The organism is Pseudomonas sp. S06B 330 (assembly GCF_002845275.2).
Lineage (GTDB): Bacteria > Pseudomonadota > Gammaproteobacteria > Pseudomonadales > Pseudomonadaceae > Aquipseudomonas.
This window is the reverse complement of the sequence record NZ_CP088149.1, coordinates 2802951-2860621: the sequence shown is the minus strand read 5'-3', so window position 1 is coordinate 2860621 and position 57671 is coordinate 2802951. Positions and strand designations below refer to the sequence as shown.

Annotated in this window: 51 protein-coding genes (2 of these 51 cut by a window edge); 9 read left to right on the top strand and 42 right to left on the bottom strand. The window is 59.9% G+C overall.

Annotation, left to right across the window (positions count from 1 at the left end; all coding sequences use genetic code 11):
- A protein-coding gene (locus CX511_RS12785; RefSeq protein ID WP_101291908.1) for a coniferyl aldehyde dehydrogenase crosses the window boundary here: on the bottom strand, positions 1 to 355 show its beginning. The gene continues 1058 nt to the left of window position 1, outside the view; only the first 355 of its 1413 coding nucleotides appear in the window; its start codon is at positions 353 to 355; its stop codon lies off the left edge, out of view.
- A 156-nt stretch (positions 356 to 511) separates the two neighbouring features.
- Here CX511_RS12785 and CX511_RS25440 point away from each other — a divergent pair, with 156 nt between their 5' ends.
- The gene (locus CX511_RS25440; RefSeq protein WP_101291907.1) at positions 512 to 3187 is read left to right on the top strand and encodes a winged helix-turn-helix domain-containing protein; all 2676 of its coding nucleotides are present in this window, start codon (positions 512 to 514) and stop codon (positions 3185 to 3187) included.
- Between the two features lie 8 nt (positions 3188 to 3195).
- On the opposite strand, the gene CX511_RS12770 is transcribed toward CX511_RS25440, so the two are convergent.
- The gene (locus tag CX511_RS12770) at positions 3196 to 3834 is read right to left on the bottom strand and encodes a TetR/AcrR family transcriptional regulator (RefSeq protein ID WP_045184975.1); all 639 of its coding nucleotides are present in this window, start codon (positions 3832 to 3834) and stop codon (positions 3196 to 3198) included.
- 11 nt (positions 3835 to 3845) lie between these two features.
- Complete coding sequence (locus CX511_RS12765) at positions 3846 to 4631, bottom strand: enoyl-CoA hydratase/isomerase family protein (protein WP_045184972.1); 786 nt, start codon at positions 4629 to 4631, stop codon at positions 3846 to 3848.
- Positions 4632 to 4771: 140 nt separating this feature from the next.
- On the opposite strand from CX511_RS12765, the gene CX511_RS12760 reads away from it, so the two are divergent.
- The 4 genes from CX511_RS12760 (at position 4772) to CX511_RS12745 (ending at position 8856) form a co-directional block, all read left to right on the top strand.
- Positions 4772 to 5914 carry an acyl-CoA dehydrogenase family protein gene (locus CX511_RS12760; RefSeq protein WP_101291906.1) on the top strand — a complete coding sequence of 381 codons (1143 nt, stop codon included), beginning with the start codon at positions 4772 to 4774 and terminating at the stop codon, positions 5912 to 5914.
- An 8-nt stretch (positions 5915 to 5922) separates the two neighbouring features.
- Positions 5923 to 7077 (top strand): acyl-CoA dehydrogenase family protein, encoded by a 1155-nt coding sequence (locus CX511_RS12755; protein ID WP_231353288.1) that lies wholly within the window; start codon positions 5923 to 5925, stop codon positions 7075 to 7077.
- On the top strand, positions 7064 to 7990 hold the full coding sequence (locus CX511_RS12750; protein WP_101291905.1) for an NAD(P)H-dependent flavin oxidoreductase: 927 nt from the start codon (positions 7064 to 7066) through the stop codon (positions 7988 to 7990). The genes CX511_RS12755 and CX511_RS12750 overlap by 14 nt, the downstream gene beginning before the upstream one ends.
- A gap of 74 nt (positions 7991 to 8064) precedes the next feature.
- Positions 8065 to 8856, top strand: coding sequence for an alpha/beta fold hydrolase (locus tag CX511_RS12745; RefSeq protein WP_045184961.1), 792 nt, complete (start codon positions 8065 to 8067; stop codon positions 8854 to 8856).
- A gap of 95 nt (positions 8857 to 8951) precedes the next feature.
- Here CX511_RS12745 and CX511_RS12740 read toward each other — a convergent pair whose 3' ends face one another.
- The 4 genes from CX511_RS12740 to CX511_RS12725 form a co-directional block, all read right to left on the bottom strand.
- Entirely contained in the window at positions 8952 to 9377 is a 426-nt protein-coding gene (locus tag CX511_RS12740) for a DUF2628 domain-containing protein (RefSeq protein ID WP_101291904.1), read from the bottom strand.
- Between the two features lie 232 nt (positions 9378 to 9609).
- Positions 9610 to 10674 (bottom strand): lipocalin-like domain-containing protein, encoded by a 1065-nt coding sequence (locus CX511_RS12735; RefSeq protein ID WP_101291903.1) that lies wholly within the window; start codon positions 10672 to 10674, stop codon positions 9610 to 9612.
- Positions 10664 to 13126, bottom strand: coding sequence for an ABC transporter permease (locus CX511_RS12730; RefSeq protein ID WP_101291902.1), 2463 nt, complete (start codon positions 13124 to 13126; stop codon positions 10664 to 10666). The genes CX511_RS12735 and CX511_RS12730 overlap by 11 nt, the downstream gene beginning before the upstream one ends.
- Positions 13126 to 13791 (bottom strand): ABC transporter ATP-binding protein, encoded by a 666-nt coding sequence (locus CX511_RS12725; protein ID WP_045184950.1) that lies wholly within the window; start codon positions 13789 to 13791, stop codon positions 13126 to 13128. The genes CX511_RS12730 and CX511_RS12725 overlap by 1 nt, the downstream gene beginning before the upstream one ends.
- Positions 13792 to 14110: 319 nt before the next feature.
- Here CX511_RS12725 and CX511_RS12720 point away from each other — a divergent pair, with 319 nt between their 5' ends.
- On the top strand, positions 14111 to 14725 hold the full coding sequence (locus CX511_RS12720) for a Yip1 family protein (protein ID WP_045184946.1): 615 nt from the start codon (positions 14111 to 14113) through the stop codon (positions 14723 to 14725).
- Positions 14726 to 15264: 539 nt separating this feature from the next.
- Here CX511_RS12720 and CX511_RS12715 read toward each other — a convergent pair.
- From CX511_RS12715 to CX511_RS12630, 18 genes are all read right to left on the bottom strand, one after another.
- Complete coding sequence (locus tag CX511_RS12715; RefSeq protein ID WP_045184943.1) at positions 15265 to 16305, bottom strand: 3-ketosteroid-9-alpha-monooxygenase, oxygenase component; 1041 nt, start codon at positions 16303 to 16305, stop codon at positions 15265 to 15267.
- Positions 16306 to 16443: 138 nt separating this feature from the next.
- Positions 16444 to 17844 (bottom strand): DUF1329 domain-containing protein, encoded by a 1401-nt coding sequence (locus tag CX511_RS12710; protein ID WP_101291939.1) that lies wholly within the window; start codon positions 17842 to 17844, stop codon positions 16444 to 16446.
- Positions 17845 to 17932: 88 nt separating this feature from the next.
- Positions 17933 to 19141: a helix-turn-helix transcriptional regulator gene (locus tag CX511_RS12705; RefSeq protein WP_045184939.1), complete on the bottom strand. Its 1209-nt coding sequence runs from the start codon at positions 19139 to 19141 to the stop codon at positions 17933 to 17935.
- Between the two features lie 96 nt (positions 19142 to 19237).
- Entirely contained in the window at positions 19238 to 21634 is a 2397-nt protein-coding gene (locus tag CX511_RS12700; protein ID WP_101291940.1) for an efflux RND transporter permease subunit, read from the bottom strand.
- Between the two features lie 7 nt (positions 21635 to 21641).
- Complete coding sequence (locus tag CX511_RS12695) at positions 21642 to 22616, bottom strand: WD40/YVTN/BNR-like repeat-containing protein (protein ID WP_045184934.1); 975 nt, start codon at positions 22614 to 22616, stop codon at positions 21642 to 21644.
- A gap of 115 nt (positions 22617 to 22731) precedes the next feature.
- On the bottom strand, positions 22732 to 23940 hold the full coding sequence (locus CX511_RS12690; protein WP_101291941.1) for an acetyl-CoA C-acyltransferase: 1209 nt from the start codon (positions 23938 to 23940) through the stop codon (positions 22732 to 22734).
- A gap of 8 nt (positions 23941 to 23948) precedes the next feature.
- Positions 23949 to 24419, bottom strand: a complete 471-nt coding sequence (locus tag CX511_RS12685) for a MaoC family dehydratase (RefSeq protein WP_045184928.1) — start codon at positions 24417 to 24419, stop codon at positions 23949 to 23951.
- 10 nt (positions 24420 to 24429) lie between these two features.
- The gene (locus CX511_RS12680) at positions 24430 to 25215 is read right to left on the bottom strand and encodes an SDR family oxidoreductase (RefSeq protein ID WP_101291942.1); all 786 of its coding nucleotides are present in this window, start codon (positions 25213 to 25215) and stop codon (positions 24430 to 24432) included.
- A gap of 217 nt (positions 25216 to 25432) precedes the next feature.
- On the bottom strand, positions 25433 to 26311 hold the full coding sequence (locus CX511_RS12675; RefSeq protein ID WP_045184922.1) for an SDR family oxidoreductase: 879 nt from the start codon (positions 26309 to 26311) through the stop codon (positions 25433 to 25435).
- 16 nt (positions 26312 to 26327) lie between these two features.
- Entirely contained in the window at positions 26328 to 27479 is a 1152-nt protein-coding gene (locus CX511_RS12670) for an acetyl-CoA C-acetyltransferase (protein WP_045184920.1), read from the bottom strand.
- 3 nt (positions 27480 to 27482) lie between these two features.
- The gene (locus CX511_RS12665) at positions 27483 to 28541 is read right to left on the bottom strand and encodes an acyl-CoA dehydrogenase family protein (protein ID WP_045184917.1); all 1059 of its coding nucleotides are present in this window, start codon (positions 28539 to 28541) and stop codon (positions 27483 to 27485) included.
- A 9-nt stretch (positions 28542 to 28550) separates the two neighbouring features.
- Positions 28551 to 29714 (bottom strand): acyl-CoA dehydrogenase family protein, encoded by a 1164-nt coding sequence (locus tag CX511_RS12660; protein ID WP_101291943.1) that lies wholly within the window; start codon positions 29712 to 29714, stop codon positions 28551 to 28553.
- A gap of 9 nt (positions 29715 to 29723) precedes the next feature.
- Entirely contained in the window at positions 29724 to 30476 is a 753-nt protein-coding gene (locus CX511_RS12655; protein WP_045184912.1) for an enoyl-CoA hydratase family protein, read from the bottom strand.
- Positions 30473 to 31597: an NAD(P)H-dependent flavin oxidoreductase gene (locus CX511_RS12650; protein WP_101291944.1), complete on the bottom strand. Its 1125-nt coding sequence runs from the start codon at positions 31595 to 31597 to the stop codon at positions 30473 to 30475. Before CX511_RS12650 ends, CX511_RS12655 begins: the two co-directional genes overlap by 4 nt.
- Positions 31594 to 32514: an enoyl-CoA hydratase gene (locus tag CX511_RS12645; protein ID WP_045184906.1), complete on the bottom strand. Its 921-nt coding sequence runs from the start codon at positions 32512 to 32514 to the stop codon at positions 31594 to 31596. The genes CX511_RS12650 and CX511_RS12645 overlap by 4 nt, the downstream gene beginning before the upstream one ends.
- Before the next feature lie 16 nt (positions 32515 to 32530).
- Positions 32531 to 33331, bottom strand: coding sequence for a CoA-transferase subunit beta (locus CX511_RS12640; RefSeq protein WP_101291945.1), 801 nt, complete (start codon positions 33329 to 33331; stop codon positions 32531 to 32533).
- A gap of 12 nt (positions 33332 to 33343) precedes the next feature.
- Positions 33344 to 34219: a CoA transferase subunit A gene (locus CX511_RS12635; RefSeq protein WP_045184901.1), complete on the bottom strand. Its 876-nt coding sequence runs from the start codon at positions 34217 to 34219 to the stop codon at positions 33344 to 33346.
- An 11-nt stretch (positions 34220 to 34230) separates the two neighbouring features.
- Complete coding sequence (locus CX511_RS12630) at positions 34231 to 35121, bottom strand: VOC family protein (RefSeq protein WP_045184898.1); 891 nt, start codon at positions 35119 to 35121, stop codon at positions 34231 to 34233.
- Positions 35122 to 35314: 193 nt separating this feature from the next.
- Between CX511_RS12630 and CX511_RS12625 the strand changes: the two genes are divergently transcribed.
- Together CX511_RS12625 and CX511_RS12620 are read left to right on the top strand one after the other, a co-directional pair.
- Positions 35315 to 36484 carry an acyl-CoA dehydrogenase family protein gene (locus tag CX511_RS12625; RefSeq protein WP_101291946.1) on the top strand — a complete coding sequence of 390 codons (1170 nt, stop codon included), beginning with the start codon at positions 35315 to 35317 and terminating at the stop codon, positions 36482 to 36484.
- Positions 36481 to 37668 carry an acyl-CoA dehydrogenase family protein gene (locus CX511_RS12620; protein WP_101291947.1) on the top strand — a complete coding sequence of 396 codons (1188 nt, stop codon included), beginning with the start codon at positions 36481 to 36483 and terminating at the stop codon, positions 37666 to 37668. Before CX511_RS12625 ends, CX511_RS12620 begins: the two co-directional genes overlap by 4 nt.
- 324 nt (positions 37669 to 37992) lie before the next feature.
- On the opposite strand, the gene CX511_RS12615 is transcribed toward CX511_RS12620, so the two are convergent.
- From CX511_RS12615 to CX511_RS12545, 15 genes are all read right to left on the bottom strand, one after another.
- Positions 37993 to 38523: a hypothetical protein gene (locus CX511_RS12615; protein ID WP_310794528.1), complete on the bottom strand. Its 531-nt coding sequence runs from the start codon at positions 38521 to 38523 to the stop codon at positions 37993 to 37995.
- Between the two features lie 251 nt (positions 38524 to 38774).
- Positions 38775 to 39524, bottom strand: a complete 750-nt coding sequence (locus tag CX511_RS12610; protein WP_220639145.1) for a hypothetical protein — start codon at positions 39522 to 39524, stop codon at positions 38775 to 38777.
- 252 nt (positions 39525 to 39776) lie between these two features.
- Positions 39777 to 40526: a hypothetical protein gene (locus CX511_RS12605; RefSeq protein WP_220639144.1), complete on the bottom strand. Its 750-nt coding sequence runs from the start codon at positions 40524 to 40526 to the stop codon at positions 39777 to 39779.
- A gap of 165 nt (positions 40527 to 40691) precedes the next feature.
- Positions 40692 to 41435 carry a hypothetical protein gene (locus CX511_RS12600; protein WP_101291778.1) on the bottom strand — a complete coding sequence of 248 codons (744 nt, stop codon included), beginning with the start codon at positions 41433 to 41435 and terminating at the stop codon, positions 40692 to 40694.
- A gap of 404 nt (positions 41436 to 41839) precedes the next feature.
- Positions 41840 to 42592 (bottom strand): hypothetical protein, encoded by a 753-nt coding sequence (locus tag CX511_RS12595; protein WP_220639143.1) that lies wholly within the window; start codon positions 42590 to 42592, stop codon positions 41840 to 41842.
- 20 nt (positions 42593 to 42612) lie between these two features.
- Complete coding sequence (locus CX511_RS12590) at positions 42613 to 42807, bottom strand: hypothetical protein (protein ID WP_143527595.1); 195 nt, start codon at positions 42805 to 42807, stop codon at positions 42613 to 42615.
- 189 nt (positions 42808 to 42996) lie between these two features.
- On the bottom strand, positions 42997 to 43749 hold the full coding sequence (locus tag CX511_RS12585; protein WP_220639142.1) for a hypothetical protein: 753 nt from the start codon (positions 43747 to 43749) through the stop codon (positions 42997 to 42999).
- Between the two features lie 404 nt (positions 43750 to 44153).
- The gene (locus CX511_RS12580; RefSeq protein WP_220639141.1) at positions 44154 to 44906 is read right to left on the bottom strand and encodes a hypothetical protein; all 753 of its coding nucleotides are present in this window, start codon (positions 44904 to 44906) and stop codon (positions 44154 to 44156) included.
- Positions 44907 to 45310: 404 nt separating this feature from the next.
- A complete protein-coding gene (locus tag CX511_RS12575) occupies positions 45311 to 46066 on the bottom strand; it encodes a hypothetical protein (protein ID WP_220639140.1) in 756 nt (251 codons plus the stop codon).
- Between the two features lie 20 nt (positions 46067 to 46086).
- Positions 46087 to 49557, bottom strand: a complete 3471-nt coding sequence (locus tag CX511_RS12570) for a T6SS effector BTH_I2691 family protein (protein WP_220639139.1) — start codon at positions 49555 to 49557, stop codon at positions 46087 to 46089.
- Entirely contained in the window at positions 49557 to 50435 is an 879-nt protein-coding gene (locus CX511_RS12565) for a DUF4123 domain-containing protein (protein ID WP_101291776.1), read from the bottom strand. Before CX511_RS12565 ends, CX511_RS12570 begins: the two co-directional genes overlap by 1 nt.
- Positions 50432 to 52447, bottom strand: a complete 2016-nt coding sequence (locus CX511_RS12560; protein WP_220639138.1) for a type VI secretion system Vgr family protein — start codon at positions 52445 to 52447, stop codon at positions 50432 to 50434. The genes CX511_RS12565 and CX511_RS12560 overlap by 4 nt, the downstream gene beginning before the upstream one ends.
- Positions 52448 to 52720: 273 nt before the next feature.
- Positions 52721 to 53350 (bottom strand): nuclear transport factor 2 family protein, encoded by a 630-nt coding sequence (locus CX511_RS12555; RefSeq protein ID WP_101291890.1) that lies wholly within the window; start codon positions 53348 to 53350, stop codon positions 52721 to 52723.
- Between the two features lie 5 nt (positions 53351 to 53355).
- On the bottom strand, positions 53356 to 54129 hold the full coding sequence (locus tag CX511_RS12550) for an SDR family NAD(P)-dependent oxidoreductase (protein ID WP_101291889.1): 774 nt from the start codon (positions 54127 to 54129) through the stop codon (positions 53356 to 53358).
- Between the two features lie 10 nt (positions 54130 to 54139).
- Positions 54140 to 54883 (bottom strand): SDR family NAD(P)-dependent oxidoreductase, encoded by a 744-nt coding sequence (locus CX511_RS12545; protein WP_101291888.1) that lies wholly within the window; start codon positions 54881 to 54883, stop codon positions 54140 to 54142.
- Between the two features lie 257 nt (positions 54884 to 55140).
- On the opposite strand from CX511_RS12545, the gene CX511_RS12540 reads away from it, so the two are divergent.
- Entirely contained in the window at positions 55141 to 55974 is an 834-nt protein-coding gene (locus tag CX511_RS12540) for an alpha/beta fold hydrolase (protein ID WP_045190018.1), read from the top strand.
- Positions 55975 to 56239: 265 nt separating this feature from the next.
- Here CX511_RS12540 and CX511_RS12535 read toward each other — a convergent pair whose 3' ends face one another.
- Both CX511_RS12535 and CX511_RS12530 read right to left on the bottom strand, forming a co-directional pair.
- Positions 56240 to 57457: an NADH:flavin oxidoreductase gene (locus CX511_RS12535; RefSeq protein WP_045190020.1), complete on the bottom strand. Its 1218-nt coding sequence runs from the start codon at positions 57455 to 57457 to the stop codon at positions 56240 to 56242.
- Positions 57458 to 57473: 16 nt separating this feature from the next.
- Positions 57474 to 57671, bottom strand: the end of a protein-coding gene (locus CX511_RS12530) for a DUF1302 domain-containing protein (RefSeq protein WP_045190141.1). Its footprint extends 1434 nt past the window's final position; only the last 198 of its 1632 coding nucleotides appear in the window; its start codon lies off the right edge, out of view; its stop codon occupies positions 57474 to 57476.

The following is a 57671-nucleotide window of genomic DNA, read 5'->3' as shown; positions in this document are numbered from 1 at the left end:
AGGCCGTGAGGATGCCCACCACCCCCAGCGGCTGGTAGCGCACCCAGGCCTCGCCTCGGTCAGTCTGGCGCGGCTCGTCGCGCATCCACTCGGCGACCTTGCTCTTGGTGTACTTCATCGACGCCAGCGGGCTGAGTACATCGAACAAACGCGAGAAGTCATCACTGCGATGACCGAAGTCGGCCGCCAGGGCGGCGACGATATCGTCCTGATAATCAACCAATAGGCCGATGGCCCGGTCGATCAGTTCGCAGCGCTGTTCAGCCGTCCAGGGCTCGTTGGCCAGGCACGCGGTGCGTTGCTTTTCAAGCACGACACTGACATCGGCACCACGCAGGTTTTCATTGGCACTCATGCGATTGGGTCTTCCTTAAAAAGGGATCGGTTCGGGAGCTGTCAATCACGCATCGGACCGTTACACTCACGGCTCGAACCGCGATTCGGGTAGTGCTCTGAGTCTCTGATAGTAGGAAGGCCGATACCGCCCCGACGACAACCAAAGGTAGGATGCATGGAAGGTTTTCAACGTAGTTCCAACGAACCAGTGCAGGGAGTAGTGCTGCCAATTCGTGCGGGCAAATTCCTTGTGCCTTCGCTCCTGCCGGGTCAACTGCAGCGCCCTGCGTTGCTGCCCGACCCTTCGCAACCGGGCCTGCGCCTGCTGTTGATTAGTGCCTGCGCCGGTGCCGGCAAGACCACCCTGCTTGCCCAGTACCAGGCGCGCTGCCTGGCAGCAGGCAAACCAACCTTGTGGTGCACGCTCGACACAGCCGACAACAACCTGCCGCGTCTGCTGGCGACCTTGCACAGCGGCCTGAGTGAACTGGGACTGATTGCCGGCAATCCGCTGCCGACTGATCCGCGCCAGGCGCAACATGCCTTGATCGAACAGATTGCCGACTGCCAGGGCGCCTTCGCGTTGCTGCTCGATGAGTTCGAAGCAATCAATAACCCCGAGGTGTTCGACTTCATCCAGCAGTTGCTCAAACGGCTGCCGGCCGATGTCACCTTGGGCGTGGCCACGCGCATAACTCCGGCGCTCAATCTCGGACGTTTGCGCGCGCAGGGGCAGTTGCTGGAAATCGACAGCCAGGCGCTGCAACTGAACCTGGAGCAGACCGGCCAGTACCTGCGCGAGCTGCGGCAACTGTCGTTGAGTCAGGATGAGATAGCCCGGCTTTACCAGCGAACCGGCGGTTGGTTCACGGGCTTGTATCTGGCTTCGCTGGCCTTGCAGCGCCACGACGATACACCTGCGTTCATCCGTTCCTTCGGCGGCGCGACGCCGGCGTTGGCCGAGTACCTGGCCGAAGATGTCCTGGCCAGGCTGGACGAACCCTGTCGCCAGTTTCTGTTGCAGACTTGCATACTCCAACAGTTCTCCCCGGCGTTGTGCGATGCGGTTGCTGCGCGTAACGACAGCCGAGCGATGATCCAGGCCCTGGAGCAGGCCAACCTGTTCATCGGTGCCATCGACGAACAGCGCCAGGTGTTTGAGTACCACGGCCTGTTTGCCGAGTTTCTGCGTCAGGCCCTGGCGCTACAGCACCCGGATCGGTATGGGCAGGCGCACCATGCCGCGGCGCGCTGGTATTTTGCCGCCGACCGCTGGGTGGAGGCACTGGAGCATTTGTTCACCGCCGACGATATCGACGAGGCCGCCCGCCAACTGGCGCGACACGTCGACAAGTTGGTGGAGAGCGGCCACGCCAGCTTGATGATGCGCTGGTTGTCGCGAATTCCCGAGGCTATTCGCGAGCAACATCCGGGCCTGGGTATTGCGTACGCCTGGGCGCTGATTCATGCGCGCCGCTACAAAGAAGCGCTGCAGATCATGCAAAACCCGACCCTGGCCGATCAGCACCACCATATCCATTGCCTGTTGCTGTTGATCAATGACCGCGTCGACGAGGCCTTGCACAGCAGCCGCGAACTGCTGCAACGGCTACCGCCGCAGTCCAAGTCGCCCTTTCGAATCGCCGCCTATGTCCAGGCCTGCAGCCTGCTCTACAGCGGCCACTACGACCAAGCTCGGCAATTGCTCGGCAGCGATGAACTGCGTGAAGCACAAAGCGAGTCGTCGTACTTGCGCGACGTCACCGATAGCCTGGAGGCGATGCTGGACATCACCCAAGGGCAGTTGGACAGCGGATTGAGCCGTTTGCTGGCCGCCAACCGGCGTAGTCGGGAATCGTGGGCCGGCACCTCACCGGTGGGTTTCCCTGTACTGCAAACCACACTGTGCCTGGTGATGTACGAAACCGACGCGCTGGAGCAGGCGCAGCACAAACTCGCCGAGCTGCTGCCCTATGCTCGTGACCACGCGGCCCCGGACTCACTGATCACTACCCATGTGCTGTTGGCGCGCATCGCCTACCTGCACGACGACCGTCCGGGATGGATGCGCTACCTGGCCGACCTTGACCAGCTGGGCCGCATCGCCGGTTCCACGCGCATTCTGTGTTCCACTTGGCTTGAGCGCGCGCGGGTCGCCACCCTGGAAAAACGCCTGGATACCGCTGATCATGCCATGCGTTCGGCCGAGCAGCTCAGTGAGTGGGATCAACCCGGGATACTGCTCACTGCCAACGATGTCGATACCCCTTTCATCGGCCGTCAGCGCCTTAACATCGCTCAGGGCATCGGTAATCCGGACGATGTACAGCAGGCCCTGACACAGGCGCTGCAACGCAACCAGCTGCGTCGTGCGCTAAAACTGCGCTTGTTGCTGGTATTGGCGTTAGAAGCCCGCAAGCAGCCCGCTGAGGCCTTGGAGCAGTTGACCATGGCGTTACGCGCTGCCAGTCCGGTAGGCTTTATCCGCACTTTTCTCGACGAAGGCATGCCCCTGGCGGCAGTATTGGAGCGCTGGTCGGTAACCTTCCACGGTCAGGAACATGCCTTGGGTATTGAAGCGCGCTTTGTTGCCCATCTGCTGCAACGCAGCCAAGGTGAGCCCGCCTCCCAAGCCAAGCGCGAGGAAGGCCCCCCCAGTAGCCTGTCTGTGCGCGAATTGCAGGTGTTGCGCTTGCTGGCATTGGGGTACCGCAACCGCGAAATCGCCGAAAAAATGTTCCTGTCAGAACTGACGGTCAAATCCCACTTGCGCAAGATCAACAGCAAACTCGGTGCGGGCGGTCGTACCGAAGCGGTGTCAATCGCCCGGACCCGCGGTTGGCTCGACTGAGCCGGAGCTCAGACGGCCATGGCGGTATCAAGGAAATCGAGCAGTTGCTTATGCAACAGCGCCAGCTCGATGCCCTCTGGGTCGAGCAGATACTGCAGCATCGACCCACGCAATGTACCGAGGATCAGCACTGCGCCGGCCAGCGGCTCGATCCCGGCACGAATTTCACCCGCAGCGATTCCCTCGCTGATGCAGGCGGCCAGGTGCTGCTGTACCGAGCGGTTGTACTGCGCCAAGATCTGCGCGGTTTCCGAGTCCTGGGTCACCGCTTCACTCATCAATGACAACAGCGCCCGGCTATTAACCCAGTCGCTGTCACTGCGTCCCAGGTAGACACTGACAAAACCTTTGAGCGCACCCAGGCCGGGACGCCATTTCGGCGCCTCGACCTGCACCAGGCTCATGAAGTTATCATTGACGAAGCCCGCCAGCGCCCGCAGCAGGCCGGCCTTGCTGCCAAAATGATGCGTTGCCAGGCCTCGGCTGTAGCCCGCCTCCTCGCCCACTTCAGACAAGGTCATGCCGACCCAGCCCTTGCGCGCCACAATCTGCCGCGCCGCCTGCAACAGGCGTTGCTCGGCTTCACCACGGCGTTCGGCCTGGGTACGGCGGGAGCCGTGGGCGACGGTTTTATCAGCGGGTTCCATCAGGTAATTCCTTACTTACCGGTAAAAATGGGTTGGCGCCGCTCGGCCATGGCACGGGTGCCTTCGGCAAAGTCGGCGCTGACAATCTGCCATTCCTGCTCGCTGGCTTCACGGTCGATGATCCGGTCGACGGCATCGGCCAGGCCCATGCGCAGGGTCTCACGGCTGGACATCACCGCAGCGGGCGCGCTGGCGGCAATTTCTTCTGCCAGCGTGCGCGCGGCCTGACGCTCCTGGCCAGGCTCGGCCAATACATCGGCAAGGCCAATACGCACCGCCTCACGGCCATCGATGCGACGGCCCGTAGCAATCAGCAGCGACGCCATCTGCACACCGACCAGGCGCGGCATGGTAACCGAAATGCCGAAGCCTTGATGAATGCCCAGGCGGTTGAAGTTGGCCGAGAAGCGCGCTTTCTCGCTGGTTACACGGAAATCGGCCACTAGTGCCAGACCCAAGCCGCCCCCCACCGCCGCGCCTTCGACCACACAGATCAACGGCTTGCGGGTACGAAACAGGCGCACCGCCGACTTGTACACCCGCCGCGGATACTGCGGATCACACTGATCGGCGCCGGAAAAATCGGCACCGGCGCAGAACACTTTGCCCTCTGCGACCAGCACCGTCACCCGGCACGCGGGCAGCTGATCCAGGTAATCCAGGGTGTTGGCCAGGTCCTGAATCAGCTCGGCATCAAAAAAATTCAACGGCGGACGACTGAAACTCAAGGTCGCGACATGACCATCGAGTTGCAGCGCAAGGCCGCGGCCAGGGACAAAGGCGGTATCAGTAGACATGCAGGCTCCGGATTGAACACAAGGTAAGGGATCGACAGCTACTTGCTTCGCTGCAACGGTTGCTGCTAGGTTATTTACTTGTTGGGCGTTCAGCAAGTTTAGATTGAACCCCGCTCCTTCAATCACACGAGCACACAGCCATGCAGGCACTCGATATCCGGCCCTGTCATCTGGATGCCAAGGCAGACGCCTTGCGCACCGAGGTCCGCGAATTTCTCGCTGACGCGTTGAAAGACTATCCCGCCGAGCAACGCGCCAAGAACTGGAACGGTGCCGACCCCGACTTCAGTCGCAAGCTGGGCGCGCGCGGCTGGCTGGGAATGACCTGGCCCAAGCGGTATGGCGGCCACGAACGCAGCGCCCTTGAACGCTACGTCGTCCTGGAAGAATTGCTGGCAGCCGGCGCGCCCGTGAATGCGCACTGGATTGCCGAACGTCAGTCCGGCCCGTTGCTGATGAAGTTCTCCCCCGAGGTGCTGGCCCCACGCCTGTTGCCGGCCATTGCCCGCGGCGAGTTGCTGTTCTGTATTGGCATGAGTGAACCCGACGTAGGCTCGGACCTGGCCTCGGTGCGCACTCGTGCGCAGAAAACCGACGGCGGCTGGCTGGTCAATGGCAGCAAGGTCTGGACCACCGGTGCTCAGCGTTGCCACTACATGGTCACCTTGCTGCGCACCGGCCCCAAAGAGGCCGATAACCGCCACACCGGCCTCTCGCAACTGTTGATCGACATGCAGGCGCCGGGCGTCACGGTACGGCCAATCTACAACATGCTCGGCGAGCATGACTTCAATGAAGTATTCCTGGAGAACGTCTTCGTTCCCGACGATTTCCTGATTGGCAAACCGGGTGATGGTTGGAAACAGGTGGGCGCCGAACTGGCCCTGGAACGCAGCGGCCCGGAGCGTTACCTCAGCTGCACCCAGCTGTACCTGGAAATGCTCGACGCCGCCGATGCCAACGACAGTCGCCAGCGCATCAGCCTCGGCCGCGTCGCGGCACGCTATGCGGCATTGCGGCAGATGTCCCTGGGCGTGGCCGGCATGCTCGCCCGCGGTGAAAACCCAGCGACCCCCGCAGCCTTGGTCAAAGACCAGGGCGCGCTGCTCGAACAGGCGTTGCCCGACCTTGCCCATGACCTGTTTGGTGGCAGCCGCGAGCCCGGCAGCGCCCTTGACCAGGTGATGCGTTACCTGACCCAGACCGCCCCGTCGTTTTCCCTGCGTGGCGGCACCCGCGAAATTCTTCGTGGAATCATTGCCCGAGGATTAGGCCTGCGATGAACCAGCCCATGATTGTTGAAAATCTCGATACCAGCGCCCCGTCGCCCCTGCAATCGCTGATCGCCGACAGCGTTGAGCGCCTGTTCACTGATCAGGTCAACGCCCAGTTGCTGGCGCGCTTCGACGCCGGTGAGCCCGCCAGCGCGCTGTGGCAGCAGGTTGTTGAGCTTGGCCTGCCCTTGGCCCTGGTGGCTGAGGAGGCCGGTGGCAGCGGTGCCAGCTGGCTGGACGTCAGCCCGGTGTTGCGTGCCTTGGGGTACTGGAGTGTGCCGTTGCCGTTGAGCGAGACCCTACTTGCCGCGCTGCTGTTGTCCCGTGCCGGCCTGGCAGTGCCCGAAGGGCCGATCAGCCTGATCCAGATCGGTCGCCTCGGCGATCTGCACCTGGACAAAGACGGCCTGCTCCATGGCCGCTGCATCAATGTACCCTGGGCTCGCAGTTGCCAGTGGGCCGTGGTCGCTGATCCCCAGGGTTGGCTAGCGCTGGTCGACCTGCGCCAGGCCCAGGTCAGCCTCGAGGCCGGGAGCAATGTTGCCGGTGAAGCGCGCGACACCCTGCAGTTTACCGCCGCCCCCGTGCACGCCAGTGCGCCGTTGCAGCTGGCCGGTATCCGTGAACCTGTGTGGTTGCTCGGCGCTTTGCTGCGGGCGTGCATGCTGGTCGGTGCGCTGGAGGCGAGCCTCGACCAGGCCGTGGCCTATGCCAATGAGCGTGTCCAATTTGGCAAGGCCATTGGCACGTTTCAGGCGATCCAACAGCAATTGGCGCACATGGCCGGAGCCATTGGCGCGGCGCGTACCGCCGCGCAAGTCGCCTTGCACAGCGCCAGCCAGCTGCTGCAGGCCGGGCCCGGCGAGCGCAGCAGCCTGGCCTTCGATGTTGCCGTGGCCAAGGTGTGCGCCAGTGAGGCGGCGTCGCTGGCTGCGTCTGTCAGTCACCAGGTACATGGCGCCATTGGCTTTACCCACGAGCACAGCTTGCACTACAGCAGCCGTCGCCTGTGGTCATGGCGCGATGAGTTCGGCAGTGATGCACAGTGGGCTGATGTGCTGGGCCAGGCGGCAATCGCGGCCGGCAGCCAAGGCTTCTGGGCAGGCCTGACTGCCCGTGATCTTGGCCTGCACGCCTCCCACACCGAGGAAACTGCCCATGGCCTTGCCTGAGCGGTTGAGCACGCGACTGCGCCTGCCCATGCTGGGGGCGCCGCTGTTCCTGGCGTCGACCCCGGCGCTGGTTGCCGCCCAATGCCGGGCCGGGATTATCGGCGCGATGCCGGCGCTCAACGCGCGCAGCCCGCAACAACTGGATGACTGGTTGACGCAACTCACCGAGCAAATGGCGACGGTGCCCGCGCCGTTCGCCATCAACCAGATTGTGCGGCGCAGCAATACCCGCCAGGACCAGGACCTGGCGTTGCTGGTCAAACACAAGGTGCCGATTGTCATCACCAGCGTGGGGGCGCCGGGTGAGGTCGTCGACGCTGTGCATGGCTACGGCGGCTTGGTGTTTCATGACGTGGTCAGTGTCCGCCATGCGTACAAGGCCACCGAGGCTGGCGTCGATGGCCTGGTCGCCGTTTGCGCCGGGGCCGGCGGCCACGGTGGTAGCCTCAACCCCTTGGCGTTCGTCAACGAAATACGGCGTTTCTTCAACGGCACCTTACTGCTCGCCGGTGGCATCAGTTCGGGCAAGGACCTTTTGGCCGCACGCATCATGGGCGCGGACCTGGGCTATGTCGGCACACGGTTTCTCGCCACTCAGGAGTGTGAAGTGGATCCTGGCTATAAACAGATGCTGCTCGCAGCCGATGCCGACCAGATCGTCAACACCGCTCTGTTCAGCGGCCTGCGCGCCAACTACCTGCGATGCAGCATTGAGCGCAGTGGTCTGGACCCGGACAATCTTCCCCCGGTACCTGACCAAGGTGGAACCGGCGGCCACAATGGCCATAAATTGTGGAAAGACATCTGGGCGGCGGGTCATGGCGTTGGCAGTATCGACGATGTGCCGAGCGTAGCCGAGTTGATCCAGCGCTTCGAGCGCGAATACCAGCAAGCAGCTGCCGTGATCCCTTAAAGGGGATGGCCGTTGCAGGCCGGTGCCGTTCTTCAGGTAGGATTGACTGCGTTCAAGTCAATGGAAATGACCCCATGCCACCCCTCTCTATCGAACAACACTGGATCGACACCTCGCACGGGCAACTGTTCGCCCAATCCTGGCGCCCGTACGTTGAACACGGCGCGCCGATTGTGCTGTTGCACGATTCGCTGGGTTGCGTGGCCTTGTGGCGTGAGTTCCCTGAACAATTGGCAACGGCGTGTGGGCGCCAGGTCATTGCTTATGATCGCCTGGGTTTCGGGCGCTCTGCACCCTTCCCCGGCACCCTGCCCGCCAATTTTGTTGAAAACGAAGCGCAGGCAGGGTTTCAGGCCCTGCGCGAGCAACTGGACTTCAACGCGTTCGTGGTATTCGGCCACAGCGTGGGGGGTGGAATGGCGGTGGGCTGCGCCGCCGCCTACCCACAGGCCTGCCAGCACGTGATCAGCGAATCGGCGCAGGCTTTCGTCGAAGACCGCACGTTAGCCGGCATTCGCGATGCCGAACGTCAGTTTGCCGAACCTGGGCAGATGGCCCGGTTGCAGAAGTATCACGGTGAAAAAGCCCATTGGGTGTTACGTGCCTGGGTCGACAACTGGCTGTCCGACGCCTTCAGTCAATGGCGCCTGGATGCGCAATTGTCGCGGGTGCGCTGTCCGACCCTGGCGGTACATGGTGATCGCGACGAGTTCGGCTCTGCGCTTCACCCTCAACGTATCGCTGCCCTGACCGCCGGCCCGGCAAGCCTGCGGATACTGCCTGATTGCGGCCATGTCCCGCACCGGGAATACCCGGATGCGGTATTGGCCGCTGTCAGCGCCTTTCTTGACCCGGCAAAAGCCTGAAACAGTAGCATCACTTGTTGTAGCCGCTGCCAAGGCACGGGGTTGCGGCTACAAGGGACGGCTCAAGACGTTTCGCCTATGCAGTTGGGCGATGCTTACCAGCGCATGCCTTTAAACGGATTCCACCCCTGCTCACCCTTTTGTTCCTTCAGGTAATAAGCGTAGTTAGTCGTCATCGCATATAAAAGGTTGAAGGCAAAGCCCACACCAAAGTCGAGTTGCTGGGCAAAGCTGATATGGACATAGGAATACAAAATTTCCAGGGCAACGTTGACTGCAACAATAATCGCTATCAGTGTCAGGTTTTTCTTCCACAGCCCCAGCACAAACAGATAAATCGGCCCAAAGAAGAAGGCAATAATGTTTGTGTTGATGGTTACTCTCTGCTTGAACGGAAGCGCCTTAAGTGCCACTTTGTAACCCGGCTCACTGGGGGCACCGTGAGCGTCAAAGAACGCAAAACGCTTCTGCCATTTTTCGCTGTACTTGCTAGGTTCCTGCACCTGTTCTGTCGTGCTCATTCACTTAGTCCTTTGATCCATGAAAGATGTGTTGCTTCCTGATGTCCTTGATGTTGCGCGGCGCTGCTAGCTGCCAGGCATGTCATGTGGCCAGCAAGGCAGGCTATGGAAAGCACTTTTTCAGTAAAGTTCCCGCGTGGAAATAATTTCCTGCGCAAGGTAATTATGCACAAAAAAGTGACTACTTATTACAGTACACTCAGGCTTTGGGTGTCAAAGCAGCGGCACATCGTTAATAACCGGTCATTTCCAGGTAGCCGATGCCCCCTGTACTGCCCTTCAAGCGCACCGGCCCTTCCCAGTAAGCAAAGCGCGTGTTCATCCAGGCGTTGGGCTCCAGGGCTTCAACCTGCACGTCCACGCCGTGCAGCGGCACCTGTACCCGCCACCGCGTCGGCACTTCTGGCCCGTGTGGCTGACGCGTCCAGGCCAGCGCCTCAAGCTGGATCTGCTCGCTCTGCAATGCCTGGGCGTGGCCTGCAGCACTGATCCAGGTACCTGCCCGATAAGGTAAACCCTGGGCCTCGCGCACCTGAAACAGCATCAACTTGGCGCCACTGTCCAGGTGCAGGGAAAACCAGTCCCAGCCTGACTGGCTGGCCGCCAACGGCTGGCTGCTCCATTCGCGGTCCAGCCAGGCCTGGCCGGTTACCGCAATGCATTGACCGTCGCGTTCGACCTCACCGCTAACCCGGTAAAACGGCTGGCTGTAGTAGTAAGACGCTTGCCCTTTGCCAGATTTTTCGCTGTAACCCTGAATGCCATGCAGCACCACTGGCCGATCACTGACCAAGTTCAAGTCATAGCGAAAGCGCGGATCGCTGGCGCTCATGCGCAGGTGATCGATGCCATCGTTGCCCAGCAGCGACCAGTCGTTGATCCAGGCCCGGAACGGTTGCGTTTCAACGCCCGCCTGGCCGATACCGCCGCGCGCCAGCGTCTCACTGGATTGATGCCCGCCTGGGCCTGTCAGCGCGGCGTGCCCCAGCCACAGGTTCGGGCTGCTCCAGTCAGCCGTTTCCGGACCGGGGCGCAGGGCCGAGCGGAACAAGGTCCACTGCACGCCCCAGTCACGCCCTTGGCTGTCCTTGAGGTTGGCGGTGACGTACCACCACTCAATGCGAAAACCCTCATGGGCACCGTGGTCAAGGGGAAACACCAGCACTCGATTGCGCGTCACCTGTTTAAAAGCCGCAGCATCCTGCCCCAGTCCGGCAAAGTTTTTCGCAGACGGCACAGGTTGATCACACCCGCACAGCAGCAGGACCAGCATCAATACACAGGCTTCAGGCTTCATCGGCAAATCGCCTCAACAGTTCGCTTGGCTGACGCCGCGCCAATTGCCACAGCGGCCAAGCACTGGCCAACAGGCTGGTGAGCACACCCAGCAATGCCAAGTGCAGCAGTTGCAGGGGAAACAGGTGCAGCGGCAACCGCCAGCCAAACGCCTGCACGTTGACCACGGCCACCAGGCACCAGGCAAGGGCTATGCCCAAGGGGATCGCCAACACCACGGTGAGGCTGCTCAGCATCAAGGTCTGGCCAAGCGATAAGCAGATCAGCTGTGTGCGTCCTACGCCCAGGGCCCATAGTGGCGCCAGTTGTCCCAGGCGACTCTGCGCCAATGTCAGCAGGCTGATAAACAACGCGATACCGGCAACACCCAACGTCAGGCTATTGAGGGCTGTGGTGGCGGCAAAGGTCCGGCTGAAGACTTCGGTCGACCAGTGTTTCAAACTCGATTGCTCGACAACACGGCTGTCATCCAGGGCAAAGCGTTGCTGCAGCTCGGTTTTAAGCCCGGTAAGCCCTTCGGGCGGCAGACTGATGCTCAGCCCCGTGAGACTCGCCTGCGGCCAGTACCGGCGCAGCCAGTCGGCGTTAACCAGCAGATGGCCCTTGGGGTTGCCGTAGTCGGCATACACACCCACCACGGTCATCGCGGGTATCGACTCACCAGGCAGTTGCAGACGATCGCCGAGCTGCAGGCCCAAGCGCCGGGCCAGTTGCTCACTGAGCATGACGGCGCGACCGCTGGCCAGTTGTTCCCAGGCACGTGTGCGGTGTTCCAGTAACGGCCAGTGTGAACGGTAACCGGGATCATCGATGATGCCCTGAAGCTGTACTGGCCAGTCGTTCAGACGTACCTCAACACGCCAGTTGGGCAGCACCGCCGTGACGGTCGGCTGCTGGGCAAGCCAATCGCGCACGTGCAAACCTTGCCGAGTGTCTCGAGGGCTAACGTACAGGTCGGCGGACAGGCGCTGGTCAAGCCAGCCAGTAAAGGTTTTGCGAAAGCCCTCAGTCATGCTGCCCACGCCGACACTGGCTGCCAAGGCAAGCAACAATGCCATCAGTGCCAGGTTCAGCGCCGGTAACTGTTGGCGACTGTCGGCGATGAACCATTGCGCCAGGGGTCGATGGCAGTAGCGTGTCAAGATCACCAGCGCGCCATCGAGCAAGGCAGGCAACAGCAGCGCTGCGGCCAACAGCAATGCAGCAAGCAACACCAAAGCGCTGGGCAGGCTGTTGCCCAACTGCCAACAACTGACCGCCACCAGCAGCAAAACCCCTGCAACTGCGGCCTGACGCTTCAACCAGGGCCCTTGGGCCATTCGCCACGCCTGCGGTTGTGCCAGGGCCAGCAGCGGCAGACGGGCCGCACGCAGCACACTGCCAGCGCCTGCCAGCAGAGCGCCCAATACGCTCATCAGGCCCCCCGCCAGCCACCACCAGGCCGGCAGACTCAAGTGCCCGGCGACCTGCGCACCGTATAGGCCGCGCAGGCTGGCAGCGACATCGGGCAGCAACAACGCGGCCACTGCATAACCACTGGCCACCCCAGCCAGACCACCCAGTAACGCAAACACTCCCAGTTCCAGCGCAAGGCTGGCCAGCACTGTGTTCAAGCTGATGCCACAGGCGCGCAGCGTGCGAATCAGACCACGGCGCCGTTCAAGCGCCAGACCGATGGCAGCATGGGCGATAAACAGCCCGACGACAAACGCCAACAACCCAAGTGCCGTCAGGTTGAGATGGAAGCTGTCGGTCAGGCGCTGCAAGCCGCCATCATCACTGGGCGGCTGCACTTTAAGGCGGGTAGCAAACTCGGTGGGCAACGGCCCTGGAGAGGCCGTCAACAGCAACTGTGACAGCTGCCGCGGCGCCTGCAACAGTGTCTGGGCATGGCCGATATCGACGACGATGACCCCCGGTGCCAACTGTGGTTTGAGCACGAAAGGCGGGAGTAGCTGGCCGTCACTGCTGAGCGCTTGATCGCCACTATGCTTCCCCAGTCGCTGCAGCGTGTCCGGCCCAATCCAGGCTTGCCCGGGCATAGCAATGAACGCCTGCAGGTCGAAGGTTTGCACTTGGGTACCGGCAACCTCCATCGTCGCTGGCAGGCTCAATGGTTCGATGCCGATCAGTCTTACCGCCAACGGCTGCTCAGCAGCAAAACGCAAGCGTCCTTCCAGTATCGGGGTGACGGGCCAGCCACGCTGGCGCAACGCCAGGTACAGCGACTGGTCGAAACGCTCGGCGTCAGCGGCCACCAGTTGCCCGTGCACTGCCCCTGCCAACACCGCGCTGGCACGAGCGTAGTCACTGCGCGCCTGGCTGTTCAGTGCCTGGACGCCGGTCCACAGCGCAGTCGCCAGCCACAAACCGGTGAAGATACTGAAAAACTGCACGCGATGGCGCCGCCAATGACTGAGCAACGCCTGCAAAGCGATCAGCAACGGGCGCATTAGGCCTTCTCGCCCCGCACGCGCCCGGCATGCAGGAAACACCGATGCTGCAGTTGGGCCGCCAAACGTGGACTGTGGGTCACCAGCAACACACTACTGCCGGCCTCCTTGACCAACTGCAGCATCAGCGCCAGCACCTGGTCGCCACTGGCCTCGTCGAGGCTGCCGGTGGGTTCATCGGCCAACACCAACGGCGGTCGCCCGGCCAGTGCCCGGCCAATGGCGACTCGCTGTTGCTGACCGCCAGAGAGTTGCTCGGGGTAACGTTGCAAGACGGTCGTCAGCCCCAAGTGCTCGGTCAAATACGCCAGCCATTGTCGGTCATAGCGGCCGGCCAGTCTGGCTTGAAACCCCAGGTTAGCGGCAACATCCAGGCTGCTGATCAGGTTGTACTGCTGAAACACCAGGCCGATACCTTCCCGGCGCCAGCTCGCCAAAGCCGACTCCGAGCGACCATCGAGGGGCACGTCGTCGATCAGAATGTGCCCACTGTCAGCGCGATCGAGCCCGGCGATCAGGTGCAGCAACGTACTTTTACCGCTGCCCGACTCCCCCATCAACGCCAGGCTGCTGCCTTGTGCCAGGCGCAAGTCGACGCCCTGCAACACCGGCAACGTACCTTGGGCAGTGGTAAACGACTTGCGCAGCTGTTCGATAACCAGCATTAAGGGCTATCCCTTGGGCACCTGTTCAGCACTAGGAATAGCAGCGTTCGCAGACTTTGGCCTGGCGGGCTGACCGCGGCCCTTGGCGGGGCAGCTCTCTAGCGCAGCTGATGATCGGTGCCTGGGGCGCCAACCGCACGATCTGGCATCGGGTCGATTTCGCCCAGGCAGCGGGGTATCGTCATCTGCAGGGGGTCCCGCCAGGCTGATCACCCGCTATACCGTCGAGACACCGTTGGGAAGAAAGATGAAACCCTGACGCCAATCTGGCCTCCATTGATCATTAAGGGTGTGTTACGCCCCTGATCCGGAGGCTGATATGGCAAGTCACCTGATGAAACTCTTTACCCAGCCGAACCATGCCTGGCTCGATATTCGTCACGACGAGGAACAACATCCCCGCCACTACTTCATTCATTTGCTGCTGATGGGGCTGATACCACCGGTTTGCCTGTTCATAGGGATGACGGCCGTGGGGTGGAGCTTGGTCGACAACGAAACGGTACGCCTGAGCAGTGCCAGCGCCCTGGAATTGAGCGTGTTGCTGTACCTGGCGATCATTATCGGCGTGTGGATAATGGGCGGTTTCATTCGCTGGATGTCGCGTACCTTCGACGCGCGTCCAAACCTGAACCAGTGTGTCGGCTTTGCCGCCTATAGCGCCACGCCCTATTTCCTTGCCGGTATCGCCGGGCTGTATCCGGGGCGCTGGCTGGCGATCATTGTGCTGCTGGCCGCCTCGGCCTATGCGACCTTCCTGCTGTTCGCCGGCCTGCCCACCTTTCTGCGCTTGCGCAAGGAACAGGGCATGCTCTATTCGGCAAGCGTCTGGGGCGTCGGTTTGCTGGTGCTGGTGACCATTCTGGTGTCGATGATCCTGATCTGGTCGAACATGCTGGCGCCGGAATACCTGCGCCCTGCCGGCCTCGGCTAGCGGTTGTCCCCCGTAGCCGCTGCCGTCAGGCTGCGATCGGCCGTGAAACGGTCGCAAAACCTGACCACCGCGATTTATCAGGTGTACCGAGGTGGCCGCCTTGCGACTGCGCTGCAGTCGATCGCAGCCTCGTTCCTCGGCAGCGGCTACAGAGGTTGTCCCCCGTAGCCGCTGCCGTCAGGCTGCGATCGGCCGTGAAACGGCCGCAAAACCTGACCACCGCGATTTATCAGGTGTACCGAGGTGGCCGCCTTGCGACTGCGCTGCAGTCGATCGCAGCCTCGTTCCTCGGCAGCGGCTACAGAAATTGGTGCGTGCCTAGCGCAAGGTCTGCAACCCTTGAAAACTCGGCATCACCACACAGGCCGGACAAGGCCTGTCTTTAGGCGGCGTGACTGTGAGCGCGGTATACAGCACGATCACCAGGCAACACAGCGGAACACTATAGGCTCGAAGGCTTTTTATTTTCATTATCGGCACCCCTGCAACCCGTGAAACGTGAAACGCCAACCCAACGTTGCCCCTGGGCTGGCAGCCACTCAACGCTCGTCGACCGTCACAATCTCGCGGCGCTCGGCCATGCTCGCCGGCACCAGGTCCTCATCGGTGAAGAACTGCTGATACCACTCGCGCAGTTGGTACACCGGGCCGTCGTTCTCGGCCAATACCGGTTTATCGATGCGGATCTTGTGCTTCCAGATGTCCACGTCCTGGTAGAACGAGGCACGGTTACCCATGACATAGGCCTGGGCCACTTCACGGTTCTGCTCTTCGCTCCAGCCCGGCACCCGCTTGACCATGCAGCCAAAGCGCAGTTGGAAGCTGTCAGGCGTCACCGGCACATGGCTGTTGAGCAGAATGGCGTGAACCCGCGCCTCACCGAACATCGAGCTCAAGTGCGTGAAGTGAGTTGCCGGCCCGTAATAGGCCGACGGTGCGATCAAGTCACCGCCCAGGCGCTCAGAATCACCATGGAAAATCTGCCGACCGATGTGGCCTTCAAAGACGTTGGCAAAATACTTGGTCGGTGTGCCATGCACCGGGCCGAAATGCTGGGCATCGACCAGGTTGTCGACCAGTTCGCGGGGATTGGTTTCGATGAGCATGGTGTCGATGTTCCATTCATGGATCCACTCGTCACTGTCCATCTCTTCCAGATGCGGGATCACCACGCCTTCTTTCGGCGGGCGGCCCTCAGGGTTGTTCCAGACGAACAGCAGGTTGTTCTCTTCGCAGGTCAACCAGCTACGCGTCTTGGCCTTGGGCGGAATGCGCTTACAGTAAGGAATCTCCACACACTTGCCGCCCGTGTCGTACTTCCAGTGGTGGAAAGGACAGACCACGGTGTCGTTCTCGATGGTGCCTTGGGACAGGTCGGCGCCCATGTGCGGGCAGTACGCATCCAGGAGGCTGATGTTGCCTTGGCTGTCGGCAAAGGCGACCAGGCGTGTGCCGAAGATATTCAGGGTGTGCAGCTTGCCATCACGGTAGTCAGCAGCATCCCCCAGGCAGTGCCAACCGCGGGCGTAGCGGTGCGTGCGCTGGGTATTTTCGATGCTTAGTTCAGCGAGTTTCGTCATGTTCTTGTTCTTCCTCTGGTGGAAACTCCGGGTCGAGCGGCGCCGGACCAGGCCGCCGGCACAATCCCCTACCCGACATCATTGAGCAGCCCTGGCGGGCCGCTCATCCTTCAAATGGACTAGATCAACCAAGCAGTCCTATTGCCCAGCCCGACGCGCCGCCTCGGGGCCGAAGTCACGCGGGGTGAAACCGCCCTTGTTGAGCACATAACCATTGCGCTGTTCGTTGATCAGGTTGAACGCCAGGTAACTACCGGCGTTAAGGTCGTGGTACAGGCCAACACCGGCCTGCGGCACCTGGCTTTCATAGGCATAGAAGTAGTTGACCATCGAGGTGCGCCACAGCTCGCCACGGTTGTCGTAGTTGTCGGCCAGCATCGGGAACCAGGTGTCTTCATCGATGTACAACTTGCGTTTGCCGTACAGGTGGCGGTAGCCAGGCTTGAGCGTGCCCTCCAGTTCCCACACTCGATGGCGCTCATAGCGCATGGCCTGGGGATTGATATGGCCTGGAGTCAACAGGTCGGCGTATTTGAGGTTGGCCGCGTGCAGGCGGTAGGTGTTGTAGGGGATGAACATTTCGCGCTTGCCGACGATCTTCCAGTCGTAGCGCTGGCCGGAGCCGTTGAACAGACGCACCTCATCAACGGTGATCGAGCCACCGGAGCCGGGAAACGCCATGTCGAACCCGTAGCCTGGCGACTGCCGTACCCGCCGCGTGCCCGGATCATAACGCCAGCTCTGGCGTGGTTCGGTCTTGTCGTTCCAGAACTCGGTGCCGGTGTTGATCTCCCCCTTGTCGCGCTGCGGTAGCAGGGTTTCGTTGAGGTAGAACGAGGAGTTACCTACGGTTTCACCGATCTTGCCCGGTTGCAGTGCCGGCGCCAAGTTGCGCGAGTGCACCCGACCCCAGTTGATGTTGCCGTCTTTGAGCACATAGGCGTTATCGGAAACGTATTCCTCGGTCCAGGCCCGCAACGTAAAGGTAGAGGCGTTCTTCAGCAACTCCAGGCCACTGCGCGGCACCGGAAACGGCGTGCCGCCGGTCTTGCCCACCACGCCTTCGCCGTCATCGACCAGGCGCGCGATGCTGGCGTTTTCGCGGGTCGCCTCACACACCGAGTCAGCGAAGCGGAAATCCCGGTGGGTGGGATAGATGGGCATTTGGTAGCTGTCGGGGTAGAGCTTGAACAAGGCCTTCTGCCCGTCCGACAGGTAGTCGGCGTACTGCGCAAGGTTGGCCGCGGTGATCACGAGCAGGGGTTTCTCATCGGGGTACGGGTCAACCGGATGATGACCGGTGCCCTTGAACTGCACCTGCGGCGGCACCCCCAGCCACTGGCCGCTGTACGCCGGAATACTGCCGTCGGCATTGCCGCGCTTGTCAGCGCCGACACAGGTCAGCTCGCTGCCCAGGCGTGCGGCATCCTCAGGTGCGGCACTGACAGGGCCTGCGCTGGCGCAGCCGAGCAGCACCGCCAGCAGCCAGGGGCGGTGATGGACGTGTGCCTTGCGGGCAAATGAATTACGCTCGGTCATTGTTGTTCTCCGTGGTTTTCCGATAGCGGTGGCCCAGTATCGACAGCGCTGCAAAGCCCGGACATCGTCTGCTCGGACTAACGCATTTTTACCCGGCCGCCTTGATCGCCGGCGGCAAGGCCCCGGGCGGCCCCAGGGCCACCACACTGTTGAGCAGAATGCGCACCAGTTCGGTCTGGCGCCGCACCCCGGTCTTGGAAAAGATCGAGCGCAGGTGCGCGCGAGCGGTGTTGCGGCGGATGTTGAGCACCTCCGAGGCTTCCTCCAGCGACAGGCCGTTAGCCAGTTCCATGGCCAGGCCGGTTTCCGCCGGGGTCAGGTTGTACAACTGCGCCGTCGCCAGGTTGCTGACCAGCGACTTGCCCACCGCATCGCGCACATACACCACCACCGTCGGCTGGCCCTTGCCCTCGACCCAGTCCTGGGACGGAATCAGCTCCACCACCACCCCCAGGTTGACCTGCCCGGAAGGTCGAGAGATCGACAACGCCGCGGCGTTGCAGTGGCCGATATCGCCCTGACGCGCACGTTGGAAGGCGTCGCGCACCAGGCGCGAAAGCTCGCGGTTGTCGCTGGGATAGGTGGCCTCCAGGCGTCCGCCCACCAGTTTCAGGCCGTCATTGCTGTCGAGGATGTCGCGCGCCACCGGGTTGAGCTGCAGCACACTGCCGCTCTCATCGAGGACAATGGTGGCCACCGACAAGCGGCTGATGGCCTGAAAATACAGACTGCCCAACGACTCGCTGCGGTCCAGTTGCGCATGCAGGTGCAGGGCCCGACGCAGGTGCGGCAGCAACATGGCGCACAGCGCCCGCTCACTGTCGCTGAACTTGGGCTGATCGCGGCGGCGATTGATACGAATCCGCAGCTTGCCGCCATCGGGCATGCTGATATCGGCGCCAAGCATCTGAAAGCAGCCATAGGGCTGGCAGTACAACAGGTAGAACGACGAGCCCAGCCACTCGGCTTCCGTCATCAGGTCATCAATGGTGAAGACCTGGTCCAGCGGCAGATTATTGAAGGGGGTCGACTTGCTGTAATAGGCGTAATGCTGGATTTCCCCGGCACCGTTGACTTCGCCTACCGCCAGCATCGGCGACAGGTACGGCTCATCCACCGCACGCAAGATCAGGGTGACGATATTGGCCTGGAACAGCCCTTGTAACTGGCGCAAGGCCTCGGCCACACGGCGGGTGTCCAGTGCGCCGTCGTAGAGGTTACCGATGAGCTGTTCATAGTCCTCGACATCCAGCCCCATCTGCGCCAGGACCTGCGAGTTCGGCATACGGCTTTGCATAAACACACTCCCAAGGCGCGGCAGGTTGCCCGGCCGTGCACGCTGTGTTGGATTGATGCGGTTCAAACGGTGGGAGCCGGCCTTGCCGGCAATAACTCAGCGCGGTGCCAGTGAATGCGCGTTGCCTGCATCGCTTGCAACGCCAGCACCCACAGCCACCAGTGGCTTGCCCTGATTGAACCAGGCCGCCAACGCCGGCAGCAGGAAAATCGCCCCGAGCACGTTCACCAGGAACATGAACGCCAGCAGGATGCCCATGTCAGCCTGCAACTTGAGCGGCGCAAATGCCCAGGTACCGACACCGATGGCCATGGTCAGCGCCGTGAACACGGCGGCGGTGCCGCGTTGGCACATGGCACGGTAGAAGGCTTCGCGCAGCTGCGCACCGTCGGCCATTTCGTGCTGGATACGCTCGTACAGGTAAATCCCGTAGTCCACGCCAACACCCACCCCCAAGGCCATCACCGGCAAGGTGGCAACCTTCAGGCCAATACCGAGCATCGCCATCAGCGCATTGCACAGAATCGCCACCACCCCCAGCGGCACGACGATGCACAGCACCGCACGCAGCGAGCGGAAGGTCAGCAGGCAGAACAGCGCCACTGAACAGAACAGCGCGGCCAACATGATCACCTCAGCGTGCTTGACCGCCTCATTGGACGCGGCCATGACCCCGACATTGCCCCCAGCCAGTTTGAACTGCACCTCGGGTAGCTGAACCGCAGCGATGATGCGCTTGGCCTCATTGACCACATGGAACACCGTGGCGCCCTCATGATCGTTGAGGAACACCAGGATCTGCATGCGCTGACAGCCTTCGCTGACCAGCCCGGAGTCGGCCGAATAGGCCAGCGAGCCTTGCTGCAGCCCCCGGGACGAACCCGGGATAGCCGACCAGCGCGGGTTACCCTCGTTGTTGCCGGCGATCATTTCCTTGCCCATGCCGGCCACACTCTGCACCGACTGCACCCCGGCCACCGCACGCATTTGAAAATCGAACGCCTCCACCGCACGCATCACCTGCGGATTGAGACAGGCTTCACTGCCGGCTGCGGTCTGGACGAACACCGCCAATACATCCAGGCCGATGGAGTAGCTGCTGATGATCTGCTGGTTGTCCTGGTTGTAGCGCGAGTCAGCGCGAAGTTCCGGCGCTCCGACTCCGATATCACCCACTTCCAGCTGTCGCGCCTTGAGCACACCGGCGCCGAGCAGTACCAGACTGAGGCCGAACACCACCAGGGCCGGGCGCGGCTCGGCCAAGGCCGACAGGCGCCACCACAGAGCGTGGCGGTGAGTCCGCGCGGTGGCCGTGCGGGGCCTGGGCGCGACCTTCAAGCCCGCCAGTATCAATGGCAAGAGCATCTTGTTGGTGACGATCATCAGCATCACCCCGATGCACGCGGTGACACCCAGTTCGTGGACGATGGGGATGTCGATCAGCATGATCACGGCAAAGCCCAGGGCATTCATCAGCAAGGCCAGCGCGCCGGGTATGAAGATCGCGCAGAACGCCGCGTGTGCGGCCTGGCGCGAATCGCTGCCGGCCAGCACCTCCTGGCGCCAGGCGTTGCTCATCTGTACGGCATGCGACACGCCGATGGAGAAGATCAAAAACGGCACCAACACGGACATTGGGTCGATGCCCAGACCCAACAGCGGCAGCAGGCCGAGCAGCCACACCACCGGCAGCAGCGCAACCACCAGCGCCACCAAGGTCAAGGTCAGCGAACGGGTATACAGCCACAGCAACAGTGCGGTGATGACAAAGGCCACGGCAAAGAACATCAACACCGTGTTCAGGCCCTCGACCACATCGCCTACCAGCTTGGCAAAGCCCACTACATTGATCTCGATGTCGGCGCTGCTGTAACGGGCGCGAATGTCTTCCAGACGCTGGGCAATCTCGACATACGACACCGGCTGACCGGTTTTCGGGTCAGTGTCCTGCAGGTCGGCGCGCACCAGCGCCGAGCGCTGGTCATTGGCCAGCAAGCGGCCGATCTGCCCGGCACGGGCAGCGTTGCTACGTACCTTGGCCAGGTCGTCGGCAGTACCGGCATACTGCGGCGGCACCACCAGATCACCCACGTAGCCTTCTTCGGTGATTTCCACATAGCGCACATTGGGGGTGAACAGCGAGGTCACGCTGGGGCGGCTGACCCCGGAAATGAAGAACACATCGTCGGTGACTTTCTGCAGCACATCGAGGAACTGCGGGTTGTAGATATCCCCCTCGCCTTTCCAATGCACGTTGACCAGCAAGCGATTGGCACCGGTGAACTGGCGACTGAAGTCGAGGAAGTTGAGCATGTACTCATGACGCACCGGGATCTGTTTGTTGAACCCCGGATCAAGGCGTACCTGAGTGGCGCTGTAGCCCAGTGCCAGGCTGATCAGCAGAAACAGGCCGAGCCAGCGCCGCCGATGATTGAGCAACAGATCGGCACAGCCCCGCACACAGCGTTGCAGCCTAGAAGAAGTCGACGTCATGGGAAGCTCACTGTGCATGGGCGGCAAGGCCGCTGTCCGGTCCCTGGGAGACACCGCGTTCACCAGCCACCAGCAGGTGACGGGCATTGAGGGCCACGGCTGAAGTCAGGGTACCCAGGCCGTTGCGCCGACTGCTGTCGAGCAGGCGGCCTTGGGCGTCCAGGTGGATCAACTGGCTGCCGGCCCCGACCAGCACCACCCCGGCGTCGCCCGGCAAGCGCGCATGGCCGTAGATTGGCTGCGCACTGTTCAACTCGACGCGCTGCCAGCTGTCACCAAAGTCCTCGCTGCGAAACACTTGCCCACGCATGCCATAAGCGACCCAATGCGAGGCCGATAGGGTGACCACGCCAAACAGTGAGCCGTTGTAGAACGGTGTCAGTGGTTGCCAATGGCGGCCGCCGTCGTCAGACCGCAGGACCAGGCCCTGCTCGCCGACCAGCATACGTCGCCCTTGGCGGTCACCGTCCATGCCGTTGAAGTGGGCGCCATCGCCGAGCATCTCGCGCGCCTGCCAGTGCTGGCCTGCATCGCTGGATTCCAGGTACTTGCCGTAGCTGCCGTACGCCACCACATGCTCGCCATCCGCGCTCCAGACGCCCAGCAACGGCTCGCCAAGATCAGCGTCGTAGCGGGTTTCCTGCCAGTTGCGACCGCCATCATCGGACCGCAGAATCCAGCCATCGTGACCGACAGCAACCAGTACCTGGGGAGTGAGTGCGATCAGGCCCGTGAGCGTCGCTTGCCGTGCACTCGAGACCTGCGCTGCATGCCAGGAGCGACCGCTGTCGACACTGCTGAGCAAGGTGCCACGCTCGCCGGCCGCCAACAACTGCGGGCCATTGACCAGCAGCGCATTGACCTGCACCCGGTCGACCTGAAGTTGAGTCGCGGCCAAGGGCTGCGGGTTGCGTGGCGCGAAAGCAAAAGCCACGGCGGCCAGGATCACGCCGCTGACAGCGTATCCGATCAGCTGGCGCATACCGGGCTCCGAGAGAAAGGTCGTGGAGAGAGGCACATGGGGCGTTGATCCTGTTGTTATTGTTGCCCGGATCATCAGCTCGCCCCACCTGCCCTACATCGTCCAAATGGCCTAGTCAGGCCAGTTCGAACAGCCCTGCCGCGCCCATGCCGCCGCCGATGCACATGGCCACCACCACGTACCGCGCCCCACGCCGACGCCCCTCCAGCAAGGCGTGACCAACCATACGCGCCCCGGACATGCCAAATGGATGGCCAATGGCGATAGCGCCGCCGTTGACGTTCAGGCGCTCGGGCGCAATGCCCAGTGCATCGCGGCAATGCAGGACCTGGCAGGCAAAGGCTTCGTTGATTTCCCAGAGATCGATGTCGGCCACCGTCAAGCCAAAGCGCTTGAGCAGTTTCGGCACCGCCAGCACCGGGCCGATACCCATTTCCTCAGGTGCGCAACCGGCCACCGCAATACCTCGGTAGATGCCCAACGGGCTCAGGCCGCGACGCCGAGCTTCGGCGCGACTCATCAGCAAGCACGCTGCAGCACCGTCAGAGAATTGCGACGCGTTGCCCGCCGTGACGAAAGCGCCCTGCTCGACCCACTGGCCGTCCTTCCACACTGGCTTAAGCGCGGCGAGGTCCTCCAGGCGCGTGTCCGGGCGGTTGCATTCGTCGCGGTCAACCCACACCGATTCGTGACCGGCCGGCTTGCCCTCCTTGTCCAGCAGCAACGTGTTGACGCTCAGGCCGACTATTTCCTCATCGAACAGCCCGGCGCGCTGGGCTGCTGCCGTGCGTTGCTGACTCTGCAGGCTGTAATCATCCTGCGCGGCGCGGCTGATGCCATAGCGCCGGGAGACGATCTCGGCGGTTTCAATCATCGGAATGTAGGCACTGGGCATCACTTCCAGCACCGCTTCGGAACGCGCCCGGTAGCTGTTCTTGTGTTTGGTCTGGGTCAACGACAGCGACTCGACGCCGCCGCCGACGGCAATGCTCATCTCCCCGGCGAGAATGCCCTTGGCAGCGACGCCGATACTCATCAACCCCGAGGCGCACATACGGTCCAGGGCCATGCCCGGCACACTGTCGGGCAAGCCGGCGGTGTAAGCGCAGAGTCGGCCGATGTTGTAACCCTGGGTGCCCTGCTGAACGGCGGCGCCCATGATCACGTCCTCGACGGCATCAGCCTCGATGCCGGCGCGTTGCAGCACCGCGCGTACCACATGGCCGCCCAGGACGGGGGCCTCGGTGTCGTTGAACGAACCGCGAAAGGACTTGGCCAGCGCCGTACGGGCGGTGGCGACGATAACTACTTCATGCTGGTCCATGGACAGATTCACTCGCTGACAGGGTTGAAGGTGTAACGGCTGATAGTGTCGACCACACAGCCTGGGCGCTCCTGGCCCTCGATCTCGACGCTGACCCGCACCACCAATTGCACGGCGCTGCCAATGGCTTCTGCGCGCAGTACGTGGGCGTGGCCGCGCACCCGCGAACCCACTGCTACCGGCGCAGGGAAACGCACGCGGTCGCAACCGTAGTTGACGCCCATGGCCAGGTTCTCGACGCGCATTAACTGCGGCATGAACAGGTTGGCCAGGGCCTGGGTCAGGTAGCCGTGGGCGATACAGGCGCCAAACGGGCCGCTGGCAGCCCGCTCGGGATCGACATGAATCCATTGGTGATCGCCAGTGGCGTCGGCGAACAGGTTGATCCGCTGCTGGCTGATGCTCAGCCAGTCGGTGCGGCCCAGGTCCATGCCCTCGGCGTCGAGCAGCGCCTGAGCGCTGGTAAATACATGAGTCATTTACACGTCCTCAGGCTTGCTGCGAGCTGACCGACAGCACTTCGCCGACCATGTAGGAGGCGTAGTCACTGGCCAGGAACATCATCACGTTGGCCACTTCCCAGACCTCGGCAGCACGGCCAAACGCCTCACGCCCGGCGAGGCTGGCCAGCAGTGCTTCGCTGGAGGCCTTCTTGAGAAAGTCATGCAAGGCAATCGACGGTGCCACGGCGTTGATGCGTACACCGAACTCGGCGGCTTCCAGGGCGCTGCAGCGGGTCAGCGCCATCACCCCGGCCTTGGCCGCAGCGTAATGGGCCTGTTCCTTCTGCGCCCGCCAGCCGAGCACCGAGGCGTTGTTGACGATCACCCCGGCGCCGCGTTGCTGCATGGCAGGGAGCATGGCGCGGGTCATGCGAAACGTGCCGGTAAGGGTGACATCGAGCACCTTGGACCACTCGGCGTCGCTCATCTCGACCACGCTCTTCTGCCCACCCAAGCCTGCGTTGTTGATCAATACGTCAACACCGCCCAGTGCGCTTTCGGCGCTGGCCACCAGCGCCTGCACCTGCTCCTCGCAGGTGACATCACACAACTGGCCGTAGACCGCCTGCAAACCGGTTTCGGCTTTGAGCCGTTCGACGGCGTCTTCCAATCGGCGCGGATGCACATCAGAAATCATCAACGTCCGACAACCTTCTTCGGCACTGCGCCGGGCGGCGGCGTAGCCGATACCGGCACCGGCGGCGGCAGTGATCAGAACAGACTTGCCGGCCAGCAATTGGTGGCCGGGCACATAAGGGGGGGCTTGTTTCACAGCGTTAATCTCCAGAGGATCTAGACGCTGTCAGGTATAAAGTCTTGCCTTGCGGGGAACATCGTCAAAACGGGGTATAAGCTTCGTAGCCGCTGCCGCTAGGCTGCGATTGGGCGCGAAGCGGCCACAAAAGCTGACTTATGTCTGGCCCCTGGTGCGACTGCGTTGCAGTCGATCGCAGCCTGGCGGCAGCGGCTACAAATGCACTCGCTGTGAATCAGCTACCCCAGACTTTCTGCGCGCTGGGCGCCTCGGCAAGGATCTGATCCACGGCAGCCCCCACCTCCTCTACCCGCCACGCAGCGCCCTTGTCACGGGTGACACCGGTGCGCCAACCATCGCCAAGCGAAATCCGCCCGCCTTGGCTCTCGAACACCTGACCGGTCACATGCCCGGACTGCTCACTGCCCAACCACACCACCAGCGGCGCGACATTCTCCGGCGCCCAGGCATCAAAACTGCCATCCTCGGGTTTCTTGACCAACTCAGGCATCGCCCCTTCCGTCATTGCCGTGCGGGCGGCCGGAGCCAGGGCATTGGCGGTGACGCCATAACGCCCAAGCTCCGCCGCTTGCACCAAGGTCAGCGAAGCAATCCCGCCCTTGGCCGCCGAATAATTGGACTGTCCAATCGAGCCCTGCAACCCTGCCCCGGAACTGGTGTTAATGATCCGCCCAGCCACTGGCGTACCGGCTTTGGCCAAGTCGCGCCAGCGCCGTGCCAGCAGGTTGGCCAAGCAGTAATGACCCTTCAGGTGCACACGCATCACCGTGTCCCAGTCATCTTCCGACAAGCTCAGAAACAGCCGGTCACGCAACACCCCGGCATTGTTGACCAGCACGTGCACCTCGCCGAACGCCGCCAACGCGGCCTCGACGATGCGCTGTGCATGCTCCAGGGAAGTAATGTCATCACTGTTGGCGATGGCCTGGCCACCCGCCGCCAGGATCTGCCCAACCACATCGCGGGCCGCTTCGTCACGAATATCGTTGACCACGACATTCGCCCCCTCGGCAGCGAAGGCCAGCGCATAGGCGCGACCGAGGCCGCCACCTGCACCGGTGATAATTACCGTACGACCGTTACACATTGCCATGAGGCGCTCCTGGGATTCACAGACGTTCAATAAGGGTGACGTTGGCCTGGCCGCCGCCTTCGCACATGGTCTGCAGGCCATAGCGGCCACCGCTGCATTCCAGTTCGTTGAGCAACGTGGTCATCAGGCGCGCGCCGGTTGCACCCAACGGGTGGCCCAAGGCAATGGCACCACCGTTGACGTTGGTACGCGCCGGGTCGTAGTCCAGCGCCTTGGCCCAGGCCATGACCACCGAGGCAAAGGCCTCGTTGATTTCCACCCGGTCGATATCCGCCATGCGCAATCCGGTCTTTTGCAAGGCCTTGCGGGTGGCGGCAATGGGCGCGGTGAGGTGCCAGATGGGGTCATCGCCCATCACCGTCAGGTGATGAATGCGCGCCCGTGGCGTCAGGTCATAGCGCTTGAGCGCCGCCTCCGACACCACCAGCAGCGCCGCCGAGGCGTCGCAGGTTTGACTGGAAACCGCCGCAGTGATCAACGGGTACTGCGGGTCCACCGGGTCCAGGCTGGCCATTTTCTCAAGGCTGGTCTGGCGCGGGGTTTCATCCTGGCGCAGCTCACCGTAGGCGACGATCTCGCGATCAAATCGGCCACTGTCAATGGCGGCCAGGGCGCGCTGATGGCTTTGCAGCGCGAACACTTCCATCTGCTCGCGGCTCAACTGCCAATGCTCGGCAATGCGCTGGGCGGCATAGAACTGGTTCACTGGCTGATCACCAAAGCGCTTGCGCCAACCGACGCTGCCACTGAAGGGGTCCGGGAAACCCAGGGGCTGGCCGGCGAGCATCGCCGAACTGATCGGGATGCGCGTCATCGTCTGTACCCCGCCTACAGCGACCACGTCCTGGGTGCCGCTCATCACCGCCTGGGCGGCGAAATGCACGGCCTGCTGCGACGAGCCGCACTGGCGGTCCACCGTGGTGCCCGGCACATTCAGGGGCAGGCCGGCAGCCAGCCAACTGGTGCGGGCGATGTCACCTGCCTGCGCGCCGATGGTGTCGACACAACCGAAAATGACATCATCGTACTCTTCGGCGGGAATGCCGTTGCGCTGCACCAGGGCCTTGAGCACATGGGCGCCCAGGTCGATGGCATGAACCTGCGACAGCGCGCCCTTGCGCTTGCCGGTCGGGCTGCGCAGGGCGTCAACGATATAAGCCTGGGGCATGGGTCAGTCCTCGAAGGTATGGCCCGGGCCGAGCCGAGCACCGGCGGCGAACAGGTAGTCACCAACACGGGATTTATGAAAACCACGGTCGCCCCAGGCCGCATCCAGCGACCAGGCACGCTTCATGAACATCTGCAGATCGACTTCCCAGGTGTAACCCATGGCGCCGTGCACCTGGATACCCTTGCGCGCCGCCAGCCAGCTGGCTTCGCAGCAGGCTAAGCGTGCCTGCGACACCCAGCGTCCAGCACTGCCCTCACCACGGGCCAGGCCGTGGGCGGCGCGGTACAGTACCGGCTTGGCCTGTTCAATCTGCCGGGCGACATCGGCCAGGTGGTGTTTGACCGCCTGGAAGCTGCCGATCGGCTTGCCGAACTGCTTGCGCTGGGCCACATAGTCCACGGACAGATCGAGCATGCGCTGGGCCAGGCCGAGCAATTGCCCGGCCACCGACAACGCGCCACGGTCGAGCAGTTGGGCCTGCAAGACGCGGCCTTGTTCGCCCTCGATCAGCAAGGTCGCGGGAGTGGCACGCCAGCTGACCCGGCCAAGACGCCGCGAGGCATCGATACTGGGGTTCGCTTCCACGTCCACCTCGGCCCGCGGCACCGCGTGGATGGCATTGCCGTCACACAGAATCAGCACTTCGGCCAACTGCGCATCGCTGACCAACGAGTTCACCGGGTGGCCGATGGCCAGGCGCAAGCTGCCATCGGCGATCCGTGGCAGCAATCGGGCCCGGGCTGGATGCTCGGCGGGCAGCCCGGCCAACAGCCCGGCAGCGACATAGGCAGTATCGGCCAGTGAGTCGGGAATGGCGTAGTAACCCAGCTCCTGGGTCATCAGTGCCCAGGCCACATCGTCCATGCCCAACCCACCTTCGGCTTCAGGCACCGACAAGGCGGTCAGGCCCTGGGAGGCAATTTTGTTGCGCAGGTCCGGGGAACGGCCGGCGTCGGTGTCCCAAATTTCCCGGAGCATTTCCGGCGCCGCTTCGGTCATCAGAAAACGGCTGATGGCCTCGCGGAAGGTCAGCTGGTCATCGCTAAAGGTGAAGTCCATGGCCTGCTCCTACTTCGGCAAACCGAGCATCCGCTCGGCAATGATGTTGCGCTGGATTTCGTTGGTGCCGGCGTAGATCGGCCCGGATTGGGCGAACAGAAAACCCTCCAGCCAGCCCGCCGCATCACCGGCGGCCGGGGCACTGGCCAGCAGTTCGCCGCGGGCGCCGAGCAGGCGCATGGCGGTGTCGTGCATCTTCAGGTCCAGCTCTGACCAGATGATTTTGTTGATGCTCGATTCGGCACCAATCTGCGCGCCCTGGCTCAACCGCCCGACCGTGTGATAGGCCGACAAGGCATAAGCCTCGGCGCTCATCCAGCAGTCCTGCACCGCATCGCGCAGGCCCGGGTCGCGGTCGGCGCTCTGTTGATGAGCCAGGTACAGCTCGACCAATTTGCGTGCGGTGTACTGGAAGCGTGCCGGCGAGCGCAGCAACAGGCCGCGCTCGAAACCGGCGGTGGCCATTGCCACGTGCCAGCCTTCGCCCTGGGCACCGATCCGGTTGGCCATGGGCACGCGTACATCGTCAAAGAACACTTCGGCAAAGGCGTCCTTGCCATTGAGGGCCTTGATCGGACGGATACTCACGCCGGGCGCGTTCAGTGGCACCATCAAGAACGACAGCCCGTGATGGCGGGTAGAACCCGGCTCACTGCGAAACAGGCCGAACAGCCAGTCGGCGTAGATCGCCCGGGTCGACCAGGTTTTCTGGCCGTTGAGCACGTAGTGATCCCCCTCGAGCAGCGCCTTGCTGGTAATCGCCGCCATGTCGGAACCGGCATTGGGCTCCGACCACCCTTGGGCCCACATGTCGATACTGGCAGCCATGCGCGGCAAGAAGTGCTTTTTCTGTTGCTCGGTGCCGAACTCCATCAGGGTCGGGCCGAGCAGCAACTGACCGTTCTGGTTAACCCGCATCGGCGCGCCGGCGCCGTAGTACTCCTCTTCGAAGATCAACCATTCAATCAGGCCGCAGCCACGCCCACCCAGCTCGGCCGGCCACATGACCATCGACAGCCGACTGTCGAACAGCGTGGCCTCCCAGGCGCGGTGCTGCTCAAAGCCTTCGCGGGTGTCATAACTGGCCAGCGGCTGGCGCGGCAGGTTGTCCTTGAGCCAGGCGCGCACTTCGGCGCGAAAGGCATGCTGTTCAGACGTATAGGTAAGCTCCATGGCGTTCCCTCAGAACTTCGCGTCGCGTTTTTCGACGAAGGCCCGGCGCGTTTCGGCCGAATCCGGGCTGTTGTAGGCCTGCAGGGTGAAGCCCTGCTCCCAGCGGTATTTGTCTTCCAGGTTGCCGTCTTCAATGCCGTTGAGCGCTTCTTTGGCGATACGGATCATCTGCGGGCTCTTGCTGGCGATGCGTGCGGCGATCCCCAGGGCGGTTTCCCGCAACTGCTCGCGCGGTACTACGCGCTCGATGAAACCGTACTGGCTGGCCTCACGGGCACCAATGCTGTCGCCGGTGAAGAACAGGTAACGCACCTTCTGCACCCCAAACAGGCGTTGCAGGTGCGCACCGCCGCCCATGGCGCCGCGGTCGACTTCAGGCAAGGCGAAGCTGGCGCATTCGGCGGCAACGACAATGTCAGCGGCGCCGGTGATGCCGATGCCGCCACCGAGCACATAGCCGTGCACCGCCGCGATCACCGGCACCGGGCTGCGGTGCACCGCCTTGAAGGTGGCGTAGTTACCGGCGTTGACCGCGACAATCCGCTCGGGGTGCGCATCGAGTTCCTTGATGTCGACCCCCGCGCAGAAGCCGCGCCCTTCGGCGCGAATGACGATCACACGGACTTCAGGGTTAGCCCCCAACGCCTCGATGTGATCAGCCAATCCTTGCCATTGCTGGCTGTCCAGGGCGTTGACCGGCGGGTTGGCGATCACCAGTTCAGCGATCCCGGCATTGAGTTGGGACGTAAAGGCAGGATTCACAGGGTTTCTCCAGTGTTCGCCAGGTGAATGGCAGGTGCAGGTTCACAATTCGGCAGGCGCCGGGCCAGCAAGCTGTTCAGGCAACGCTCCGCTTCAGCGGCAATGCCCTCGATTACGTCGCGGCAACTGAGCAGCTCATCGATGGCCGCAGCCACCTGGCCGCTGGGTAGAATTCCCTCGTCCGGCAGGCCATCGACCATCGAGCGTTGCAGCAGCACCGGCTGGTTGGCGGCCATGACCACCTGCGACAGCGCCGCCGGGTCTTCGCGCAGGCCACGCACAAACACCCCGAGCATGTGTCCAAGGCTCATGCCGGTGTGCTGCTTCCACTGCCAGGCGCTACCCAGGGCGATACGCAGCCGGCCAAACGGGCCCGCCTGTTCCAGGCGGTTGATAAAGGGGTTCTCGATCATGCGGTGGCGCATGCCATCCACGGCCGTGGTGACCCGCACCTGCTGCGGATCGGCAACCTGCAGATAGCGCTCAAGGGTGGCGGCCGGGGTCGGCGACTCGCGGGTCATCAAAAACCGCGTGCCCATGGCAATACCACTGGCGCCGGCAGCCAGCGCCGAGGCCAAGCCGCGCCCGGTGGCAAAACCACCGGCAGCGATCACGGGCACGCTGACGGCATCGAGCACCTGCGGCAGCAGGATCGAACTGGGTACGCCGCCGGTATGACCACCGCCCTCGCCGCCCTGGATGGTGATCAGATCAGCGCCCAGGGCCTGGGCCTTCTGCGCGTGCTTGACGGCGCCCACCGTGGGAATGCACAGGACCTTGGCCGCTTTGAAACGGGCGATGGTCTGCGCATCGGGGCCGCGGCCATAACTGACCGCGCGCAGGCGGTAGCGGATGGCCAGGTCGACACACTGCCCGGCGTTGTCCTGAAACATATGGAAATTCAGGCCGAAATTGCTGCCACCGGTGGCGTCGATGACCTTGCGGATCTCGCCTTCCAGGTCCTTGCCGGCTATGGTCGCGCCAGCGAGGAAACCAAAGCCCCCCGCGTGGCTGGTGGCAATCACCAGGTTGGCATCGGCGACCCAGCCCATGGCCGTCTGCACAATCGGGTAGCGACAACCCAGGGCTTCGGTCAGCGCAGTGTTCATCCAGCTGCTCATGACGACGGGTCCTGGCGGTTGGCATGGTCCTGACGATTCGCCTGGACCATGCCTTTAGCATCGAAGCCGCCGAGTTTATCGCCCGAGAGCAGTTCGTTATGGGCATGGGCGAAGTGATGCCAGGCAAACGCTGCGTCCATGGCGGTGCGTTTGCCTTGCAGGTCTTCAACGTGATTGATTGCCTGTTTGGTCAGGGCCAGGCCCATGCGCGGCTGGCGGGCAACAGTGGCTGCCAGGGCGTAGGTCGCCTGTTCAAGCTCTGCGGCGGGCAGTACACGGTTGACCATGCCCATTTCATAGGCGCGGGCTGCGCTCATGCGGTCGCCAGTGAATAGAAATTCCTTGGCGATACGCGGGTTAAGCTCGTAGGGGTGAGCGAAATACTCCACCCCGGGGATGCCCATGCGCACCACCGGATCCTGAAAAAAGGCATCGTCGCTGGCGACAATCAGGTCGCAGACCCAGGCCAGCATCAGCCCTCCGGCGATACAGGCGCCATGGACCATGGCGATGGTCGGCTTGGGCAGCTCGCGCCAGCGTCGGCACATGCCCAGGTACACTTCCTGCTCACGGGCATACAACTGCTCGCCGCCCGGCTTGTTGGTGTGGTCCCACCACAGATGGGCGCGCTCGAAGGGTTTGTTGATGTCACGCCCCGGCGTACCGATGTCGTGCCCTGCGGAAAAATGCTTGCCGGCACCGCGCAGGACAATCACCTTGACCTGGTCATCGTCCACCGCCTGGCGAAACGCGGCATCCAGCGCATAGGTCATCTGCGAGTTCTGCGCGTTGTTGTAGGCCGGCCGATTCAGCGTCAGCGTGGCAATGTGCTCGGCCACGCTGTAGAGCACCGGCGCCTCGGTCTCGTAGACCGCAAGGTCGTCACGAACCACGAACTGGCTGTCGCTGTTGTGCATGTTGGCGCTCCTTGGGTCAGGCGATACGGATGCCGGGCGGGTTACCCTTGATCGCCGCAGCACGGTAATCGTGGGGGTCGAGGCGACGAATCAGCGCCAGTTGCTCGGCGCTCGGGTGCGCGCTTTCCTGTAGCAGTGGCGACTTGAGCAACGGAAAACCGGTCTTGTCCTGAACTTCATCGAAGCTCACACCGGGGTGCAGGGTGCGCACTTGAGCGGCGCGGTTCGGGCCGTCGAAATCCAGGGTGCAAAGGTCGGTGACCACCCGGCGGATGTCCATCAGGTCACGCCGTACGTCCTGCGGCCAGCGCTCGGCCTTGAAGCCGACGCCCGAGACCATGTCCACCTCACCGCTGACGAACACCCGGTTGTTGTGGTTGGGTACGAAGAACGAGTTGAGGTGGTTGATGCTGTTGCCCGGCAGGCCCCGTACGCCGAGGATCGCGCTTTTCGGTTTGTAGTAGTTGCCGATGCACGACAGGTTGGTTTGGCCCCAGCGGTCGATCTGAGTCGGGCCGATCATCGCGTGCCGGCGCCCACCCCAGACGCATTCGAACACCCGCTCGAATGACAGATACCCCGAATAGCGCGGCTGGTAGCCCTCCGCCCTTGGCCCAAGCGGCACCGGTTCCTCGACCAGAAACGCTTCGCTGTCGGTCATCAACAGCTGCGGGCTATGGGTCAGTTTGGCCAGGCTCGCCCCCAGGCGCGGGATCACGCCCAGGCCCGAGGCAATCACTTCACCGTCGCCACGCCAGGCTTCGGAGGCGGCGACGATCATCAGTTCGGCGAGGGTGAATTCACAGGTTGCAGACATTTTTCATCCTCCTCAGAACACAGGCAGGGGCAATGTGCCCATGCGTGCGGCGCCACCGTTGGCGTCTTGATAGGCTTGCTCACCGCCTGTCACGTAGGTGCTGACATACTCATCCCAGCCCTGCGCTTGCTGACTGCTGGCGACATAGCCCTTCAGGTGCTGAAGGTCCCAGCCGTAGTCCGACGGGCAGGACGTCGGATGGGCACCGAGTGGCGCGTGGACCACGCCCGTCACCAGGTAGCGCTCGAAGGTGTTGAAACGGGCCTGCTCGGCATCCAGCGACAGCCGCTCTTCCAGGCGCTCGCAGGAGACGAAGCACTGCTGCGCGGCGCGGGCGAACAGGTGATCGAAATACGGGTCGGGGCCGGTGACCAGGCAGTTGCCCAGGCGGTCGGCGACGTTGACATGCAGGAACGCCACGTCCAGCTCCAGCGCCGGCATGGCCAGCAGCACCTCACCATCGGCGTAGGGTGAGGCCACGGTCTTGAGCGCGGGGTTCAGCGCCGTGATATCGGTGGCCAGGCCACAACGGGTCGGCAGAAACGGCAGGCGCATGCCGGCGGCGCGCAAGCCCCACTGGAACATGCCTTCGTCGAGCTCCAGCAACTCCAGCTCACCAGCTTCGCGTGCCTTGCGGTAGTAAGGCTCCAGCGGAATCGCGTCGAGGGTGACAAAACCGAAGATCAACTTGCGCACCTTGCCGGCAGCGCAGAGCATGCCCACTTCCGGGCCACCGTAGGCAACCACGGTCAGGTCCTTGACCGGCGAACGGAGGATTTCACGAACCATCGCCATGGGCTTGCGCCGCGGGCCCCAGCCACCGAAGCCGATGGTCATGCCATCGCGCAGTTGCGCGACCGCGTCGGCCGCTGTCAGTTGTTTATTCATGTGCAGGTTCCTTACCGTTGGCCGACCGAAAAGTCGTGCCCCCAGATGCTCACGCGGGTGAATTCGAAGGCCGAATGTTCGGCCCAGTCGACCTGCAGGCCGCCAAAGCCGTACTCCAGGTCAAAGGCCGACGGCGTCTTCATGTAGAAGCTGGTCATGCGGTCGTTCAGGTGCTGGCCGAGGGTTGCCGACAGGCGTACGTCATGGGCCAGCAAGCGGTCATGGGCGCGACCGACTTCGGTCATCGAGTCGACTTCGACCATCACATGCACGCAGCCCGAAGGCACCGGGTACTCGGCCAGGGCCAGGCTGTGGTGACGGGCGTTGCGACAATGCAGAAAGTGGATGCGGATCGGCGGCGCCGACGGCTCGGGACGAAAGTTGAAGATGTCCGACAGCTCGAAGCCCAGCACTTGCTTGGCAAAGGCCAAGGTGGCGTCGAAATTCGGCGCGGGCAGCACGGTGTGACCCAGGCCCATGTCGCCGGTGATAAAGTGCGGTACGCCTTGCGGCGAGACAAATGGCTGACAGTCGGAGCGATGGCCCCAGCTCAGTTCGTGGCAGTTGCCCGACGGGTCCTTGAGGCTGACCAGCGCTTGCACACCGCGCTGCTCGACCTGCTCGGCGCTGCCGTGCTGCCACTCGACGCCGAGGCTGTTCAGGTGATCCAAGGCAGCCTCAAACGCAGCCTGCGAGGCCAGTTCCCAGCCCGAGGCCAGGTAGCGCGGCTCGCTGCCTTCGACGATCAACATGCGAAACGGACGCTCGTCCATCTTCACGTACAGCCCGCCGGAAGGCGCCGGCACCACCTGCATGCCCAGTACATCCTCGGCGTAGCGCTGCCATTGGCTGAGGTTCTCGCTCATGGCGACGAAATAGCTCAATCCACGAATCTCGATCATGCCGTTGCTCCTGAATGGCAAATTCGGTACTTGCGGCCATTGTGCGAAGCGCGGGTGTCGCCATCATCGTCCGTTGAGACTACGCCCCGCCTGCGCTGCCGGGTGCTGGCGGACTAGTCCGTTTCAATGATTCGGCAGCAAAAGCGCCACTCCTAGACTCGAACCTCTATCCGCCGTAACCGAGTCGACGCTTATGGAGTTCGCCTTTAATCAAGAACAACTGATGATTCAGGACAGCGCCGCGCGCTTCCTCGCCCAGGTCAGCGATTCCTCGGCGGTGCGCGCCGCCATGGCCCGCCCCGAGGGGTACGACCCGGCCTTGTGGCAGCGCATCAGCACCGAGCTGTACTGGCCAGCACTGATGATTCCCGAGCGCTTCGGCGGGCTGGGGCTGGGCTTTGTCGAGTTGGCGATCCTGCTTGAACAAAGCGGCCGCCACTTGCTCTGCGCCCCGCTGCTGGCCACCACCTGCCTGGCCACCCCTGCGCTGTTACTGGCCAGCAAGGCGAGCGTGCAGGATCACTGGCTGGGGGCAATTGCCAGCGGCACCACCGCGACATTGGCGTTTGCCAGCGAGCCAGGGCTCGAGGCCGACTGCGTGCAGGTCCAGGCCTTGCCTGAAGCCGACGGCTATCGCTTGCGTGGCAGTTACTTGCAGGTGCTCGACGGCGCCCAGGCCGAGCTGCTGATCGTCGCCGCGCGGCTACCGGGCAGCCAGGGTGAACGCGGTATCTGCCTGTTCGCCCTGCCCGCCGACAGCGCGGGCGTCGCTCGCCAACCGTTACCGACCCTCGACCAGACCCGCCGCTTGGCGCGGATTGTGTTGCAGGACGTGACGGTCGGGCCGGCACAGTTGCTCACCGAAGCTGGCCAGGCCTGGCCGCTGCTGCGTGATGTGCTGTTGATAGGCGCCATTGGCCTGGCCGCCGAGCAGACGGGTGGTGCTCAGCAAGCGCTGGACCTGACCCTGGCCTACACCGCCGAGCGCCATCAGTTCGGCCGCGCGATTGCCAGCTTCCAGGCGATCAAACACCGCTGTGCCGACCTTATGTTGCAACTGGAGTGCGCCCGTTCAGCGGCCTGGTACGCCGCCTGTGTAGCCCAGGAATGTCTTGATCCAGCGGGCGATGTGGCCGTTGCCGCTGAGCTGCTGGCAGCAGCTGCCACCGCCCAGATTCATGCCAGCGAGGCGTTTTTCAACAGTGCCGCCGAGTCGATTCAGTTGCACGGTGGCGTCGGTTTTACCTGGGAATACGACCCGCACCTGTATTTCAAACGCGCCCGCGCCAGCGAGCAGTTGCTCGGCGCCCCTGCCCTGCACCGCGAACGTTTGGCGGCGCAGCTTTTTGGAGAATCGCCATGAAAATCGGATTCAGCGCCGACGATGAAGTATTCCGCGCCGACGTGGCCCTCTGGCTGAATGCACACCTGCAAGGTGAGTTTGCGGCCCTGCGCTTCCGCGGTGGCCCTGGGGATGAACACAGCTTTCCTGAAGCACGCAAAGCCTGGGAGCGCGAACTGGCGACGGGTGCCTGGATCGGCGTGGGCTGGCGTGCAGCCGATGGCGGTCGTGGGCTGAGCCTGACCCGTCAGGTGATCTTTCATGAGGAATATGCCCGTGCCGGTGGCCCCGGACGGATGGGCCATATTGGCGAAGGCCTGGTGGGTCCGACCCTGGCGGCGTTCGGCAGCCCGGCGCAAAAACAGCGCTTCTTGCCGGGCATTCTCAGTGGCACCCAGTTCTGGTGCCAGGGCTATTCGGAACCGGGGGCTGGCTCGGACCTGGCCAACGTGCAGACCCGTGCGCGCCTGGATGACAGCGGCCAGCACTGGCTGATCAGCGGGCAAAAAGTCTGGACCTCGCTGGCCCATGAGGCGGACTGGTGCTTTGTGCTGGCACGCACCGAGCCGGGCAGTCGCGGCCATCAGGGATTGTCGTTTCTGCTGGTGCCGATGGACCAGGCGCAGATCCGCGTGCAACCGATCGAGCAACTGACCGGCAGCAGCGAATTCAATGAAGTGTTCTTCGATCAGGCCAGCACCTCGGTGGACAACATGATTGGCCAGCCGGGTGAAGGGTGGAAGATCGCCATGGCCCTGCTCGGTTTTGAACGTGGCGCCTCGACCCTGGGCCAGCAGATGCAGTTTCACAACGAGCTTGAAGAAGTGATTGCCGTGGCCAAACGCAATGGCGCGGCGCAGGATCCGCTGATGCGTCAGCGCATCGCCCAGGCCTGGGTGGGCTTGAAGGTGTTGCGCTACAACTCGCTGCGCATGCTGTCCGGGGCGCAGGACGGTAGCCTGCGGCGTGAGGCGATGATCTACAAGCTGGCCTGGTCGACCTGGCATGCCGAGCTGGGCAAACTGGCGATGGATGTGCTCGGCGACGAAGCGGAGGTGATTGAAGGGGCGCCGTATCAACTAAGTCGGCTGCAGGCGCTGTTTCTGTTCAGTCGGGCCGATACCCTGTATGGCGGTAGTAATGAGATCCAGCGCAATATCATCGCCGAGCGAGCGTTGGGGATGCCACGGGAGGCGCGGGCCTGACGGCCCGTATCGCCGGCAAGACCGGCTCCCACAATGCGGGTATACAAGAGCACTGCTGGCATCCCCTTCTGGGGGATGTTGTACTTGAAATTGATGCTATCTCTATGGGGCAGTACTGAGTGGAACGTTAACTTTTGCCTTAATAAAAGGTACACCTGGGGACAAAAAAGGCCTGATAAGTTCCGCTACTTTTTCCTTTTGCTTTCGCTTGCAAAAAATATTTAGACTCCACTTAGTTGTAAAATCATCCCCCTCTAGGATGACGCTGTACTTCAAATCAACGACTTCTCGATTGGTAGCAATGGCAAGCTGTGTAAACTCATCTCACTTAAATTCATGGTGGTGATATTCGGTATGTATTTCCCGATAGCTCTTTGAATAGGCCATCGAAAGGTACGTCAAACCCACGCCACCGGGACCTATCAGCGCGCCGAGCAAGAATGACGGATCAATGGTTGCCATGAAGATAAAAAAAATCGCCGTTATCCCTGCAAGCCATTTTAAAAACGTTAGAGCCCACTCCGGAAAATCTTTCCACTTGCAATATTCAACTCCAGACCGGGTGAGGCGATAGGCAAAATTCATTCGTTGATGGGTGATGGATATCAAGGAAATACTTACAACAGAAAAAAACAATACAGCTAAAATTCCGCTGAAAACAGGGTCATCATCCATGCTCCGATACATCAGAATCGAGCTAATCATTATTACAGCAAAACAGAACCAAAACATCGCATCAGCTACAAAAGTGTTATAGTTACGCGCCCGAATCGTCCAGCCCAACAATTCAGGCTCATGCAAAAATTTCCATTTAAGCTGCGGCGGCAGCTCAAGATTCTTATTGAGTTCAAACACTGAAGCGCTCACTAATTAGTTTAATCTGGAACATCCAGCTTTAAGAGTTTTGTATTTTTATTGGCCAGCACTCGGGCTGGTCGCGGGACTCTCTAGCTAGACTTGCCAAAGGCTGTGTTGCTCCCGCGAGGGGTAAGCAGAATCCGCTGGGCCAAGTCTATTTCTTGGTCCTTCCGGCAACGCCCCAAGCAGCGTTGGATCGACCCAGTTTCCATCGAGAAACTGGGCCAATTGCCACCAACGCTCAACCATTAATCTGTACTGAGCGGCACGTTAACTTTCGCCTTAATAAAAGGCACACCTGGGGACAAAAAAGGTCTGATAAGTTCCGCCACTTTTTCCTTTTGCTTTCGCTTGCAAAAAATATTCAGACTCCAACTCACCACTCGACCAAGGCGCTGATCGAAATGAGTAAACTTCAAGTCCACTACTTCTCTATTTGTTGCAATAGCCAGCTGCGTGAAATCTTTCCACTCGTATATCAGATGATGATATTGGGTTTGCATTTCTCGATAACTCTTTGAATAGGCCATCGAGAGATACGTCAATCCGATTCCGCCAGGACCTATCAGCGCACCAAGCAAGAATGACGGATCAATGGTTGCCATAAAAACAAAAAAAATGGCCGTTATCCCCGAAAGCCATTTCAAAAATGTCAGGGCCCACTCCGGAAAATCTTTCCATTCACAGCATTCCACTCCAGTAGGAGTGAAACGATAGGCAAACTTCATTCGCTGATGAGTGATAGACACTAAGGAAACACTTACACTAGAAAAAAACAATAGAGTTAGAAGCCCACCAAAAACAGGATCATCGTCCATGCTCCTATATATCAGAATAGAGCTAATCGTTATTGCAGCAAAACAGAACCAAAACATCGCATCAGCTACAAACGTATTATAATTGCGCGCCCGGACCGTCCAGCTCAACAATTCAGGTTCATGCGAAAATTTCCATTTAAGCTGCGGCGGCAGCTCAAGGTCCTTATTGAGTTTAAACACTGAAACGCCCACCAATTAGTTTAATCTGGAACATCCAGCTTTAAGAGTTTTGTATTTTTATTGGCCAGCACTCGGGCTGGCTGCGGGACTATCGGCCCAGAATTTCCAAAGTCTGGTATTGCTCTTGCGAGTGGTAAGTATAATCCGCTGGACAGACTCTATTTCTTGGTCCTTCCGGCTATGCTCCAAGCAGCGTTGGATCGACCCAGTTGCCATCGAGAAACTGGGCCAATTGCCACCAACGCTCAACCATTAATCTGTACTGAGCGGCACGTTAACTTTCGCCTTAATAAAAGGCACACCTGGAGACAAAAAAGGCCTGATAAGTTCCGCTACTTTTTCCTTTTGCTTTCGCTTGCAAAAAATATTTATATTCCAATTGGTTACAAAGTCATCTCCTTCCATGGTGGTACTGTATTTTAAATCGACCACCTCTCTATTGGTTGCAATAGCAAGCTGCGTGAAATCTTTCCACTCATGAATCAGATGGTGGTATTGGGTATGCATTTCCCGATAACTCTTTGAGTATGCCATCGAGAGATACGTCAACCCAATTCCGCCAGGACCTATCAGCGCACCAAGCAAGAATGACGGATCAATGGTTGCCATAAAAACAAAGAAAATCGCCGTTATGCCGGCAAGCCATTTCAAAAATGTCAGGGCCCACTCCGGAAAATCTTTCCATTCACAGCATTCCACTCCAGTAGGAGTGAAGCGATAGGCAAACTTCATTCGCTGATGGGTGATAGACACCAAGGCAAAACTTACACTAGAAAAAAACAATAGAGTTAGAAGCCCACCAAAAACAGGATCATCGGCCATGCTCCGACATATCAGAATCGAGCTAATCGTTATTGCAGCAAAACAGAACCAAAACATCAAATCAGCTACAAACGTATTATAATTGCGCGCCCGAACCGTCCAGCCCAACAATTCAGGTTCATGCGAAAATTTCCATTTAAGCTGCGGCGGCAACTCAAGGTCATTATTGAGTTTAAACACTGAAACGCCCACCAATTAGTTCAATCTGGAACATCCAGCTTTAAGAGTTTTGTATTTTTATTGGGCAGCACGATCTTTCTCCATCAGCTCATTGTAGGGGCTCCACCAGAGCTTGTATCGCAATACATCATAATTATTGCTAAAACAATGTAAATCAACCACCCATCAGTACTGCGGAACGTCAGCCTTGGTTTTGATGATAGGTACGTTTGGAGACAGGAAAGACCTGATAAATTCAGCGATCTTTTCTTTTTGTTTTCTTTTGCAGAAAATATTAACCCCACCATTGGTTACATGCTCATCGCCCTTTTGTATGATACTGTACTTAAAATCGACGATTTCTCTATTAGTAACAATCGCGAGCTGAGTGATTTCTTTCCACTCAAACGCATAGTGATGGTATTGGGTATGCATTTCCCGATAATTCTTTGAGTACGCCATTGAGAGATACGTCAACCCCACGCCACCGGGACCTATCAACGCACCGAGCAAGAATGACGGATCAATGGTTGCCATAAAAACAAAAAAAACCACCGTTATTCCCGCTAGCCATTTCAAAAATGTCAGGGCCCACTCCGGAAAGTCTTTCCACTCACAATGTTCCATTCCAGATTGAGCAATGCGATAAACACAATTAATTCGCTGATGAGTGATAGATATCAAGGAAATACTTAAACCAGAAAAATATAGCAAGGTTAGCAGTCCACTAAAAACAGGATCATCATCCATGCTTATATATATAATAATAGAACTAATCATTATTACAAAAAAACAGAACCAAAACATCAAATCAGCTACAAGCGTATTATAATTGCGCGCCCGAACCGTCCAGCCCAACAATTCAGGCTCATGCGAAAATCTCCATTTAAGCTGCGGCGGCAGCTCAAGGTCCTTATTGAGTTTAAACACTGAAGCGCCCACTAATTAGTTTAATCTGGAACATCCAGCTTTAAGAGTTTGGCATTTTTATTGGCCAGTACGATGCCATCTTTCTCCATCAACTCACTATTAAATGCAGTGTTGGCCCGGTCGGCTTCATTCGTTGTCCATTCCAGGGCCAGCCGAAACATGTATCCACGGCGATCGCTTCGCTGCCACACGCCAGCCGAGCATTTAATCTCCAATTCAAGAACCGGACTGGCCGCGTGACTATCGGCCCAGACTTTCCAAAGTCTGGTATTGCTCTTGCGAGGGGTAAGTATAATCCGCTAGACAGAGCCTATTTCTTGGTCCTTCCGGCAACGCTCCAAGCAGCGTTGGATCGACCCAGTTGCCATCGAGAAACTGGGCCAATTGCCACCAACGCTCAACCATTAATCTGTACTGAGCGGCACGTTAACTTTCGCCTTAATAAAAGGCACACCTGGAGACAAAAAAGGCCTGATAAGTTCCGCCACTTTTTCCTTTTGCTTTCGCTTGCAAAAAATATTTATATTCCAATTGGTTACAAAATCATCTCCTTCCAGGGTGGTACTGTATTTTAAATCGACCACCTCTCTATTGGTTGCAATAGCAAGCTGCGTGAAATCTTTCCACTTATGAATCAGATGATGGTATTGGGTATGCATTTCTCGATAACTCTTTGAATAGGCCATCGAGAGATACGTCAATCCGATTCCGCCAGGACCTATCAGCGCGCCAAGCAAAAATGACGGATCGATGGTTGCCATAAAAACAAAGAAAATCGCCGTTATGCCCGCAAGCCACTTCAAAAATGTCAGGGCCCACTCCGGAAAATCTTTCCATTCACAGCACTCTATTCCAGATCGGCTGAAGCGATAGGCAAACTTCATCCGCTGATGAGTCATGGACAAAGTCACAAACAACATCAAAGTATAAAAAAAAACGCAAGACAATGTTCGCCAAGGCTGACTCATCCCCTCGTACACCGAGTACATGATAAACGCGGCCCCAACATTCAATACAGCCATAAACAAAAGCATGCAATTAGCTACAAACGTATTGTAATTACGCGCCCGAATTGTCCAACCCAACAATTCGGGCTCATGCGAAAATTTCCATTTAAGCTGCGGCGGCAGCTCAAGGTCCTTATTGAATTTAAACACAGAATCGCTCACTAATTAATTTAATCTGGAACATCCAGATTTAAGAGTTTGGTATTTTTATTGGCCAGTACGATGCCATCTTTCTCCATCAACTCATTATTAAATGCAGTGTTGGCCCGGTCGGCTTCATTCGTTGTCCATTCCAGTGCCAGCCGAAACATGTATCCACGGCGATTGCTTCGCTGCAACACGCCAGCCGGGTATTTAATCTCCAATTCAAGGACCGGACTGGCCGCGGGACTATCGGCCCAGACTTTCCAACGTCTGGTATTGCTCTTGCGAGTGGTAAGTATAATCCGCTGGACCGAGTCTATTTCTTGGTCCTTCCGGCAACGCTCCAAGGAGCGTTGAATTGACCCAGTTGCCATCGAGAAACTGGGGCAGTTGCCACCAACGCTCAATCATTAATCTGTACTGAGCGGCACGTTAACTTTCGCCTTAATAAAAGGCACACCTGGGAATAAAAAAGGCCTGATAAGTTCCGCCACTTTTTCTTTTTGCTTTCGCTTGCAAAAAACATTTAGACTCCAATTAGTTACAAAGTCATCCCCCTCTAGGATGACGCTGTACTTCAAATCAACGACTTCTCGATTGGTAGCAATGGCAAGTTGTGTAAACTCATCCCACTTAAATTCATGGTGGTGATATTCGGTATGCATTTCTCGATAGCGCTTTGAGTAGGCCATCGAAAGGTACGTCAAACCCACGCCACCGGGACCTATCAGCGCGCCGAGCAAGAATGACGGATCAATGGTTGCCATGAAGATAAAAAAAATCGCCGTTATCCCTGCAAGCCATTTTAAAAACTTTAGAGCCCACTCCGGAAAATCTTTCCACTTGCAATATTCCACTCCAGATCGGCTGAAGCGATAGGCAAACTTCATCCGCTGATGAGTCATGGACAAAGTCACAAACAACATCAAAGTATAAAAAAAAACGCAAGACAATGTTCGCCAAGGCTGACTCATCCCCTCGTACACCGAGTACATGATGAACGCAGCCCCAACATTCAATACAGCCATAAACAAAAGCATGCCATTAGCTACAAACGTATTGTAATTACGCGCCCGAATTGTCCAACCCAACAATTCGGGCTCATGCGAAAATTTCCATTTAAGCTGCGGCGGCAACTCAAGGTCCTTATTGAATTTAAACACAGAAGCGCTCACTAATTAATTTAATCTGGAACACCCAGCTTTAAAAGTTTTGTATTTTTATTGGCCAGTACGATTCCATCTTTCTCCATCAGCTCATTATTAAATGCAGTGTTGGCCCGGCCGGATTCATTCGTTGTCCATTCTAGGGCCAGCCGAAACATGTATCCACGGCGATCGCTTCGCTGCCACACGCCAGCCGGGTATTTAATCTCCAATTCAAGAACCGGACTGGCCGCGTGACTATCGGCCCAGACTTTCCAAAGTCTGGTATTGCTCTTGCGCGGGGTAAGTGTAATCCGCTGGACAGAGTCTATTTCTTGGTCCTTCCGGCAACGTTCCAAACAGCGTTGAATCGACCCAGTTGCCATCGAGAAACTGGGGCAGTTGCCACCAACGCTCAATCATTAATCTGTACTGAGCGGCACGTTAACTTTCGCCTTAATAAAAGGCACACCTGGGGACAAAAAAGGCCTGATAAATTCTGCTACTTTTTCTTTTTGCTTTCGCTTGCAAAAAATATTCAAACTCCAATTCACCACTCGTCCGAGACGCTGATCGAAATGACTAAACTTCAAGTCCAACACCTCTCTATTCGTCGCAATAGCCAGCTGCGTGAAATCTTTCCACTCGTATATCAGATGATGATATTGGGTATGCATTTCCCGATAACTCTTTGAGTATGCCATCGAGAGATACGTCAACCCAATTCCGCCAGGACCTATCAGCGCACCAAGCAAGAATGACGGATCAATGGTTGCCATAAAAACAAAGAAAATCGCCGTTATGCCGGCAAGCCATTTCAAAAATGTCAGGGCCCACTCCGGAAAATCTTTCCATTCACAGCACTCTATTCCGGATCGGGTGAAGCGATAGGCAAACTTCATCCGCTGATGAGTCATGGACAAAGTCACAAACAACATCAACATATAAAAAAAAACGCAAGATAATGTTCGCCAAGGCTGACTCATCCCCGCGTACACCGAGTACATGATAAACGCGGCCCCAACATTCAATACAGCCATAAACAAAAGCATGCAATTAGCTACAAACGTATTGTAATTACGCGCCCGTATTGTCCAACCCAACAATTCGGGCTCATGCGAAAATTTCCATTTAAGCTGCGGCGGCAGCTCAAGGTCCTTATTGAATTTAAACACAGAAGCGCTCACTAATTAATTTAATCTGGAACATCCAGATTTAAGAGTTCGGTATTTTTATTGGCCAGTACGATGCCATCTTTCTCCATCAACTCACTATTAAATGCAGTGTTGGCCCGGTCGGCTTCATTCGTTGTCCATTCCAGGGCCAGCCGAAACATGTATCCACGGCGATCGCTTCGCTGCCACACGCCAGCCGGGCATTTAATCTCCAATTCAAGAACCGGACTGGCCGCGTGACTATCGGCCCAGACTTTCCAAAGTCTGATATTGCTCTTGCGAGGGGTAAGTATAATCCGCTAGACAGAGTCTATTTCTTGGTCCTTCCGGCAACGCTCCAAACAGCGTTGGATCGACCCAGTTGCCATCGAGAAACTGGGCCAATTGCCACCAACGTTCAACCATTAATCTGTACTGAGCGGCACGTTAACTTTCGCCTTAATAAAAGGCACACCTGGAGACAAAAAAGGCCTGATAAGTTCCGCCACTTTTTCCTTTTGTTTTCGCTTGCAAAAAATATTTAAGCTCCAATTAGTTACAAAGTCATCCCCCTCCATGGTGATACTGTATTTCAAATCGACCACTTCTCGATTGGTAGCAATCGCAAGCTGGGTGAACTCTTTCCACTTAAATGCATAGTGATGGTATTGAGTGTGCATTTCCCGATAACTCTTCGAGTAGGCCATCGAGAGGTACGTCAACCCTACTCCACCAGGACCTATCAGCGCGCCAAGCAAGTATGACGGATCAATGGTTGCCATGAATATAAAAAAAATAGCAGTGATCGCCGCAAGCCATTTTAAAAATATCAGAGCCCATTTCGGAAATTCTTTCCAAATACAATATTCCACTCCAGATCGGCTGACGCGATAGGCAAACTTCATCCGCTGATGGGTTACACTCAAGATTACAAATGAAAATATCATATAAAAACAAAAGCTAATTACAAATCTAGCCATGACGCCTTCACCCGGCGCGGGCACTAAATACACTACATACGACAAACCAATCAATGCGACTGACAAAAACAAAAACATGCAATTAGCTACAAACGTATTGTAATTACGCGCCCGAATTGTCCAACCCAACAATTCGGGCTCATGCGAAAATTTCCATTTAAGCTGCGGCGGCAGCTCAAGGTCCTTATTGAGTTTAAACACTGAAGCGCTCACTAATTAGTTTAATCTGGAACATCCAGCTTTAAGAGTTTGGTATTTTTATTGGCCAGTACGATGCCATCCTTCTCCATCAACTCATTATTAAATGCAGTGTTGGCCCGGTCGGCTTCATTCGTTGTCCATTCCAGGGCCAGCCGAAACATGTATCCACGACGATCGCTTCGCTGCCGCACGCCAGCCGGATATTTAACCTCCAATTCAAGGACCGGACTGGCCGCGGAGCTATCTATCCAGACTTGCCAAAGTCGGTGTTGCTCTTGCGAGGGGTAGGTGAAGTCCGCTGGACTGAGTTTATTTCTTGGTCCTCCCGGCAACTCTCCAAGCAGCGTTGGGTCGACCCAGTTACCTTCGAGAAACTGGTCGTAAAAATTGCTCTCTGTGACAGACAGCCGACCTTTCGAAAAATAACGCTTCTCGATTATCGCTGGCTGCAAGGTCAGCTCTTTGCCCGCCAACGCTGCAGGCAGCTGGATTTGCACCCAGAAGCCCAGCCATCTCCTCGGGGTGCTGCCACCGCCGTAAGACAAGGCCCTTGCCATTACTGTGGGGCGCTGCAAGGTCTCCAGCAGCATTTGCATTTGCTCGAGATGGCCTTCCTTGCCCTGCGATGCAGGTGTTGCCCCGCGTCCCCAACTGCAGCGGTACAGCCATAAACGGAGCCCCTCACGCTTGAAGCGGTTGGCGGCCATGGAGACCATCAGATAGGCAATACCCAAGAGCGCTAGCGTGATCGTTACTGGCGTCGACATAATCCAGGCAAAACTAACCCAATAGCCGAGTCTTGCGCCAATTAACTGGACGCTGAAAGCAAAAGCCGTCCCCTGCGCAATACGAAGCTTCCATGACAGTAGCGTTTTCTCTTCCTCGCTAGTGGCAACATCAGCGTCTTCGGCGATCTGCCACGCCTCAAGCCCAGCAGCAACGGCCCCCAACGCTGCCCATGTCACCGTACGCAAAATCAGACCCTTCGAAACCGTGGCAAACTCGTTTGCCACTGCAGCTTGGGCGCTACCACTGGTAGCGCTTTTGGCTTTTCCTAGCCATTGAGAATAACCAGCCTGAGCAACCTTCAGTGTCATGTCACCCAACTTCGCAGACATCCCCCCCGCCCGACTCCAAGCCGGCCCAACCCACAACGCCGCGATGGCATTGGCGGCGTAAGCGGCATTGGCTCCCATGGTGCGCCATTCATCCGCAGAAAAATGACCGTCGTTCTGCGCCTTCTTGGCGCTGCTCCAGACGTTCCACACGTTCAAACCAACCAGCAAGGCTGGCAAGGCATTGCCCAGGTTCTGCCCCATCCAGGCTTTGGTGCGCACCAGGTAATCTTCGGTACCGGCCACTTTCAGTTGCGCCAACACCTCAGATTGCCCCAGGTCGACGAGCCAGCTGTTAATCAGCCCCAGCGGGGCATTCAGGCGTGTGCTGCCAGACGCTTTGGCGATGATCTGGTTAGGCCGTTTGAGGAACAGCTGTTTCAGCTGTTCTTCATGGGTTTGCAGTGATATTCGCGCGCTGCGTTGGTCGTGAGCCGGCGCGGGGTGAAGCAACACGCGCTTGGCGCCGGTTATTTTGTTGTTCACGGTTTGCACTTGCAGCAGCCAGGCCTGGTAGTCACGTAAGTAGGTCGGGTTGGTGAGCAACTGGGTGGCGCTGGATATTTCAGTAGAGATCAACACCTGGGTCGCCGCAAGGGTCAAGCCGGTGTCTTGCTTCATGGCCGGCAGCAGCATGCCGCTGAGCCCGTGCCAGGCGTCCCTGGCCTGGTTGTTGGCGACCTGGATCAGGGTGCTCATGGCTTGCTTGGCGGCGCTGCTCATGGCTTGGTAAGGCGGGCTGTTGCGGACTGACTCCAGGTCAAGGACCGCTTTCATTTCATTGGCTCGGGTGGCGATGCTCGTCACATCACCCGCCGCGCTCGGCGTCAGTGCCGGGGTGCTGCCATCCCCTTCACGGCCCTGGTCGTCAAGGGTGCCGTAGGTGGTGAAGTTGTGCGACACCGTTTTGATCAAGGCCGCCACGTCCGGACTGAAGTTGTACAGCGCCAGGCCGAACAGGCTGGTCGGTCGCCTGGCCTGCTGGCACAGCCACTTTTGCCCGCTCTGCCCGTTGCCCAGTACGGTGTACAGCGCGTGTGCGGTCTCCAGCAATTCGCTGGCTTGGTCGGCTTTGCAGGTGTCGTGGTAAACCGCCTCAGCGCGGGGGCTGAGGCGATCAAGCCAGGTGAGCAGATCCGCTTCGCTTCGCTGGCCATGCGCTCGAAGCCGTTGCGCCTGGGTGGTGGTCTGACTCAGGTACTGCTGCACCTCATCAAAGCGCACGTCCTCGCGCCACAAGCGTTTGGCCTTCCATTCTTCAAGGGCGGCCTGCCAATCACCTTGCCCGGACAGTTGCCCCCATCTGCCTTCAAACGTGGCCCTGGCGGCAGTGAGTGCCGAAGTCGCGCCCATCTCCACCACGCTTTCCAAATCGGTAGAGACCAGGTCCTTGCCACGCTCGACTTCATCCACGGCTTTCAGCAGGGTGTACAGGTCGTCGGTGCAGGCTTGGCGCTCTATAGGGTCCTCAATTGAGGCGGGGATAAATGCATCGCTATCAAACCCACACAACCGCTCGACGGCGAGCGCGCTTTCCATTGTGTGTTGGTGCTGGCTTTCAAACTGACTCAGTTCCATCAGCCGACCGGTCAGGTTCATGTTCAAGTCGTCGACCATGGCCAACGGATCATCCAGCGCGATGAACAGCGCCGTGTCTTGTTCGGGGACCCGCCCGCGCACCAAGGCCTCTTCGAACGCCGCTTTGCTCGGCAGGTCTGATTCACTCGCTGTTGTCGGCAACAGCGTGCTGGAAAAGGTCGGGGCGTTGGCGCCGTAGACGAAAATATCCGCCACGCTGTTGCCCAGCTCGGTAATCAAGCCACCGTGCTCGACGGTTCCGCTGGCACAAAACGCCGGCAGATCCACCGCTCGCATCCATTGGTGCTGTTCGGTGGCGCTGCTGCGCATCAGCTCGCACATGCGCCAGGTCCATTGCACCGGCGAGTATGCGATACGCAGCTGGCTACGGCGGGGATAGAGCAGGTACGGCTGGCTTTCGCCCGGGTTGTGACGCGTGTCCTGATTCAACTCGCTGTCGGTCCAGCGGTGGCGGGTGAAGTACTCAGCGTTTACCTGGTACTCGTGGAAGGTCTGGTCGACGCTGTTCCACACATACAGCCAGCCATCACGCAGCTGACGCAGGGTGTAGCTGCGGGTCTGCAGCGGGGGCTGTTTGCTCGACCAGCCGGCGGGAAGCGGATTCGGTCCTTGGCTACTGCCTTTGCTTAGCGGTGATTCGTCCAGCGCATAACGCACCGGGAAAATCGCCACCTCGGCCTGTCTGAAGGCGCATTGGCCCCTGCCCATCGGGGCGTTGGTGAATTCCTGGTTGCGCCGGGCCTGGTTCAGTTCGGCTTCTGTCGCGGGCTTGTTCATCACACGTCCTTGTTCACGTCGAGGTGCAGGCAAGCGTTGTCCATGTGCTGGATACGCAGCTCTGGTGCGAGTTTGAGGGCATCGGGGGTACGCGCCAGCCAGCGCTGATAGGGCGCATCAGGGTTATTGGTGAATCCATCCCCCCAGCGCAGACTGAATTCAACCCAAATCGTCAGGCTGCGTTCGCTGCAAAGTCCCCAGGCCTGGCCCTCATCGAGACGGTCATCAAACCACTGGGATAGCTGGCTCTTATCAAGGCGTGCCAGGTGTTGAGGATGACTGCGCTCAACGCGATGGTGCAGCCGTTCCATGAAGCGCCAGCGTGCGGCCTGATCAAGCGCATGTATCTGTGCTTCGCCCAACTGAGCGTATCCCTCCGCCCACTGAGGGGGCGCCGCCGTGCGAGTGAATGTGCACCACTCGGGGGGTTGGTCAAGCGCCCAGGAATGGGAACGTTGCGGCAGGTGCCAAGATTGAATCGGGCCAAGCACCGCATCCCGGTGCGCACCTTGATAACTGCCTAGCCAGTGACGCGCCACCAGTGGGTCGGCAAAACGCAGCAAGCCCTTGCTGCCACGTACATCGGAGGGCGCAATGAAGCGGCGCAAATGATCGGCAACGGCGATTATCGGCGCAGGGCTGTATAAAAGGCTGGCGTCAGCCTGCTGGGCAGCGCTTTGCCATGTTGTCTGAATCAGGTCGGATGAGCCTTGAGTCGCGACTAATATAGGTCCAAGGTCTTTGAGTTCCCTCCAGCGGGTTCCCTGGTACAGCGGTTCGATCTCAACCGGCTCTGCGAGCGCGTAAAGATTTGCCAAGGCATTGGCGCGCAAGACACCGTCGATCAGTAGGTAATTGGCTTGGGGGACGCTACTCACTGGGCATTTTCCTTCGCAGTCTGTTCACAGATTTCACACCATGGCTCAGCCCGCATCAGTGCCTTTGCCTGCGCCGCAGCCTCCAGCGGCGGCGGTGTCGATAATTCGTCGAGCAGGCCAGGCAACGCTGGCGCCGCTGCAGTTCCCGCGAGGGGCGCACCACCGATTTGAATTTCGCTACTGCTGAAAATGCCGCCGGGGCCGATGACGATGTGTTGGCCGCCACCTTTCAAGGTGATGCTGGCCCCGGCATCGAGGATCACTTGCCTTCCAGCCTTGAGGTGCACTTGCTGGCCCGCTTCAACCACCAGCGTTTGCCCCACTCGGGTATGGCTGCTGCTGGCGACCTGCAAATTGTCGTTAGCCTTGAGTTCGACCTTGCGGTCCGCGCCAACAGTGCGCTGGTCTTCAGCTTCCAGCACTGCAATGCTGTTGCCCTTGATGGTTTCCCGGCGCTCGTTACCGACCTCAAGCTGGCTGTCGTGTTCGATCTTTTGCTCCAGGTCGCGCTGGGCACGCAGGTAGATCAACTCCTGGCCTTTGCGGTCTTCAATCGACAGCTCGTTGTAGCCACCGCTGTCAGGCGAGCTACGGCTGCGCAGCACGGTCTTGGTTTTGTTCGCGGGCAACGGGTAAGGCTGCGGGGTGAGCTTGTTGGGCACGCAACCGGTAATCAACGGCTGGTCGGGATTACCCTCCAGGTAGGTCACCACCACTTCCATGCCGACGCGCGGAAGAGTCACCGCACCAAAGCCCGCCCCCGCCCAGCTGGACGACACGCGTATCCAGCAACTGCTCTTGTCACTGCTCAGCTCGGCACGGTCCCAGTGAAATTCGACTTTGACCCGCCCGTATTCATCGCAGAAGATTTCTTCCCCGGCCGGCCCGGTAACCCGGGCGGTCTGACTGACCAGCACGGCGTTGCGGGTGACCAGCGGTGGCCGGTAGAACACGTCCCAGGGAATGGCGCTGAAGCTGTTGCGATAGCCTTGGGTAAATCCGTCGGCAGGCTGGACGTCGCTGCCGACTGACTCCTCAAGCACCTGCGGCTGTTTACCTTCATGGGTGACGCTGAGCAAGAGCCACAAGTTATTGCAGTCTTTACGCGGGTGCTCGGTCAGGTCGAAGAAGTGGCCGCTGCGCAAAAACGGTTGGTCGCTTTGACCTTCGGCCAACTGATAGTCGCTGCGGTGTCGTTCCAGGGCTTGGCGGGCGCGTTGCCTGGCGAGTTTCTCGGTGTCCATCGACAGCGGGTAGCGGTAGTCCTCAAGCGGCGGGCTGAACTCGGCGGTGAACTGGCTTTCCAGCAGCAGGCTTGGCCGCTGGAAGTCATAGCCGCGGCGCGTGACCGTGCTGGTGCGGGTGCTGAAGCGCCGGGAGAACTGGCTGATGACCGGGTGATCGGCCACCAGACCACCGCCTTGCTGATACGGCGTTGCGCCGAGCTTGGGGAAAAACGTCTGGTCGTCGGTGAAGACCAGTAAGTGGCCATCCGGGCTGTGTTGGTGATGCCAGGCAATCCCGTCTTCACTGCACAGCCTCCGGATCAGTTCGTAGTCGCTTTCAAAATATTGAGTGCAGTATTCGCGTTCAGGGCTGGTGCGGACATGGAACGCAAAGGCATCAGCCTGAATGCCATGGCCCTGAAGCACCTGGGTGACGATCTGCGGCACCGTCAGTTGCTGGAAAATCCGCTGATTGTGACTGAACTGCAAGTAATGCAGGGCCGGCACCAAGGTCAACTGATAGCGGGTCAGCCGCCTGCCCGGCTCACCGGCCAAGACATGTTCGATTCGCCCATGAATCCCTTCACCCTGCAAGCCAAAGCGCAGAAATGCCGGCTGGCCGAGCAAGCTTTCCAAGTCGAAGTCAGGGTACTCGCTGACCAGTTCAACCTTGATCGCATACAGGCAACTGATGGTTTCACTACCGTCAAACGCCAGCACCTTGAAATCATTGCGAACCGTGGGGATCAGTAACTCGAAATGCACGCTATGAGCCGGCGCGAACATACGTTTGTCCTTAAACGGGTGAGAAAAAAACGCGATACCCAAGCCATATCCTGCTTGAGCTGGCGTAAACACCCGGAAAAGTTACCAAGCTCGGCAAAAAAATGATGTCAGACGCTTCCTAAACTGCATCTGTCTTTTCTGGTCTTTCGTTAACTGGTCACCCTCGCGTTGATTTCAACACAGGGTTGCCTGCCGCCTGATCGGGCCGGAACAGGAGCGGCAGGCCGCCTGACAATCACGGATGGAGGTGTCCGGTAAAACAGCCCCACGCCACTAGCGCACGCGAATTTTCGGCTCCCCTGCCCCTCGCCGCATCGTCCGCAAAAACTGCTCAAGCGGTGCCGGCTCAGCGATCTGCGGCAAGGCGTCCTTGTCCGGCCGCTGCGCCCAGAACGTGTCCCACGACGGGAACAACTCATGAAAACTGCCAGCGTAAGGCTCACGCCCCGGCCAGCGCATTTTCAGGCCGCCAATCGGCGGCTTGTTCAGGTCGGTGGCGTACCAGTAGCACGGCAGCCGCCGCCGAAAGCACCAACGCCCGTCAACCCGCTCGTAGTCATCCCAGTAGAGCATTTGCATGATTACCCACTCAGCCCCGGTCTCATGCTCGTTCTTCGAATAGACCACGCCGGTGGCATGGTCGGCATCGCTGAACTCGATGATGTGCTGACCCAGGTGATGGGACGTGCCGTGGAACTGCCGGCGCATGGTTTCATCCAGCCATGCCTTGAAATGCGCCCGCCCCTGCTTGTCGCGACCGACTTTGACATCTGGAACAAAGCAGTTGGCCATGGCGTCCATGTCGCGCATGTCCAGGGCCAGGGCGTATTTGCCGGCCAGTTGGCGGATCGCATCCAGCGATTCCAGGCGCTCAATGCGCGCGTACAGCGAGGTCGTCTCCATCGTCATTAATCCAGCACCGTGTACAGGTCCGAGCTGCGGCCGCCATCCACCGCCAGGCTCGCGCCGGTGACGTAGGAGGCCTCGTCGCTGGCCAAAAACAGGATCGCATTGGCCAACTCCAGCGGCAGCCCCACCCGCTGCATAGGGATGACCTTTTCGGTGTTGCGCCGGGTTTTGTCGTCGCTGAGCATGCCGGCGGTCGCCGGGGTGTCGACCACGCCGGGGATGACCACGTTGCAACGAATGTTGTGCGCAGCACCTTCACTGGCCACCGCGCGGCTGAAGTTGATCACCGCCGCCTTGGCCGCTGAATATCCGGCCATCCAGGCAGTGCCGAACAGGCCACAGATCGAGGCGATGTTGACGATGGCACCACCGCCCTGGTCTTTCATCAGGCGCATGGCGGTGCGTGTGCCAAAGAAGGTGCCATCGACGGTGGTGCTGAAGTTGGCGCGCCAGTCAGCCGTCGACAGCGTGTCAACGCCCCCCCAGGTGTAGGCCATGGCGTTGTTGACCAGGATGTCGAGACGCCCGTGACGCCGGGCGGCGTTCTCCAGGGCCGCGACGTAGGCCTGCTCATTACTGACGTCGGCTACGGCAATGTCGCCCTGCCCGCCCGCGGCTTGAATCTGTTCCAGTACCGCCTGCAGCGGTTGTTCGCGGCGCCCGCAGAGCACCACCGTGGCGCCCTCCTCGGCAAAACGCAAGGCGGTAGCTTGGCCAATGCCAGAACCCGCGCCAGTGATGAAAGCGATCTTGTTGGCGAGTCGTTTGCTCATCGGTATCCCCTCAGATAAAGGCCATGCCGCCGTTGACCGCAATGTTCTGGCCGGTGATAAAGCTGGCATCGTCGCTGGCCAGGAACACCGCCACCCCGGCAATCTCGTCGGTTTCACACAAGCGGCCCAGCGGCACGTTCTTGAGCATGGCCTGCATGTGCTCTTCGGCCACTCCGGCCATCATGGGTGTATTGGTGGGGCCCGGCACCAGGCTGTTGACGCGGATGCCGCTCGCTGCCAGCTCGCGGGCGATGGAACGGGTCAGGCCCATGACCCCGGCCTTGGACGCGCAGTAGTGGCTAGGGCCTTCGCCGGTCAGTGCAGCGGTGCTGGAGAGGTTGATGATCACCCCTTTACGTGCACCCTTGACCATCAGCTTGGCGCCCTCGCGGCAGCACAAGAAGGTGCCACCGAGGTTGACCCCAATGACCCGCGCCCAGCTCTCGTCCGGGGTCTCGAGGAAACTGTCGAAGGCACCTACACCGGCGTTATTGACGACAATGTCGAGGCCGCCAAAGCGCGCTTCGACCTCGCCCATGGCATCGGCCACCGACGCTGCATCGGCGACGTTGCAGGCCAGCGCCAGGACCCGGTCATCAAGATCAGTCAGATCCGCCAGGCTCTCGGCCAGGGCCACCTGGTTCAGGTCCACCGCCACCACCTTGGCGCCTTCGGCAACGAAACGACGCACCATGGCCTGGCCCATCCCCTGCCCCGCGCCGGTGACAAAGGCGACTTTGTTCAGCAACTTCATAGCGTTCTCCCGCAGTGCCGTGCATAGAAGCCCGCTGAACACCCAGCAGGCCGGTCACCTGCATGATTGGGTCGGACGCGGCCCGCAGGCATCGTCCGATAGGACTAGCGCCCGGGGCGTGGTCTGAATGGACGATGCCGAACGGCCGGTGGCAACCGACGATCACCGGGCGCGAACCAGGCCCGGCACCTTGCCCCTTCAGGCTCGCTGCGGCCTGGCTGCTCGCGCCCACTCATCGTCGACATTGGAGACTCGCCATGACCTCAGCCACCGACCTGCCGTTACCCACCGGCCACTACCTGACCACCCCCGGCGGCCTGCGCCTGCACTATCTGGATGAAGGCAGCGGCCCGGTGGTGCTCTGGCTGCATGGCAGCGGTCCAGGCGCCAGCGGCTTTAGTAATTTCAAGGGCAACTACCCGCAGTTCGTTGAAGCCGGCTACCGCAACATTGTCCTCGACCTGCCCGGCTTTGGCCGCTCGGACAAGCCCGAGGATGTGCAGTACCACCTGGATTTCTTCATCGACAACGTCGCTGCCGTGCTCGACGCCCTGGACATCGACCGCTGCACCCTGCTCGGTAACTCCCTCGGCGGCGCGATTGCCCTGGGCCTGGCCTTGCGCCTGCCGAAGCGGGTGGAACGCTTGATTTTGCTGGCGCCCGGTGGCGTCGAGGAGCGCGAGACCTACTTCCAGATGCAAGGCATCCTGCGCATGGTCAACCTGTTCAATGCCGGGCCCGTCGGCCTTGAAGAGATGCGCAGCATGATGCGCCTGCAGCTGTTCGATGACTCGATTTTGCCGCAGAGCCTGTTGGAGGAACGGGTGGCCGTGGCGGTGACGCAGCCGAAGAACCTGTTCAGCACCATGCAGGTGCCGAACATGGAGGCGCGCCTTGGTGAGCTGCAGTGCCCGATCCTCGGCTTCTGGGGCAGCAACGACAACTTCAACCCGGTCAGTGGCGCGCAACGCATCATCGATGGCGCGCCCAATGCGCGCTTTATCGTGCTTAACCGTTGCGGGCACTGGGTGCAGGTGGAGCACCGTGAATTGTTCAACCGTAGCTGCCTGGAGTTTCTCCAGCACGGTTGAAGCCTGACCCTCGGCGCTGCCGTGAGGCTTCGATCGGGCGTGAAACGGCCGCAGAACCTGGCAAGCGACTGCCCAGCAGTCGATCGCAGCCTCGTGCCTCGGCAGCGGCTACAGCAAGTGAATTGTCTGACTACCCCTCGTAGCCGCTGCCGTGAGGCTGCGATCGGCTGCAAAGCAGTCGTCATCCAGTCACCGAGAGGGGCCTGAATGACGGTCGTTTCACGCCCGATCGAAGCCTCACGGCAGCGGCTACGAGGGCAATGGTCTAAGACGCCGCCGGCTGGCGGTTGAGCTCGGCGTCGCCGGGCTTGCCCAGCACACAGGAGGTGCCGCCCGGCGTGTACATCATCGCCACACAGCGATTGCAGGCGGTGCAGATGGAGTCCTTGCTGGCACCGGTGGCGAGTTTTTCAACGTAGTCCGACTCGGCCAACAACACCCGGCCCATGGCCACCAGATCAAAGCCTTCAGCCATGACCTGCTCGATACTCGCCATGCTCTTGGCCCCGCCCAAATAGGCCAATGGCATCTTCACCGCCGCCCGCACCTTGCGCGCATGTTCCAGCAGGTATAGCTCATGAAACTCCACCACCGGGTCACGCAGGCGCTGGATTTTCATCGCCAGGGCAATCACCGGATTCTTCTGCTGCACGCGGTTCTCCTTGGGAAAGGAGGAACCGAACATGGTGGTGATCGATTCAGCGTTCATTCCGGCGCTGAGTACTAACAGGTGAGCACCTTCCTGCTCGAGCATACGGGCGATCCTCGCGCCATCTTCGGCGCTGTTACCGGCGCGTACGCCCTCGGTGACGCTGTACTTGCAAATCACCGCCAGATCGCGCCCCACCGCTTCAAGCACCGCGCGCAGCACCCGGCGCGGAAAGCGCAAGCGGTTTTCCAGGGTGCCGCCGTAGTGGTCACGACGCTTGTTGTACATCGGCGAGATGAACTGACTGAGCAGGTAACCATGGCCCATGTGGATTTCCACGGCGTCAAAACCGGCCTCGCGAGCCAGTCGCGCACCTTGAGCAAAGTCCTCAACCACCTGGCGCATGTCCGTCTCGTTCATGGCTTGTTTAAAAAACATGCCACTCATCATGCCGATCTTGTTGAAACCGCCGCTGGCCGACAGCGGGTAACGGGTGGTGCGCTCGCGAAGGAAGGTGAAGCAACCACCGTGGGTAATCTGCGCACTGACCAACCCACCTTCTTTGTGTACGGCATCCGTCAGCGCCTTGAAGTGCGGCAAGCTTTCGCGGGTCAGGGTCAGCTGGTTGGGCAAGGTGCGCCCGTCCTTGCTGACCGCGCAATAGGCCACGGTGGTCAAGGCCACTGCGCCACGGGCAAGCCCGGCGTGGAGCTTGACCAGTTGCTTGGACGGCAGGCCCTGGGTGCTCATGCCTTCGTTGGTGGCCGCTTTGATAAAGCGGTTTTTCAGGGTCAGTGGGCCGATGTCGATCGGGCTGAAGGGAGACGTGTGCATGGCAGGCCCTTTTCGGTCAGAAGGTGTATTTAGCGTTGAACGACAGGTAATCGCGGTCGGCCAGCAGGCGGCCCTGGGCGATGTCCGGGGAACTGAGGTAGGCGACATAGGTCAGGCCGACCTGGAAGTTGCCCAGGTACTTGAAATCGCCACCGACGGTCAGGCGTTTTTCGTCACGGCCAAGGCCTTGATAGGCGCTACCATCGACGTTCTG

Excerpts from the sequence above, each read along its gene's own strand:
- CX511_RS12540 (WP_045190018.1), top strand. The coding sequence starts at position 55,141 with ATGACCTCAGCCACCGACCTGCCGTTACCCACCGGCCACTACCTGACC.
- CX511_RS12670 (WP_045184920.1), bottom strand. The coding sequence starts at position 27,479 with ATGCCCCAGGCTTATATCGTTGACGCCCTGCGCAGCCCGACCGGCAAG.
- CX511_RS12535 (WP_045190020.1), bottom strand. The coding sequence starts at position 57,457 with ATGCACACGTCTCCCTTCAGCCCGATCGACATCGGCCCACTGACCCTG.
- CX511_RS12665 (WP_045184917.1), bottom strand. The coding sequence starts at position 28,541 with ATGGACTTCACCTTTAGCGATGACCAGCTGACCTTCCGCGAGGCCATC.
- CX511_RS12635 (WP_045184901.1), bottom strand. The coding sequence starts at position 34,219 with ATGAATAAACAACTGACAGCGGCCGACGCGGTCGCGCAACTGCGCGAT.
- CX511_RS12725 (WP_045184950.1), bottom strand. The coding sequence starts at position 13,791 with ATGCTGGTTATCGAACAGCTGCGCAAGTCGTTTACCACTGCCCAAGGT.
- CX511_RS12700 (WP_101291940.1), bottom strand. The coding sequence starts at position 21,634 with ATGACGTCGACTTCTTCTAGGCTGCAACGCTGTGTGCGGGGCTGTGCC.
- CX511_RS12570 (WP_220639139.1), bottom strand. The coding sequence starts at position 49,557 with ATGAACAAGCCCGCGACAGAAGCCGAACTGAACCAGGCCCGGCGCAAC.
- CX511_RS12560 (WP_220639138.1), bottom strand. The coding sequence starts at position 52,447 with ATGTTCGCGCCGGCTCATAGCGTGCATTTCGAGTTACTGATCCCCACG.
- CX511_RS12675 (WP_045184922.1), bottom strand. The coding sequence starts at position 26,311 with ATGGCAATGTGTAACGGTCGTACGGTAATTATCACCGGTGCAGGTGGC.
- CX511_RS12720 (WP_045184946.1), top strand. The coding sequence starts at position 14,111 with ATGGCAAGTCACCTGATGAAACTCTTTACCCAGCCGAACCATGCCTGG.
- CX511_RS12705 (WP_045184939.1), bottom strand. The coding sequence starts at position 19,141 with ATGCAAAGCCGTATGCCGAACTCGCAGGTCCTGGCGCAGATGGGGCTG.
- CX511_RS12645 (WP_045184906.1), bottom strand. The coding sequence starts at position 32,514 with ATGCACAACAGCGACAGCCAGTTCGTGGTTCGTGACGACCTTGCGGTC.
- CX511_RS12765 (WP_045184972.1), bottom strand. The coding sequence starts at position 4,631 with ATGTCTACTGATACCGCCTTTGTCCCTGGCCGCGGCCTTGCGCTGCAA.
- CX511_RS12545 (WP_101291888.1), bottom strand. The coding sequence starts at position 54,883 with ATGAAGTTGCTGAACAAAGTCGCCTTTGTCACCGGCGCGGGGCAGGGG.
- CX511_RS12770 (WP_045184975.1), bottom strand. The coding sequence starts at position 3,834 with ATGGAACCCGCTGATAAAACCGTCGCCCACGGCTCCCGCCGTACCCAG.
- CX511_RS12640 (WP_101291945.1), bottom strand. The coding sequence starts at position 33,331 with ATGTCTGCAACCTGTGAATTCACCCTCGCCGAACTGATGATCGTCGCC.
- CX511_RS12735 (WP_101291903.1), bottom strand. The coding sequence starts at position 10,674 with ATGAAGCCTGAAGCCTGTGTATTGATGCTGGTCCTGCTGCTGTGCGGG.
- CX511_RS12620 (WP_101291947.1), top strand. The coding sequence starts at position 36,481 with ATGAAAATCGGATTCAGCGCCGACGATGAAGTATTCCGCGCCGACGTG.
- CX511_RS12755 (WP_231353288.1), top strand. The coding sequence starts at position 5,923 with ATGATTGTTGAAAATCTCGATACCAGCGCCCCGTCGCCCCTGCAATCG.
- CX511_RS12710 (WP_101291939.1), bottom strand. The coding sequence starts at position 17,844 with ATGACCGAGCGTAATTCATTTGCCCGCAAGGCACACGTCCATCACCGC.
- CX511_RS12660 (WP_101291943.1), bottom strand. The coding sequence starts at position 29,714 with ATGGAGCTTACCTATACGTCTGAACAGCATGCCTTTCGCGCCGAAGTG.
- CX511_RS12740 (WP_101291904.1), bottom strand. The coding sequence starts at position 9,377 with ATGAGCACGACAGAACAGGTGCAGGAACCTAGCAAGTACAGCGAAAAA.
- CX511_RS12750 (WP_101291905.1), top strand. The coding sequence starts at position 7,064 with ATGGCCTTGCCTGAGCGGTTGAGCACGCGACTGCGCCTGCCCATGCTG.
- CX511_RS12690 (WP_101291941.1), bottom strand. The coding sequence starts at position 23,940 with ATGGACCAGCATGAAGTAGTTATCGTCGCCACCGCCCGTACGGCGCTG.
- CX511_RS12630 (WP_045184898.1), bottom strand. The coding sequence starts at position 35,121 with ATGATCGAGATTCGTGGATTGAGCTATTTCGTCGCCATGAGCGAGAAC.
- CX511_RS12685 (WP_045184928.1), bottom strand. The coding sequence starts at position 24,419 with ATGACTCATGTATTTACCAGCGCTCAGGCGCTGCTCGACGCCGAGGGC.
- CX511_RS12760 (WP_101291906.1), top strand. The coding sequence starts at position 4,772 with ATGCAGGCACTCGATATCCGGCCCTGTCATCTGGATGCCAAGGCAGAC.
- CX511_RS12625 (WP_101291946.1), top strand. The coding sequence starts at position 35,315 with ATGGAGTTCGCCTTTAATCAAGAACAACTGATGATTCAGGACAGCGCC.
- CX511_RS12650 (WP_101291944.1), bottom strand. The coding sequence starts at position 31,597 with ATGAGCAGCTGGATGAACACTGCGCTGACCGAAGCCCTGGGTTGTCGC.
- CX511_RS12730 (WP_101291902.1), bottom strand. The coding sequence starts at position 13,126 with ATGCGCCCGTTGCTGATCGCTTTGCAGGCGTTGCTCAGTCATTGGCGG.
- CX511_RS12745 (WP_045184961.1), top strand. The coding sequence starts at position 8,065 with ATGCCACCCCTCTCTATCGAACAACACTGGATCGACACCTCGCACGGG.
- CX511_RS12695 (WP_045184934.1), bottom strand. The coding sequence starts at position 22,616 with ATGCGCCAGCTGATCGGATACGCTGTCAGCGGCGTGATCCTGGCCGCC.
- CX511_RS25440 (WP_101291907.1), top strand. The coding sequence starts at position 512 with ATGGAAGGTTTTCAACGTAGTTCCAACGAACCAGTGCAGGGAGTAGTG.
- CX511_RS12550 (WP_101291889.1), bottom strand. The coding sequence starts at position 54,129 with ATGAGCAAACGACTCGCCAACAAGATCGCTTTCATCACTGGCGCGGGT.
- CX511_RS12715 (WP_045184943.1), bottom strand. The coding sequence starts at position 16,305 with ATGACGAAACTCGCTGAACTAAGCATCGAAAATACCCAGCGCACGCAC.
- CX511_RS12555 (WP_101291890.1), bottom strand. The coding sequence starts at position 53,350 with ATGGAGACGACCTCGCTGTACGCGCGCATTGAGCGCCTGGAATCGCTG.